Source organism: Arthrobacter sp. AL05 (genome assembly GCF_029960715.1).
GTDB lineage: Bacteria > Actinomycetota > Actinomycetes > Actinomycetales > Micrococcaceae > Arthrobacter.
Map to the genome: position 1 here is coordinate 226,074 of NZ_JASBRC010000001.1, position 55,183 is coordinate 281,256.

The 55,183-nt window shown below is 65.7% G+C and carries 57 protein-coding genes (2 of these 57 only partly in view); 26 read left to right on the forward strand and 31 right to left on the reverse strand.

Annotated elements, in window-relative coordinates; all coding sequences use genetic code 11:
- On the reverse strand, positions 1-414 hold the 5' portion of the coding sequence (locus tag QK287_RS01075) for a phosphatase PAP2 family protein (RefSeq protein ID WP_282358726.1). 369 nt of this gene lie to the left of the window's left edge; 414 of the gene's 783 nt are visible here — the first part of the coding sequence; its start codon is at positions 412-414; its stop codon lies off the left edge, out of view.
- A 130-nt stretch (positions 415-544) separates the two neighbouring features.
- Between QK287_RS01075 and QK287_RS01080 the strand changes: the two genes are divergently transcribed.
- The 4 genes from QK287_RS01080 to QK287_RS01095 all read left to right on the forward strand — a co-directional run bounded on the left by QK287_RS01080 (position 545) and on the right by QK287_RS01095 (position 4,933).
- Entirely contained in the window at positions 545-1,633 is a 1,089-nt protein-coding gene (locus QK287_RS01080) for a DNA alkylation repair protein (RefSeq protein WP_282358728.1), read from the forward strand.
- Positions 1,634-1,796: 163 nt separating this feature from the next.
- A complete protein-coding gene (locus tag QK287_RS01085; RefSeq protein ID WP_282358729.1) occupies positions 1,797-3,470 on the forward strand; it encodes a cytosine permease in 1,674 nt (557 codons plus the stop codon).
- A 17-nt stretch (positions 3,471-3,487) separates the two neighbouring features.
- Entirely contained in the window at positions 3,488-4,615 is a 1,128-nt protein-coding gene (locus QK287_RS01090) for a cyclase family protein (protein WP_282358730.1), read from the forward strand.
- 108 nt (positions 4,616-4,723) lie between these two features.
- Complete coding sequence (locus tag QK287_RS01095; RefSeq protein WP_226775443.1) at positions 4,724-4,933, forward strand: hypothetical protein; 210 nt, start codon at positions 4,724-4,726, stop codon at positions 4,931-4,933.
- 50 nt (positions 4,934-4,983) lie between these two features.
- Here the strand turns inward: QK287_RS01095 and QK287_RS01100 are convergent, their stop codons facing one another.
- On the reverse strand, positions 4,984-5,754 hold the full coding sequence (locus QK287_RS01100) for a GntR family transcriptional regulator (protein ID WP_226775442.1): 771 nt from the start codon (positions 5,752-5,754) through the stop codon (positions 4,984-4,986).
- A gap of 89 nt (positions 5,755-5,843) precedes the next feature.
- Here QK287_RS01100 and QK287_RS01105 point away from each other — a divergent pair, with 89 nt between their 5' ends.
- Genes QK287_RS01105 through QK287_RS01115 form a run of 3 tightly spaced genes read left to right on the forward strand, consistent with a single transcriptional unit; the run spans position 5,844 to position 9,166 of the window.
- Entirely contained in the window at positions 5,844-6,755 is a 912-nt protein-coding gene (locus QK287_RS01105) for a proline iminopeptidase-family hydrolase (RefSeq protein ID WP_282358733.1), read from the forward strand.
- A 36-nt stretch (positions 6,756-6,791) separates the two neighbouring features.
- Positions 6,792-8,225 (forward strand): APC family permease, encoded by a 1,434-nt coding sequence (locus tag QK287_RS01110; protein ID WP_282358735.1) that lies wholly within the window; start codon positions 6,792-6,794, stop codon positions 8,223-8,225.
- Positions 8,222-9,166, forward strand: coding sequence for an acetamidase/formamidase family protein (locus tag QK287_RS01115; RefSeq protein WP_282358736.1), 945 nt, complete (start codon positions 8,222-8,224; stop codon positions 9,164-9,166). Before QK287_RS01110 ends, QK287_RS01115 begins: the two co-directional genes overlap by 4 nt.
- A 48-nt stretch (positions 9,167-9,214) precedes the next feature.
- Here the strand turns inward: QK287_RS01115 and QK287_RS01120 are convergent, their stop codons facing one another.
- The 8 genes from QK287_RS01120 to QK287_RS01155 form a co-directional block, all read right to left on the reverse strand.
- Complete coding sequence (locus tag QK287_RS01120) at positions 9,215-10,051, reverse strand: hypothetical protein (RefSeq protein ID WP_282358738.1); 837 nt, start codon at positions 10,049-10,051, stop codon at positions 9,215-9,217.
- A gap of 68 nt (positions 10,052-10,119) precedes the next feature.
- The gene (gene manD, locus QK287_RS01125; protein ID WP_226775437.1) at positions 10,120-11,349 is read right to left on the reverse strand and encodes a D-mannonate dehydratase ManD; all 1,230 of its coding nucleotides are present in this window, start codon (positions 11,347-11,349) and stop codon (positions 10,120-10,122) included.
- A gap of 59 nt (positions 11,350-11,408) precedes the next feature.
- A complete protein-coding gene (locus QK287_RS01130) occupies positions 11,409-12,398 on the reverse strand; it encodes a sugar kinase (protein WP_282358740.1) in 990 nt (329 codons plus the stop codon).
- Positions 12,395-13,081, reverse strand: a complete 687-nt coding sequence (locus QK287_RS01135; protein ID WP_282358742.1) for a bifunctional 4-hydroxy-2-oxoglutarate aldolase/2-dehydro-3-deoxy-phosphogluconate aldolase — start codon at positions 13,079-13,081, stop codon at positions 12,395-12,397. Before QK287_RS01135 ends, QK287_RS01130 begins: the two co-directional genes overlap by 4 nt.
- A 5-nt stretch (positions 13,082-13,086) precedes the next feature.
- The gene (gene dgoD / locus QK287_RS01140) at positions 13,087-14,235 is read right to left on the reverse strand and encodes a galactonate dehydratase (protein WP_282358744.1); all 1,149 of its coding nucleotides are present in this window, start codon (positions 14,233-14,235) and stop codon (positions 13,087-13,089) included.
- Positions 14,236-14,242: 7 nt separating this feature from the next.
- The gene (locus tag QK287_RS01145; RefSeq protein WP_282358745.1) at positions 14,243-15,124 is read right to left on the reverse strand and encodes a carbohydrate ABC transporter permease; all 882 of its coding nucleotides are present in this window, start codon (positions 15,122-15,124) and stop codon (positions 14,243-14,245) included.
- Positions 15,121-16,074, reverse strand: a complete 954-nt coding sequence (locus tag QK287_RS01150) for a sugar ABC transporter permease (protein WP_226775432.1) — start codon at positions 16,072-16,074, stop codon at positions 15,121-15,123. Before QK287_RS01150 ends, QK287_RS01145 begins: the two co-directional genes overlap by 4 nt.
- Before the next feature lie 114 nt (positions 16,075-16,188).
- Positions 16,189-17,484, reverse strand: coding sequence for a sugar ABC transporter substrate-binding protein (locus tag QK287_RS01155; protein ID WP_282358749.1), 1,296 nt, complete (start codon positions 17,482-17,484; stop codon positions 16,189-16,191).
- 141 nt (positions 17,485-17,625) lie between these two features.
- On the opposite strand from QK287_RS01155, the gene QK287_RS01160 reads away from it, so the two are divergent.
- Positions 17,626-18,420: a FadR/GntR family transcriptional regulator gene (locus QK287_RS01160; RefSeq protein WP_282358750.1), complete on the forward strand. Its 795-nt coding sequence runs from the start codon at positions 17,626-17,628 to the stop codon at positions 18,418-18,420.
- A gap of 27 nt (positions 18,421-18,447) precedes the next feature.
- Here QK287_RS01160 and QK287_RS01165 read toward each other — a convergent pair whose 3' ends face one another.
- Both QK287_RS01165 and QK287_RS01170 read right to left on the reverse strand, forming a co-directional pair.
- Complete coding sequence (locus QK287_RS01165) at positions 18,448-19,479, reverse strand: aldo/keto reductase (RefSeq protein ID WP_282358751.1); 1,032 nt, start codon at positions 19,477-19,479, stop codon at positions 18,448-18,450.
- Between the two features lie 37 nt (positions 19,480-19,516).
- Complete coding sequence (locus tag QK287_RS01170) at positions 19,517-20,389, reverse strand: NAD(P)-dependent oxidoreductase (RefSeq protein WP_282358753.1); 873 nt, start codon at positions 20,387-20,389, stop codon at positions 19,517-19,519.
- Positions 20,390-20,579: 190 nt separating this feature from the next.
- Here QK287_RS01170 and QK287_RS01175 point away from each other — a divergent pair, with 190 nt between their 5' ends.
- The 4 genes from QK287_RS01175 to QK287_RS01190 all read left to right on the forward strand — a co-directional run bounded on the left by QK287_RS01175 (position 20,580) and on the right by QK287_RS01190 (position 23,556).
- On the forward strand, positions 20,580-21,044 hold the full coding sequence (locus QK287_RS01175; RefSeq protein ID WP_226775427.1) for a universal stress protein: 465 nt from the start codon (positions 20,580-20,582) through the stop codon (positions 21,042-21,044).
- Positions 21,041-21,913, forward strand: coding sequence for a hypothetical protein (locus tag QK287_RS01180; RefSeq protein WP_282358755.1), 873 nt, complete (start codon positions 21,041-21,043; stop codon positions 21,911-21,913). The genes QK287_RS01175 and QK287_RS01180 overlap by 4 nt, the downstream gene beginning before the upstream one ends.
- Before the next feature lie 115 nt (positions 21,914-22,028).
- A complete protein-coding gene (locus QK287_RS01185; RefSeq protein WP_282358757.1) occupies positions 22,029-22,739 on the forward strand; it encodes an SRPBCC family protein in 711 nt (236 codons plus the stop codon).
- Positions 22,740-22,830: 91 nt separating this feature from the next.
- Positions 22,831-23,556 (forward strand): hypothetical protein, encoded by a 726-nt coding sequence (locus tag QK287_RS01190; protein ID WP_282358758.1) that lies wholly within the window; start codon positions 22,831-22,833, stop codon positions 23,554-23,556.
- 5 nt (positions 23,557-23,561) lie between these two features.
- Here the strand turns inward: QK287_RS01190 and QK287_RS01195 are convergent, their stop codons facing one another.
- From QK287_RS01195 to mgtA, 3 genes are all read right to left on the reverse strand, one after another.
- Positions 23,562-23,975, reverse strand: coding sequence for a DUF302 domain-containing protein (locus QK287_RS01195; RefSeq protein WP_282358759.1), 414 nt, complete (start codon positions 23,973-23,975; stop codon positions 23,562-23,564).
- Positions 23,972-25,333 carry a phosphoribosyltransferase family protein gene (locus QK287_RS01200; protein ID WP_282358760.1) on the reverse strand — a complete coding sequence of 454 codons (1,362 nt, stop codon included), beginning with the start codon at positions 25,331-25,333 and terminating at the stop codon, positions 23,972-23,974. Before QK287_RS01200 ends, QK287_RS01195 begins: the two co-directional genes overlap by 4 nt.
- A gap of 99 nt (positions 25,334-25,432) precedes the next feature.
- On the reverse strand, positions 25,433-28,156 hold the full coding sequence (gene mgtA, locus QK287_RS01205) for a magnesium-translocating P-type ATPase (protein WP_282358762.1): 2,724 nt from the start codon (positions 28,154-28,156) through the stop codon (positions 25,433-25,435).
- Between the two features lie 245 nt (positions 28,157-28,401).
- On the opposite strand from mgtA, the gene QK287_RS01210 reads away from it, so the two are divergent.
- Complete coding sequence (locus QK287_RS01210) at positions 28,402-29,151, forward strand: GAF and ANTAR domain-containing protein (RefSeq protein ID WP_282358764.1); 750 nt, start codon at positions 28,402-28,404, stop codon at positions 29,149-29,151.
- On the opposite strand, the gene QK287_RS01215 is transcribed toward QK287_RS01210, so the two are convergent.
- From QK287_RS01215 to QK287_RS01245, 7 genes are all read right to left on the reverse strand, one after another.
- Positions 29,148-31,187 (reverse strand): EAL domain-containing protein, encoded by a 2,040-nt coding sequence (locus QK287_RS01215; protein ID WP_282358765.1) that lies wholly within the window; start codon positions 31,185-31,187, stop codon positions 29,148-29,150. The two genes, QK287_RS01210 and QK287_RS01215, sit on opposite strands and share 4 nt — an antisense overlap.
- A 58-nt stretch (positions 31,188-31,245) precedes the next feature.
- Complete coding sequence (locus tag QK287_RS01220; RefSeq protein ID WP_282358766.1) at positions 31,246-31,959, reverse strand: alpha/beta hydrolase; 714 nt, start codon at positions 31,957-31,959, stop codon at positions 31,246-31,248.
- Positions 31,956-32,765 (reverse strand): alpha/beta hydrolase, encoded by an 810-nt coding sequence (locus QK287_RS01225; protein WP_282358767.1) that lies wholly within the window; start codon positions 32,763-32,765, stop codon positions 31,956-31,958. Before QK287_RS01225 ends, QK287_RS01220 begins: the two co-directional genes overlap by 4 nt.
- Before the next feature lie 69 nt (positions 32,766-32,834).
- Positions 32,835-33,044 (reverse strand): hypothetical protein, encoded by a 210-nt coding sequence (locus QK287_RS01230; protein ID WP_226775416.1) that lies wholly within the window; start codon positions 33,042-33,044, stop codon positions 32,835-32,837.
- 126 nt (positions 33,045-33,170) lie between these two features.
- Positions 33,171-33,527, reverse strand: coding sequence for a cytoplasmic protein (locus tag QK287_RS01235; protein ID WP_226775415.1), 357 nt, complete (start codon positions 33,525-33,527; stop codon positions 33,171-33,173).
- A gap of 57 nt (positions 33,528-33,584) precedes the next feature.
- Positions 33,585-34,016 carry a VOC family protein gene (locus tag QK287_RS01240; protein WP_282358771.1) on the reverse strand — a complete coding sequence of 144 codons (432 nt, stop codon included), beginning with the start codon at positions 34,014-34,016 and terminating at the stop codon, positions 33,585-33,587.
- A gap of 173 nt (positions 34,017-34,189) precedes the next feature.
- On the reverse strand, positions 34,190-34,756 hold the full coding sequence (locus QK287_RS01245; RefSeq protein WP_226775413.1) for a type 1 glutamine amidotransferase domain-containing protein: 567 nt from the start codon (positions 34,754-34,756) through the stop codon (positions 34,190-34,192).
- A 251-nt stretch (positions 34,757-35,007) separates the two neighbouring features.
- Here QK287_RS01245 and QK287_RS01250 point away from each other — a divergent pair, with 251 nt between their 5' ends.
- On the forward strand, positions 35,008-35,259 hold the full coding sequence (locus QK287_RS01250; protein WP_226775412.1) for a DUF2630 family protein: 252 nt from the start codon (positions 35,008-35,010) through the stop codon (positions 35,257-35,259).
- A 62-nt stretch (positions 35,260-35,321) separates the two neighbouring features.
- Here QK287_RS01250 and QK287_RS01255 read toward each other — a convergent pair whose 3' ends face one another.
- Positions 35,322-36,038 carry a GAF and ANTAR domain-containing protein gene (locus tag QK287_RS01255; RefSeq protein WP_226775411.1) on the reverse strand — a complete coding sequence of 239 codons (717 nt, stop codon included), beginning with the start codon at positions 36,036-36,038 and terminating at the stop codon, positions 35,322-35,324.
- Positions 36,039-36,561: 523 nt separating this feature from the next.
- On the opposite strand from QK287_RS01255, the gene QK287_RS01260 reads away from it, so the two are divergent.
- The 3 genes from QK287_RS01260 to QK287_RS01270 are packed head-to-tail and all read left to right on the forward strand — an operon-like array spanning position 36,562 to position 39,464.
- On the forward strand, positions 36,562-36,879 hold the full coding sequence (locus QK287_RS01260) for a DUF6221 family protein (RefSeq protein ID WP_226775410.1): 318 nt from the start codon (positions 36,562-36,564) through the stop codon (positions 36,877-36,879).
- Between the two features lie 34 nt (positions 36,880-36,913).
- Positions 36,914-38,785: a Na+/H+ antiporter gene (locus QK287_RS01265; protein WP_226775409.1), complete on the forward strand. Its 1,872-nt coding sequence runs from the start codon at positions 36,914-36,916 to the stop codon at positions 38,783-38,785.
- Positions 38,763-39,464, forward strand: coding sequence for an NAD(P)-binding domain-containing protein (locus QK287_RS01270; protein ID WP_226775408.1), 702 nt, complete (start codon positions 38,763-38,765; stop codon positions 39,462-39,464). Before QK287_RS01265 ends, QK287_RS01270 begins: the two co-directional genes overlap by 23 nt.
- A 30-nt stretch (positions 39,465-39,494) precedes the next feature.
- Here QK287_RS01270 and QK287_RS01275 read toward each other — a convergent pair whose 3' ends face one another.
- A complete protein-coding gene (locus QK287_RS01275; protein WP_282358777.1) occupies positions 39,495-41,183 on the reverse strand; it encodes a long-chain-fatty-acid--CoA ligase in 1,689 nt (562 codons plus the stop codon).
- A gap of 128 nt (positions 41,184-41,311) precedes the next feature.
- Between QK287_RS01275 and QK287_RS01280 the strand changes: the two genes are divergently transcribed.
- From QK287_RS01280 to QK287_RS01300, 5 genes are all read left to right on the forward strand, one after another.
- Positions 41,312-41,794 (forward strand): DUF202 domain-containing protein, encoded by a 483-nt coding sequence (locus QK287_RS01280; protein WP_282358779.1) that lies wholly within the window; start codon positions 41,312-41,314, stop codon positions 41,792-41,794.
- 2 nt (positions 41,795-41,796) lie between these two features.
- Positions 41,797-42,141 carry a DUF202 domain-containing protein gene (locus QK287_RS01285; protein WP_226775406.1) on the forward strand — a complete coding sequence of 115 codons (345 nt, stop codon included), beginning with the start codon at positions 41,797-41,799 and terminating at the stop codon, positions 42,139-42,141.
- 98 nt (positions 42,142-42,239) lie between these two features.
- Positions 42,240-42,812, forward strand: a complete 573-nt coding sequence (locus QK287_RS01290) for a molybdenum cofactor biosysynthesis protein (RefSeq protein WP_282358782.1) — start codon at positions 42,240-42,242, stop codon at positions 42,810-42,812.
- 88 nt (positions 42,813-42,900) lie between these two features.
- Positions 42,901-43,815 carry an alpha/beta hydrolase gene (locus tag QK287_RS01295; RefSeq protein WP_226775404.1) on the forward strand — a complete coding sequence of 305 codons (915 nt, stop codon included), beginning with the start codon at positions 42,901-42,903 and terminating at the stop codon, positions 43,813-43,815.
- Between the two features lie 436 nt (positions 43,816-44,251).
- Positions 44,252-44,455 (forward strand): hypothetical protein, encoded by a 204-nt coding sequence (locus QK287_RS01300; RefSeq protein WP_282358784.1) that lies wholly within the window; start codon positions 44,252-44,254, stop codon positions 44,453-44,455.
- Positions 44,456-44,783: 328 nt separating this feature from the next.
- Here QK287_RS01300 and QK287_RS01305 read toward each other — a convergent pair whose 3' ends face one another.
- The 6 genes from QK287_RS01305 to QK287_RS01330 all read right to left on the reverse strand — a co-directional run bounded on the left by QK287_RS01305 (position 44,784) and on the right by QK287_RS01330 (position 50,048).
- On the reverse strand, positions 44,784-45,164 hold the full coding sequence (locus QK287_RS01305; protein WP_282358786.1) for a hypothetical protein: 381 nt from the start codon (positions 45,162-45,164) through the stop codon (positions 44,784-44,786).
- 14 nt (positions 45,165-45,178) lie between these two features.
- The gene (locus tag QK287_RS01310) at positions 45,179-45,901 is read right to left on the reverse strand and encodes an SDR family NAD(P)-dependent oxidoreductase (protein WP_282358788.1); all 723 of its coding nucleotides are present in this window, start codon (positions 45,899-45,901) and stop codon (positions 45,179-45,181) included.
- Positions 45,902-45,920: 19 nt separating this feature from the next.
- Positions 45,921-46,685 carry an SDR family NAD(P)-dependent oxidoreductase gene (locus tag QK287_RS01315; protein WP_282358790.1) on the reverse strand — a complete coding sequence of 255 codons (765 nt, stop codon included), beginning with the start codon at positions 46,683-46,685 and terminating at the stop codon, positions 45,921-45,923.
- On the reverse strand, positions 46,682-48,076 hold the full coding sequence (locus QK287_RS01320) for an MFS transporter (RefSeq protein ID WP_226775400.1): 1,395 nt from the start codon (positions 48,074-48,076) through the stop codon (positions 46,682-46,684). Before QK287_RS01320 ends, QK287_RS01315 begins: the two co-directional genes overlap by 4 nt.
- On the reverse strand, positions 48,076-48,963 hold the full coding sequence (locus QK287_RS01325; protein WP_226775399.1) for a polysaccharide deacetylase: 888 nt from the start codon (positions 48,961-48,963) through the stop codon (positions 48,076-48,078). Before QK287_RS01325 ends, QK287_RS01320 begins: the two co-directional genes overlap by 1 nt.
- Before the next feature lie 68 nt (positions 48,964-49,031).
- Positions 49,032-50,048 carry an asparaginase gene (locus tag QK287_RS01330; RefSeq protein ID WP_226775398.1) on the reverse strand — a complete coding sequence of 339 codons (1,017 nt, stop codon included), beginning with the start codon at positions 50,046-50,048 and terminating at the stop codon, positions 49,032-49,034.
- Positions 50,049-50,337: 289 nt separating this feature from the next.
- Here QK287_RS01330 and QK287_RS01335 point away from each other — a divergent pair, with 289 nt between their 5' ends.
- Positions 50,338-51,363, forward strand: coding sequence for a LacI family DNA-binding transcriptional regulator (locus tag QK287_RS01335; RefSeq protein ID WP_282358792.1), 1,026 nt, complete (start codon positions 50,338-50,340; stop codon positions 51,361-51,363).
- 60 nt (positions 51,364-51,423) lie between these two features.
- On the opposite strand, the gene QK287_RS01340 is transcribed toward QK287_RS01335, so the two are convergent.
- Positions 51,424-52,887, reverse strand: coding sequence for a PucR family transcriptional regulator (locus tag QK287_RS01340; protein WP_226775396.1), 1,464 nt, complete (start codon positions 52,885-52,887; stop codon positions 51,424-51,426).
- A 120-nt stretch (positions 52,888-53,007) separates the two neighbouring features.
- On the opposite strand from QK287_RS01340, the gene pxpA reads away from it, so the two are divergent.
- The 3 genes in view from pxpA to QK287_RS01355 are tightly spaced (at most 35 nt apart) and all read left to right on the forward strand, a layout consistent with a single transcriptional unit that may run on beyond the window.
- Positions 53,008-53,763, forward strand: a complete 756-nt coding sequence (gene pxpA, locus QK287_RS01345; RefSeq protein ID WP_226775395.1) for a 5-oxoprolinase subunit PxpA — start codon at positions 53,008-53,010, stop codon at positions 53,761-53,763.
- A 35-nt stretch (positions 53,764-53,798) separates the two neighbouring features.
- Positions 53,799-54,038 (forward strand): acetyl-CoA carboxylase, encoded by a 240-nt coding sequence (locus tag QK287_RS01350; protein ID WP_226775394.1) that lies wholly within the window; start codon positions 53,799-53,801, stop codon positions 54,036-54,038.
- Between the two features lie 2 nt (positions 54,039-54,040).
- Positions 54,041-55,183 carry the 5' portion of an acetyl-CoA carboxylase biotin carboxylase subunit gene (locus QK287_RS01355; protein WP_226775393.1) on the forward strand. It continues 210 nt past the right edge of the window, so only the first 1,143 of its 1,353 coding nucleotides appear in the window; the start codon lies at positions 54,041-54,043; its stop codon lies beyond the right edge, outside the window.

Genomic DNA, 55,183 nt, shown 5'->3' on the forward strand with positions numbered 1-55,183 from the left:
GCGCCCGATGATCTGGGCAAGGATCACGCCGGTGAGCATGGCGCCGGCAAGGAGCATCGGGCGCCAGGCGTGCTTGGCGAACAGCCCCCAGGCCACCGTCACCACCAGGACGATGACCGGCAGGGCAACGGGGCCGAAGATGACAGCGAGGATGATCATGATCGTTGTAAGTGGTTCGGAGCGGAGGGCCACGAGCCCGGACCGGACAGGTTCGTCGCCCGCCGTGAGGCCGCCATGAAGGAGGACACCGGCAAGGATTGCGGCGAACAGCACGGCGCCACACACTACGAGGCCGACGGCGGTCCGATAGAGGCTTCGTCGGTCCTGCACGCTCAGGTAGCGTTCTTCGACCACAAATTTGTCGTGGAAGACCCGCCACCGTCCGGGCGACTTTCCCGTGATTTCCTTTGACATTCCTGCATCCGCCCTGCACTGTTCGTGGACATTCCGTCCGTGCAGAATATCCCGACTCCGGGTTCTCCTCCGTTTAACTGCGCTGCGGACCCGCCGGCCCGGTCGCCGGTAGCCTAAAACGATGGGCGCCATGAATGAACTAATCAACAACAGCGTGGTCGGCTCGCTGGAGCGCATCCTCGCCGCGGCCGGCCCGGCCATCCGCCTCCCCCGCCTGGCCGAAGCAGCCGGGCACCTCGACGAACTGAGCCTGCGCGAACGCACCGATCACCTCAGCCGCGCGCTGCTCACCGACCTGCCCGGCGGCTACCAGGCAACGGCGGCCATCTTCCGCCGGGCACTCGCTGAGCCGGACTTCACCGGCTGGATGATCTGGCCCGTGGGCGAGACAGCGGCCACCCTCGCCCTGGCCAGGACGGGCCCGGGCGATTTCGCGGACTGCCTGGCCCTGCTTGCCGAGCTGACTCCGCGGCTCAGCAGCGAATTCGCGATCCGGCGGCTTCTTGCCGCCGACCTGGAGCGGGCACTGCCCGTCATTCAGACCTGGACCTCGCACCCGGATTGGCACGTCCGACGCCTCGCCACCGAAGGCACCCGGGCCTACCTGCCCTGGGCAGTGCGCGTTCCGGCGATCATCGAGCACCCCGCCGCCACCTTGCCAATCCTCGAATCCCTCTACCGGGACCCGGTCGAGGACGTCCGTCGCTCGGTAGCCAACCACCTGAACGATCTGGCCCGGCACGCCCCCGAGGAGGTAGTTGCCACCGCCCGCCGATGGATGGCCGCACCCGACGCGGACACCTCCAGGGTGGTCCGCCATGGACTGCGAACCCTCGTGAAGAAGGCCCATCCCGGGGCGCTCGAGCTGTTGGGGTTTGCGCCTGCCTCGCTCGCGGTGACACCGCTGCGCCTGGACCGCACCGTCGTCGAACTTCCCGGCGAACTCGGCTTTTCCTTCGAGCTCGCCAACACCGGGACCGCGGAAGCCCGGCTCGCCGTCGATTACGTGGTGCACTACGCCAAGGCCAATGGATCCCTCGCCGGGAAAGTCTTTAAGCTCGGAACTGCCGTCCTCGGGCCAGGCGAGTCCCGGACCTTCTCAAAGCGTCACGCCTTCCGCCAGATGACCACCAGGGTCCACCATTCCGGGGACCACTTACTGCAGCTGCAGGTGAACGGGGTCCGCTTTCCGTCGGCCGGATTCACTCTGCTGGCGTAGCAGCACGGCCGCCTGCGCCAGCCGCAGGTTTTCGACAGATGCCGGCCGGTCCTTGCTGTGAGCCGCTTCACACTGTAGTTTAATCATCACTTGTAGCTTAATCAGCAACTTGTGATGCTTATTGAGCAACTCACGCAGGAATTTACGCTGGATGGAGAACACCATGTCCGAGGCACAGCACACCGCCGCCCGCAGGAGACAAACCCGGGGCAAAGTCACCGAAGTGGAAACCTACGGCATTGAGCGGATTCCGGAGAAGGACCGCAACGCAAGCCCCCTTGACCTGTTCAGGGTGTCGTTCGGCGGTGCCAACACCTTCGCGACAGCGTTCCTGGGTGCGTTCCCCATTCTGTTTGGACTCTCCTTCTGGCAGGGCCTCGCCGCAACAGTCACGGGGCTGGTGGTCGGTGCCCTCCTGCTGGCGCCGATGGCTGTCTTCGGGCCTACCAACGGAACCAACAACGCTGTGTCCTCCTCCGCCCATCTGGGGGTTCACGGCCGGGTGGTTGGATCATTCCTCTCACTCCTGACAGCCATGGCATTCTTTTCGATCTCCGTCTGGAGTTCCGGCGATGCCCTGGTGGGCGGCTTGAACCGACTGGTTGGCCTCCCGCAGGAGATGGGTTCCTTCGCCGTCGCGTACGGGGTCTTCGGTGTGCTGGTGCTCGCCGTCTGCGTCTATGGGTTTAAGTTCATGTTGCTCGTCAACAAGATTGCCGTCACCGCGGCCACGCTGCTCTTCGTCGTTGGTTTCATCGCCTTCGCCGGCGACCTCAACCTGAACTTCGAGGGCGCCTTCGGAACCGGGTTCGACGGCGTCGGCATCGCGGGCTTCATCCCCGCCTTCATCGGCGCAGCACTGATCGTGATGTCCAACCCGATCTCCTTCGGTGCCTTCCTGGGAGACTGGGCACGTTACATCCCCACCGACACACCCAAACGCCGGGTGATGGGGGCCGCGCTCCTCGCGCAGCTGGCCACCCTGGTGCCGTTTGTCTTCGGGCTCGCGACAGCCTCCATCATTGCCGCCAAGGCACCGGAGTTCATGGACCCGGCGGCTCCGAATTACGTCGGCGGACTGCTGGCAGTCTCCCCGGCCTGGTACTTTGTGCCGCTCTGCGCCATCGCCCTCATCGGCGGCATGTCCACCGGCGCGACCTCCCTCTACGGAACCGGCCTGGACTTCAGCAGCGTCTTCCCGCGCTTCAACCGGGTGCAGGCCACCCTGTTCATCGGCGTCCTGGCCATCGTCTTCATCTTCGTCGGCCGCTTCGCCTTCAACCTGGTCCAGAGCATCTCGACCTTCGCCACCCTGATCGTCACGTGCACCGCTCCCTGGATGGTCGTTATGATCATCGGCTTCATCACCCGCCGCGGCTGGTACGACGCAGACGCCCTCCAGGTCTTCAACCGCCGCCAGACCGGCGGCCGGTATTGGTTCAACCACGGGTGGAACCCACGCGGCATGGGTGCCTGGCTTGTCAGCGCCGCGGTCGGCCTGAGCATGGTCAACATGCCCGGCCAGTTCCAGGGGCCGCTGGGCAACCTGGCGGGCGGCGTTGACATCAGCCTGCCGGCATCGCTGGCGCTCGCCGCCGTCCTCTACCTCGGCATGCTGTGGATCTTCCCGGAACCGCGCGAGGTGTTCCCGGCCGCCGGGCCCCGCTGGATCCCCTCGAAGGACACCGCGGTCCGGCCGGTGCTGGACGCAGACGGGAACATCGTTCCGGCCGCTTTCGACGACGGTGCCAACGGTACCGGCGGCGCTGGCGACATCGATGCAACCGTGCCGCACCAGCGCAGTGGCCGTGAGCCGGAACTGGTGGCCGGGTCATGACCTGGATGGATCTTAGCGTGCCCCTGCGCACCGGGATGCCCGTCTACCCGGGCGACCCTGACGTCCGGATTGAAAGTGCGCTGACCGTTGACGCAGACGGCGCAAATGTCCTCTCGCTCGCCATCGGAACCCACTCCGGAACCCACGCAGATGCACCCCGGCACGTCAGTGACGAGTGGGAAGCCCTGGACGAGCTGCCGCTGGGCCTCTTCAGCGGCGCCGCTGAACTGGTGGATCTCCGCGGTGTGGATCGCGGCGCACCCATTACCGCGGCGCACCTCGCGGGGATCGCCCCGGCGAACAACGACGAACCGGGCGACGGCGAACCCGACGACGGCGGTCCGCAACGGATCCTGCTGCTGCGGACCGGGTTCGCCGGGGCCTGGGGAACTGCAGAGTACCTGGAGCACCCCTGGCTGGACGCCGCCGCGGCGCAGCTGATCATCGACCGCGGCTATCGGGCAGTGGGCCTCGATGCCCTGAGCGTGGATCGCACCCCGAACGCCGGCCACGATACTGGGGCAGCCGACCACGGGTTTCCGGCCCACAACATCCTGGCCGGGAACGGCTGCATCATTGTGGAAAACCTCACCGGGCTCGAACAGGTCCAGAGCACCCTCGAGGCCGGCGCCGCCGTCGAGGTCTTCCTCTTTCCGCTCAGCATTCCCGGCGCGGACGGCGCCCCGATCCGCGCCGTGGCACGGCCGCTGGCTGCCGCGCCACCGGCGCCGCAGCTGCCCGGCGGCCGGGACCTCAGCCGCACGGAGGTCCAGGACGCAGCGGATCGCCTTGTCGCAGCGTTTGCAGCCTGCGACACCGACGCCTACTTCGCCGCCTTCAGCGCCGACGCGACCTTCATCTTCCACCCGGAAGCGGAAAGTCCTTCCTCCCGGTCCGCCTACCGGGACCTCTGGCACAGTTGGCTCGAATCCGGCTGGCGGGTATTGGAGTGCCGCAGCACCGAGCAGAACATTCAGCTGCTGGGAGCCACAGCAGTGTTTTCGCATCGCGTGGCCACTACCGTCCAGACCGATCACACGGGAGGACGCTTTGCCAGCGACGAACGGGAAACCATCGTTTTCCACCGCTCAGAGGACGGCAGCATCCACTGTGTCCACGAGCACCTTTCACTGTTCCCCGCGTGATCACGGGTACCAACACCGGCGCGCGGGGATTTGACGCGCCCACAAGTATGACGTTACTGTCCTTTCAATCATTGGGGCCAACGAGAAGTACACACGAAAGACAGTGCAATGATCACCACCACCGACTCCATTGAGATCCAGGTCGAGAACCGCCACATCCTGGACGAGCGCCTTAACGCCGCCGTCCTCGGACTCCAGCAGATCGCGATGGCCACCGGGACCCAGGGCATCCTGATCACCCGGCACAAGCCCGGCCACTACACGGCGGAGCTGTCCGACCTGGTCCCTTTCGGCATGACCCGGGAAATCATTCACTAGTCCTGGCGCAGGGTTGCCGTCCGCTCCAGTTGCGGACGGCAACCCGACGCTCAGCTTCCCGCCTCAGCTCCGGCCCTCGTCAGCGCCGCCTCCAGCAGTTCAATATCGATCCGCGCGTGCATCACGCCGATGGTCGCTGCCTCTGCCGGGCGCTGCCCGCAGATGGCCTCCACCAGCCGCTCATGATCGGCTAGCGCCCGGAGCTCCATTTCCTGCATTCCCTCGGGGAAACCCCAAAGGTGGGCTGGTGCGCCGAGCCCGATCTGGGCCTCAAGTTCCAGGAGGATGCGGGTCAGCGTCAGGTTGTGGGAGGCCTCCGCTATAGCCAGATGGAGCCGAGCGTCCGCCTTTTGCGAGGCGCGGCCCGACTCGGCGGCACGGTAAGCGTCAAGTCGTTCGCGCAGGACCGCCGCATCAGCCGCATTTCTGTTTTCAGCCGCGGCCCGGGCGATCGCTCCGTGGAGCTGGACCATGGCTTCGCACGTGTCACGCAGCGATTCCCAGCGAGAGGTGAGTGTCCTTTGTACTGACGCGTTCGACGCATCAGTCCACTGTTCCCGAACAAAGGATCCCCCTGCGCGGCCGCGTTGGGTGGCGAGCAGGCCCTGGTCAACGAGTCGTCCGATTGCGGTCCGGACCGTCATTCTTCCAACGTGGAGCGACTCCGCGAGGTCGCGTTCTGACGGCAGGCGCGCGCCCGGCAGATACTCCCCGACGGCGATCGCCGTGATGAGCCGGTCGGTAATTTCATCCGCCCGGGACGACGCGGCCAGAGGTGTGTCCAGCGTCCTTTCGGGACCGTCATCTTTGCTCTTGGCCATGGGACAAACCTATACATATTTCTAAAAGGTCTTGGAATTAGACCATTTATGCGCAAGGATAATGCTCACGCCCGACCAAAGGATCGCACGTGACAAGCCTCACAACCCACCGGGTTCCCTTCGGCCAATGGGAGACCTGGACAGCAGTCTTCGCCCCTGATCTTCCCGTACCCGGCGCGCTTCCGCTCATCGTGCTTCACGGCGGACCGGGCATGGCGCACAACTACCTCAAGAACCTTGAGGCGTTAACGGCCACCGGGCGCACAGTCATCCTCTACGACCAGCTCGGCTGCGGAAACAGTTCGCACCTACCAGATGCGCACGACGGTTTTTGGGTACCGGAACTCTTTGTTGACGAGTTCCACAACCTGCTGGAGTACTTCCGCATCGGCAGCTTCCACCTGTTGGGGCAGTCCTGGGGCGGCATGCTGGGTGCCGAAATCGCGGTGCGGCAGCCCTCGGGCCTGGCAAGTCTTTCCATCTGCAATTCGCCGGCTTCGATGGAGCTATGGGCGAAGGCCGCCGCGGAGCTCAGGAAGGACCTGCCCCGCGAGGTCCGGGATGCGCTGGCTCTCCACGAGAAGGCGGGCACGTTGACTTCCCCGGAATATTCGGCGGCGACCATGGCCTTCTACGAGCGCCACGTCTGCCGCATCTCGCCGCTTCCCGCCGATTTTGAGCACAGCGTGGCTCAAATGGAAGCCGAACCGACGGTCTACCACACCATGAACGGCCCCAATGAGTTCCACGTCATCGGAACGCTCCGCGACTGGAGCGTCATCGACCGGTTGCACCTTGTGAGGGCCCCAACGCTGATTGTCGCCGGTGAATTCGACGAAGCAACCCCTGCCACATGGGCCCCATTCATCACCAATATTCCGAAGGTGGACAGCCACGTCTTCCCCGGGGCAAGCCACTGCACCCATCTGGAACAACCCGAGGAATTCCAGCGAGTAATCGCCGCCCACCTGGCCCGCCATGATCAGCCACGCCACTCCTAGCACCGCCTCCGCCACTCCCCTCCCAGAAAGTACCCGATGGCAAATTCATCCAGCTCCCCTGAACTCAGCGCCCAACAGCAGCTCGAAGCGTTCGGCTACAAGCAGGAACTGAAACGGTCAGTGTCCACCGCTGACTTGCTCGTCTATGGACTCGTTTTTATGGTCCCGATCGCCCCGTGGGCTATTTTCGGCGTTGTCTATAACGCGGCCGGCGGTATGGTCCCGCTGGTTTACGCTATTGGACTTATCGCCATGATCTTCACTGCCCTTGCCTATCAGCAGATGGCCAAGTCCATCCCCCTCGCCGGTTCGGTGTTCTCCTACGTGGGGCGCGGGCTACATCCCACCGCCGGGTTTTTTGCCGGGTGGGCAATCCTGCTGGACTATCTCCTCGTCCCGACGCTCCTGTACGTTTTTGCTGCCGAGTCGATGGTGGGCATCTTTCCTGACTCCCCGCGCTGGCTATGGGCGCTGATCTTTGTGGCTGTCAACACCGTCGTTAATCTGCTCGGCATCAGCTCGATCAAACGGATGAACCGCATCTTCCTGGCAATTGAACTCATCTTTGTCGTCATTTTCGTCGTGATCGCCGTTAATGCCCTGGCCACAAACGCTGTTCCGGGCGCCGAACTGACCATGAACCCGATCTGGGACGCAACCAAGGTGACGGGTCCGCTGATCGCCTCGGCCCTGTCCATAGCGGTCTTGAGTTTCCTCGGGTTTGACGGCATTTCCACCATGTCTGAGGAAGCCACCGGCGGCCGCAACGCTGCCGGACGGGCCATGATCATGGCGCTGTTCCTGGTGGCGTTCCTGTTCATCCTGCAGACCTGGCTGGCCAGCGCCCTGGCAGGCGGCCGGGAATCATTCAACGATGACGAGGTCGGCAATGCCTTCTTTACGATCGTCGCGGCCGCCTCGAACAGCGGCTGGATGACGGCGTTTTTTGTGGTGAACGTCCTCGCTATCGGAGTGGCGAACGCCATGGCCGCACAGGCCGCCACCTCCCGGCTGCTGTACTCGATGAGCCGCGACCGTCAACTGCCCCGGTTCCTGTCCCGGATTGACAGCCGGCAGGTTCCCCGCAACGCCATCATCCTGGTGTCCGCCATCTCGGCGGTCCTTGTCTTGTTCTTTGTGGGACAGATTGACGTCATCTCCGCGCTGGTGAACTTCGGCGCACTTTTCGGCTTTATGCTCCTGCACCTGTCGGTCATTTTTCACTACATCGTGCATCAGAAGTCGAAAAACTATGTGCTCCATCTTCTGGTGCCGGTCCTGGGCTTCCTGATCATTGGCTATGTGCTGCTCAACGCGGCTCCGGAGGCAAAAATCGGCGGCGCCATCTGGCTCGCAGTAGGAGCCGGAGTCTTCGCATACTACAAATACACCGGCCGGACACCTGACCTCAGCGAAGAGAACAACGGCGGGCCGGAGTTGTCCATGAGCGCAACGGAGTCCCAGCGATGACCGCCAGCGCTGAACATTTCCTCGACAAATCCCACGGGAAGTTCTCGTTCTCCGGAAGGGAAGAACCTGCGCTGCGAATCGCACCCGGAACCGGTGAGCGGATCGCGTTCGAGACCAGCGACGCCGTCTACGCGGAACTGCACGTTCATCACGACCTTGACCGGCTCACCGTTGGCATCAATCCCGTCACCGGACCGGTCTTCGTGGACGGGGCGGAGCCGGGCGACGCCCTGATCGTCACGATTCACGAGATCCTGCTCAACGACTGCGGCTGGTCCGTCAGCCTGCCGGGAACGGGGGCACTGCGCCACGTGATGGGCCGGGAGATGTTCACCAGGCGGATCCCGATCGACGCTGACGGAGTGCACGTAACCGACCGGCACGTCTTCGATCCCCGGCCGATGATCGGCTGCATCGGCACAGCACCGGCAGAGGGGGAAAACTCCACCGTTATGCCAAGCTTCGCCGGCGGCGGGAACATGGACCTCACGGGGTGCCGGCCAGGCTCGAAGGTGTATCTGCCGGTCATGGTGGAAGGCGCGTACCTCTCGATCGGAGACATCCATGCCCTGATGGCCGAAGGCGAGTCGTCATTCGTGGCCATCGAGGCCGAGGGAACAGCCGTAATCAGCATTGAGCTGGCAAAAGACATGAACCTCCGCGCCCCCCGGATCGAGACCGGTGAGGAATGGATCTTCGTCGGCCTGGGCAACCCAGTCCAGGAAAGCATCACCCGCGGCTACGAAGACATGTTCCACTTCCTCGTCAAGGACCACGGCTGGGAGCGGGAAGACGCCTACGCCGTGCTCAGTGCAGTCGGCGACTCCCGTCTCGGCGGACCGACAGGATCATCGGCGCCGGACCCGCTCCACCCGTTCACCCCCGTGGGGGCAGTCACTGTGCACCGCCTGCCCAAGAGTGTGCTGACGCCACAGTCCTGAACTGGAGCCGCTCAAAATGGCTGAGCCTGCCGCCTCGCCCCGGCAGGCTCAGCTTTCCAGCGGCTCAGGCGGGGTAAGCCCCCGAAAGGGCTCAAGCCGGGATTCAAATTCGGCGCGGTCCTCCGCTGCCAAAAGGCCGTTGGCCCCGTACCCCAGCGCCAGCGTATTGAGCTGCCACGGCGATCCTTCGGGCTGCTGGAGCCGTTCCTTGAAGGTGCCGCTGGTGTCCTTTGAAAGGTCCTGAAACCTGAAGGACAGCCACTGACCTGCCCGCCCAAGCGCCACCCCGGAAACAATAACCTGCTCCTCCGGGGTCAGACCGCCAAGGTCCCGGGTCCGGTCCTCTGCAGACCAGCCCTCCAGGGCGTTGATTGTCGGCGTCCCATAGCCGTACCGGCCACTGACCTCCCCGATGATGCCAATTGCCCGCTGCTTTTCTTCCCACGCCTGCGGCACTGTGGTGCTCTGGGATTCGGGACCGTTCACGTTAGTAAGGAGTGATTGGCCTCCGTAGTTATTCTCGGTCGGCCGCTGAAACGGACTGCCGCCGGCTTCGTCGCCCGCAGGGGACCATTCGAGCTGGAATTCCTCCGACAGGGCGGCCCTAATCTCGGCAACCATGGCCTGCCCCGCGTCGAAGCCCTCCTGCGGTGTAGGGCCGGCCAGGATCTGCCGGGAATCGACGCCGGCGACGCCGGGGTACTCGCGCCAGTAGACGGTGCGCTCAGCACCGTCGGCCCCTGCGTCCACTGTCGTCCGCCCGATGGCGCTCTCGAACATGTGCTGCAGGATGGCGGCAGCGGGAACCGCGACTATCCCGGCAACAGCGAGGAGTGCCGCCAGGATCCACAATCGACCGGACCAGCGGAACGTCAACTGTGACATCTAACCGCACCCCCATACAGTAGTTGCCACGACACTACAGGAGACCGGCGTATCCGTCGGACCCATGATTACCAGTCGTGGACCGTTCCGTCGACGAGGCGGTTGTAGGGCAGGTAGGCCTGCTGGTAGGGGTAGGCCGCGGCGGCTTCCTCATTGAACTCCACGCCGATGCCGGGCGTGTCGCCGGGGTGCAGGTACCCGTCCACGAAGGTCATGGATTGTTCGAAGACCTCGTTCGTTTTGTCCGAGTGCTGCATGTATTCCTGGATGCCGTAGTTGTGGATCGCCAGGCCCACATGCAGCTGCGCGGCGAAGCCCACCGGGGAAATATCCGTCGGCCCGTGGAAACCGGACTTGATCTGGTACTGCGCGGCGAAATCCATCACCTTCTTCAGCGGCGAGATCCCGCCGAAGTGCGTCGAGGCGGCCCGGACATAGTCGATCAGCTGTTCCTTGATCAGCGTCTGGAAGTCGAAGACGGTATTGAAGATTTCCCCGATCGCCAGCGGCGTTGTGGTGTGGGAACGGACAAGGCGCAAGGCCTCCTGGTTCTCGGCCGGGGTGCAGTCCTCCAGCCAGAACAAGTCATAGGGCTCCAGCGCCTTGCCCAGTTTCGCGGCCTGGATCGGGGTCATCCGGTGGTGCCCGTCGTGCAGCAGCGGCAGCTCCGGCCCGAATTCATTCCGCACCGCTTCGAACACCGTCGGCAGGTGCCGCAGGTACGCTCGGGTGTCCCAGTCCTCCTCCGCCGGGAACGCCCCGCGACCGGCAGGCTCATAGTCATACCGCTCCCCCGAAGCCTGTGCCTGCGCCGCTACGCCGTACACGGCCTTGATCCCGGGCACCGCGGTCTGGATCCGCACCGACTTGTAACCCAGCTCCAGATGTTCCCGGACCGAATCAAACAACGCGGGCAGGTCCGCCCCGGAGGCATGCCCGTAGGCGCGCAGCCCGTGACGGGACGCCCCGCCGAGCAGCTGGTAGACCGGCATCCCGGCGAGCTTGCCCTTAATATCCCACAACGCCATGTCCACCGCTGCGATCGCCGCCATCGTCACCGGACCGCGCCGCCAGTACGAGGACCGGTACAGGAACTGCCAGGTGTCCTCGATCCGGTGCGGGTCCTTGCCGATCAGCAGCTGCGCAACGTGTTCCTTCAGGTATGCGGCCACCGCGAGCTCGCGGCCGTTCAGGGTCGCATCCCCAATCCCGGTCACACCGTCCTCCGTGGTGATCCGCAACGTGACGAAGTTACGGGACGGGCTGGTCACAAAGACTTCAGCGGCAATGATTTTCACAGTGGGTCCAGGCTTTCTGAGTCGGTTTGACGTTGGGGGTTGAGGCGGCGGTGCCGGCCCTAGCGTTGAGTCGTTCCGCTGGGTGCGGTCCCCAACAGTTCCAGTTCGCCCCGGAAGGGCAGGCCTTCCCAGTCGCCGGCAGTGCTGACCGCGAAGGCGCCCGTCAGGGCGCCGCGCCGCAGGCGGCCGGCGACGTCCTCGCCGTCGAGCAGGGCGGAGAGGTAACCCGCAGTGAAAGCGTCACCGGCTCCCACCGTGTCGATGCTGGTGACCTGCACGGCGGGCGTTTCCCAGCGGCCCGCCGCGGTGTGGACCCCGGCACCGGCCGCGCCCCGCTTGACCACAACCTCCCGCACGCCCCGGGCCAGCAGTTCGGCGGCCATCGCCGCTTCGGCGTCGTCGGCCGCGCCGGAATACCCATGGCCGGAGGCGACCAGGCCGAGTTCATCGTCGGATGCGATCAGGATGGTGGCGTGCCGGGCCAGCGGGGTGAGGACTGCGCGCGCCTCTTCCCGGGACCAGAGCTTGCCCCGGTAGTTAACGTCGAGGGACACCTCCAGGCCTTCGCCGGCGGCCCGGGCGGCCGCATACTCGACGGCCTGCCGTGCCTCCTGGCTGAGGGCTGCGGTGATCCCGGTGAGGTGCAGGACCCGGGTACCGGTCCGGAAGGCCGCGTCGACGTCGGCCCGGCAGAGCGTGGATCCGGCGGAACCGGCGCGGTAGTAAAAGGCCCGGCTCACGTCGGCGGTGCGTTGTTCGAGGAACATCACCCCGGTGCCGCGGCTGCCGTGCTCCCGGTAGTGCACCCCGATGCCCTCGCTGCGCAACTGCCGGAGGATGAACTCACCATGCGGGTCGGCGCCAAGCACGCCGGCCCAGGCCACCCGGTGGCCAAGTCGTGCGGCGCCGACGGCCACATTCGACTCCGCCCCGGCAACGTGCATGCCGAGGGTTCCGCCAGCGGACAGCGGCCCGGCGGCGCGCAGCGACACCATCGATTCACCAAAAGTCAGCAAATCAACGGCCGGCAGCCCGGCTTCAGCGCTCACTGCGGACCCTTCGCGGCGCTGCGCAGCCCATAGTCGGCGGCCAGCGCCACAAAGTCCCGGGCCCGCGCCCGCATCGGCGCCAGCTCGCCGCCTGAACCGGTGTCACCGAAGAGCGGTCCGCCCAGGCCAACGGCGACGGCACCTGCCTGCCAGTAGCCGGACGCCTGCTCCAGCCCGACCCCGCCGACGGCGATAAACGGGATGCGGGGAAACGGGTCCCGCAGGGCTTTGAGGTAGCCCGGTCCGCCGATGGAGGCGGGAAAGAGCTTCACGGCTGTGGCTCCCCGGGTCATGGCCTCGTAGGCCTCGGTCGGGGTCAGCGCCCCGGCCAGGACTGGGATGCCCCGGGCCGCGGAGACAGCGATGGACTCGGCCAGGGCCGGGGTCACGGTGAACTGGCCACCGGCCGCCGCCACGTGATCCACGTCCTGCGCGGTCAACACGGTGCCGGCCCCAACGAAGCAGCCTGCCGGCGCGGCGGCGCGGACTGCGCTGATCGCCTGGAGTGCGTCCGGTGTGGTCAGGGCAATTTCGACGTAACGGAAGCCCTCTTCCATGGCCGCCAACGCCGCCGCTGCCGCGGCGAGGCCGTCAGTGCCGCGCACAATGGCGACGAGCCTGGTCTCCTGGATTCCGGCCAGCAGGCTCTCGGAGGTCAGGACATTGCTGGGGTTCACGGTCATGTTGTTCACCATTCTGCGAAGGCTCCGTCGGGGTGGCGCCAGACGGGTCCGCGCCAGGCGTGGCCGCGTTTGTCCGCGGCGCGGACCACTGCCTCGTCGATTTCGATCCCAAGGCCCGGGCCGGTCAAGCGTTCGATGTGCCCGTCCACGAATCTAAGCGGGGATTTGTCCAGGACATAGTCCAGGACTTCGGCGCCCTGGTTGTAGTGGATTCCGATGCTTTGTTCCTGGATCAGGAAGTTGGGCGTGGCGAAGCCCACCTGCAGGCAGGCGGCAAGGGCCAGCGGACCGAGCGGGCAGTGCGGGGCCAGCTGGACCTCGAAGATTTCGGCGAGCGAGGCAATCTTGCGGACCTCGGTGATGCCGCCTGCGTGCGAGAGGTCCGGCTGGGCCACGGCGATGCCCGCCTGCAGCGCGGGCAGGAATTCCTGCCGGCTGTAGAGCCGTTCTCCGGTGGAGACCGGCGTCGTCGTCGACGAGGTGAATTCGCGCAGCAGGTGTGTATTCTCCGGAACCACCGGTTCCTCAAGGAAAAACGGCCGGTAGGGTTCCAGCAGCGGCGCCACCCGCCGGGCGTTGGCCAGGCTAAAGCGGCCGTGGAAGTCGACGGCGACATCGCGGTGGTCCCCGAGGACCTCGCGGGCGGCGGCGACCCGGCGGACAACGCCGTCGAGCTCCGCCACCGAGGCAATGGGGCTCATCCGGCCGCTGGCATTCATCTTGACGGCGGTGAGACCGACCTCAAGCTGCGCGCTGATCTGGTCGGCCACCTCGTTGGGCTCGTCACCGCCCACCCAGCCGTACATCCGGATCCGGTCGCGGACGTGGCCGCCCAGGAGCTGGTGCACCGGTGTGTTGAAGTGCTTTCCGGCGATATCCCACAGGGCCTGGTCCAGCCCGGACACAGCACTGGCGAGGATGGGTCCGCCACGGTAGAAGGAACCCTTCGTCATGACCTGCCAGTGGTCTTCGATCCGGAGCGCATCGTTGCCGATCAGCAGCTCGGAGAGCTGGTCGACGGCGGTGCGGACCGTTTCGCTGCGGCCCTCGCAGCTGGCCTCGCCCCAGCCGACGATCCCGGACTCAGTCTCGATCCGGACGAACAGCCAGCGCGGCGCGACCAGGAAGGTTTCAATCCTGTTGATGAGTGTCATCTGCCTGCTACCCTTTGGTCGCGCCGGCGGTCATGCCGGAGACGATGTATTTCTGCGTGAACAAGGCAATGACCATGATCGGGATCGTGACCACCATGGCGGCCGCCATCAGCCCGCCCCAATCGATGGAGGCGTAAGAGACGAAGTCGAAGATCGCGACCGGGAGCGTCTTGGTTTTGGACCCGGACAGTACGAGGGCAAACATAAAGTTGTTCCACGAAAAGATGAAGGACAGGATCCCTGCAGTAGCCATGCCGGCCACGGAGAGCGGCAAGGTGATGCGGCGGAAAGCTCCGATCGGGGTGAGCCCGTCCACCTGGGCCGATTCCTCGAGTTCCAGCGGAAGGGAATCGAAGTAGCTCATCATGATGTAGACGATCAGCGGGAGCGCTACGAACATGTGGCTCAGAATCAGCACTTCAAATCCGCCCACCATCTTCAGGTTGGAGAAGACGTAGTACCAGGGCACCAGCAGGGAGACGCCCGGAATCACGCGGGCCATCAGTACCACCAGGGCCGAACGGTGCATCGTGAAACGGCTCATGGCATAGGCGGCAGGGACGCCGAGCACCAGCGAGAAGGCGGTGGAAACGAAGGCCACCCAGAAGCTGTTGATGATAAAGACGAAGTAGTTGTTCCGCTCCAGCACGTTCGTGTAGTTCTCGGTGGTCGGGGTGAAAAAGAAGGATTTCCCCGTGTCGTAGATGTCCACGTTGGTCTTGAATGAGGCCAGCAGCATCCAGAACAGCGGCGCGACCAGGAACAACACCACCGCCACGAGGGCGACCACGCGGAAGACCTTGTAGGCGCGGGGGCCCCTGGCCTTCCGGCGGCGCGGAGCCGGGGCGGGCCGCGTGGCGGGGATTTTGGATTCGGTCTGTACGGTCATTTGTTTGCCGCCTTCTTGCGCATGGTGAGCAGCCACATGGTGCCGATGATGATCATAAAGAACAGGATCAACACCGCGGAGGAGAGCCCGTACTGGTTGTAATCGAAGCTCAGCCCGTAGGCGTAGACGTTCAGGGTCTCTACCTCGTGGAATGAACCGCCGCCTTTGCCTTTGGTGGCATAGAGGATGTCGAAGGTTTTGAGGGCGTCGATGCCGCGCAGCAGGATGGCGACGATCACCGTTGGCAGCATCAGCGGAAGGGTGATGTAAAAGAAGCGCTGGAAGGCGTTGGCGCCGTCCATCCTGGCGGCCTCATCGGGTTCCTCGGACAGCGAGGTCAGGCCGGCGAGAAGGATCAGCACCACCATCGGGGTCCACTGCCACACGTCCATAAAGATCGTGGTGCCAAGGGCCGTGTCCTGGCCGGAGAGCCAAGGCTGGGCCGGAATGCCGATCAGTCCGAGAAGCTGGTTGGCGAAGCCGATGTTGGGATCGAAGATCAACCGCCACATCATGCCGACCGCCACCGGGGTTGCGACGAGCGGCAGGAGAATGGCCACCCGGACCCACTTTTCGCCGCGGAACGGCCGCCACAGCAGCAGCGCGATGCACATGCCCAGAACCACTTCGCAGGCCAGGGCCACGCCGGTGAAGGACATGGTGCGGCCGACGGCGGGCCAGAACCGGTCGACGTCGGAGAGGACAGTGATGTAGTTCTGCAGGCCAATGAACTCAGAGGCCGCGCGGACGGATCCCTGGGAGTCGGTCAGGCTCAGGAACAGCGTCCAGGCCAGGGGGAAAACGATCAGGACGCCGACGAAGATCATGGCGGGGGCCGCGAAGAGCCACTTGCGGTGCCGGTTGGCCCAGGCGGAAAAGTTCGCGCGCGGACCCGGCGGGCGGCCGGCGCTGCGGGCTGGTGCGCTGCGGGGAGGGTTCAGTACAGACATGGTTCACCTAAGGAGTTGGGGGTGAAGTGAGAAGCTGGCACCGGCGGAACGGCAGCGGGCCGCCGTTCCGCCGGTGCTGTGCAGGGCGACCAGTACGAGGTGCGCCGCGGTGTGCTACTTCTTTTCGGTATCCAGGAATTTCTGGAAGTCGCCGTTGGCGGCATCGGCCGCAGCGGGGACGTCGGCTCCGGTGATGGAGGAGACAATCGGCCCGCCGACAATTTCGCGGGCCTTGCCTACCGTGATGACCTCGGGCCGGTCGTGGCCGACGCCGTTCTTGGCGCTCGCGGAGATAGCCTCGGCCAGATCCTTCGGGTACGTGGACGTTCCGGCCGGGTCGGCCCAGACCGAACTGCGGGGTCCGGGAACGCCGGCCTTCTGCGCGGCCAGGGTGCGTTCCTTGCTCGTGGCCCACTGGATGAACTTCCAGGCGTTGTCCTGATTGCTTGAAGCCTGGTTCACGGCTAGGCCCCACGACGGGATGTTGTACGGCTTGGAACCGGCAGGGCCTGCCGGCAGCGCGGCAAAACCGACAGTGTCGGAAACCTTGGATTTGGCCGGGTCGGTGGCGTTCTTGTACAGGGAGTCGGCCTCGGTATAGAACGCGGCCTTGCCCTGGGTGAAGATGGCCATCGCTTCGGGCCAGCTCATGTCGGTGCTGACGTTGGCCGGGCCGTAGTTCTTGATCAGGCCGCCGTAGTACTCATAGGCCTTTTTGGCAGCGTCGGAGTTGATGGCGGATTTGCCGCTGGCATCAGTGAAGTCGCCGCCGAAGCTGTACAGGAAGCTGGAGAACTGGGTGACGGCCGCGGACTTGCCGGTCCGGGCCACAAAACCTGCCGTGTCCGGTGTGGCGGCCTTGATGGCCTTGGCGGCCGCTTCGAGCTCTTCCATGGTCTTGGGCACCTCAAGGCCGGCGGCCTGCAGCAGGTCCTTGCGGTAGTAGAGCACTTCGCGTTCGGTGATAATCGGGACGCCGACGACCTTGCCGTCGGCTGTAGTGGCCTTGACCGGGCCCTCCTGGTAGTCCTTCCAGTCCCAGCTGGCGTCCGCGGAGACCTTGGACGTCAGGTCGGCGAGGTAACCGTTCTTCGCGAACGCCTTGCCCTCCTGCAGGGGGCGGTACATCATAACGTCGATCTCGTCGCTGCCGGCGTTGAGCTTGACGTTGTACTGGTCTGAAAGCTGGTCCTCGCCGAGCTGGGTCAACTCAACTTTGAGGCCGCTGGACTTCTCGAATTCCGGAATCGCCGCTTTGATGCCTTCGGTCCAGACGTGGTTCGCGAGGGTCACCCGGACGGTGCCGGCGGCTTTGGCATCGCTGCTGCCGCTGGCTCCGCCACAGGCAGTGAGGCCCAGAGACAGCGCAGCTGCGACAGCCGCGTACTGCATGATTGAACGTCGCTTCATTACGACTCCCTTGGTTCATTTAGGGCTGGGCGTCACTGTCCAGCCGGCCGCAAATGCATCTTTACATCTGCTCTGGAAGCGATCTTAGGGAAATAAAGCAGACTTAAACAACCCCTTGCGCCTTATCGGTATGATTTATTTATGAAAACCCCAAAGGCGGAGTTCCCGGCCGACCTGCATTCCGTGCTGGTCCAGAATCTGGGACTTGCCATTGCCGAGGGGACCCTGGTGCCGCACTCGATCCTGCGCCTGGACGAACTTGAGGCCCAGTACGGGGTGTCCCGCTCGGTGGTCCGGGAAGCCACGCGGGTGCTTTCCTCCAAGGGGATGCTGGAATCGCGGCGGCGGCTGGGGACTGTAGTCCAGCCGGAAGAGTCCTGGAACGCTTACGATCCGCAGGTGATCCGGTGGCGGCTGGCCTCCTCCAAGCGGCTGGAGCAGTTGCAGGCGCTGAACGAACTGCGCGGCGCCATCGAACCACATGCTGCCCGGCTGGCCGCCGAACGCGCCTCCTGGGATACCGGCAGCGACCTGGTCTCCGAAGCGGCCCGGCTCTGGGCCGCGGGCCAGCAGGGAGACCAGGATGAATTCCTGCGCCTGGACATCGAATTTCACGCGGCAGTACTTCGCGCCTCCGGGAATCCGATGTTTTCCCAGCTGCACAACCTTGTCACGGAGGTTTTGACCGGCCGCACCCAGCATGGGCTGATGCCACATCTGCCGCAGCACGAGGCCCTGCAGCTGCATGTGGACGTAGCCAGCGCCATTCAGCGCGGCGAGGCGGACGCCGCTCACGCGGCTATGAGCCGGATCGTGGAGCAGTCCTCCGAGGAAATGAGTTACATCTGGTCCAGCAACCAGCAGCCCGCCGGCCCGGCACCGGCCCCCGCAGCACAACGCGGGGCCACCGAGGGCTCATCCCCGGTGGTGGGATAGGCCCGCGCTGACCCCGCGTCGTTGACGCTAGCGGCCGCCCTCGATCTTCCGGCTCCGCTGTTCCTGGGCCATCGGCCCGTACGGGTAGATTCCGACGCGCGGGCGGCTCACCTCGCTGAGGCGCATCAGTTCGCCCTCAGTCAGCCGCAGGTCGGCCGCCGCGAGGTTGTCGGCAAGCTGTTTGGTGCTGCGGGCGCCCAGGATCACCGACGTCACGGCCGGCTGGTCCGCCAGCCAGGCCAACGCCACCTGGGCGGCACTGGCCTCGTGCCGGCCGGCGATCTCCTGCACTGCCTCCACGATTTCCCAGGTGCGAGGGTCCGCGTTCCTGGCCTTCCAGGCCTCCATGCCCCGTTCCGGATTTTCGCCCAGCCGGGTGGCACCCGCGGGCGGCTGGTCCTTCTTGTATTTGCCCGAGAGCCAGCCGCCGCCCAGCGGGGACCACGGCAGCAGGCCGATCCCGGCGTCGAGCGAAGCAGGAACGATCTCGGACTCGATCTCACGGACCAGCAGGCTGTACTGCGGCTGCAGCGTCACCGGGGCGCTGAAGCCAAGGGCCTTCGCCAGATGCACTGCCTTCGTCAGCTGCCAGCCAAGGAAGTTCGAGAACCCGTAGTAGGCTATCTTGCCGCTGCTGACGGCGTCGTGCAGGAACCTTAGGGTCTCCTCCAACGGAGTGATCGGATCCCAGGCATGCAGCTGGTATAGGTCGATCTGCTCCACGCCGAGCCGGCGCAGCGAAGCATCGAGTGCCTGGGTGAGGTGGCGCCGGGAGGTCCCGACGTCGTTTGGGGCGGCCCCCATCGGAAACCGGCCCTTGGTGGCCACGACGGCCCGGTCCCGGACCTCGGTCCGGTCCGCGAGCCACCGTCCCACAATCTCCTCAGAGACCCCGGAGCTGTAGACGTCCGCGGTGTCAATGAAGTTTCCGCCGGCCGCGAAGTAGTCGTCAAGGATCGTGCGTGACTGCTCCTCTGTGGCCTCGGCGCCAAAGGTCATGGTGCCCAGCGCGTAGGTGGAGACGACGGCGCCGCTGCCGCCCAGGGTGCGGTATTTCATGGAACTCCTTAGTGGAAAGTGAATGAATGCAGCTGATTCAGTCTTCGGTGGGGGTGGTCCGCTCCGGGTGGTAATCGCGCCAGCTGTGCTCAGGGGCGTAACCCAGGAGCCGCTTGGCCTTCTCGATCGAGAGCATGGTTTCGTGTTCGCCCAGTTCCTTGACCACGGTGACGTCCGGGAACACTTCTGCGGCGAGGCTGGCACTGGAGCGGCCCATCACGGTGTCCTCGTTGGCGATGATAAACGCCTCGAACCCGGGCTTGTCGTGCTCCAGGGCGCGTGCGACGGCCTGCGCACCGTCCCGGCCGTCAATGTAGCCCCAGAGATTCCACTTGCGCAGGGACGCATCGTGGTCGAACGAAGGAAACTCCTCGTAGTCCTCCGGGTCCATCACGTTGGAGAACCGCAGGCCCGTGATGCTCAGCTCCGGGTCCCAGCGGGTCAGCTGGATGGCCATCTGCTCTTCGAGGTGCTTGACCAAGGAGTAAGTACTCTCGGGCCGCGCCGGGTATTCCTCGTCAACCGGAATATAGGGAGGGTCGACGTCGAACGGCAAACCCAATACCGTCTCGCTGGAGGCGTAGACAATTTTCTTGATCCCGGCCCGGCGGGCTGCCTGGAACACGTTGTAGCTGGACTGCATGTTGTTCTCGAACGTCGCCGCGTCGGGGGCGAGGCCGGGAGCCGGGATGGCGGCCAGGTGCACCACCGCGTCGAAGCCGGCGTGACGGTCCTCCAGGCCCAGGAAAACATCCACGACCTGACCATAGTTGCGCAGGTCCACCTCGGTGAAGTCCCGGCCGCGGGCACCGACCCGGTCCAGGCTGGTCACCTCATGACCGTCCTCGCTCAGTCTCCGGACTACGCTCCGTCCCAGTTTTCCGCTTCCTCCGGTAACAGCAACTCGCATCAAGATCTCCTCTGGTGGTCTTCGTCACTCCACCCTAAAGGCGGTAAAGAGTGCTGCCCAGCCCCCGTGGCAGGCCCTGTGCGTCCTAGGAAGATCCAGTCCCCCTCACCTGCCCGGCCACGGACCGCCAGCAGGGCCGCCGTGACTTTCGGCCCTAGGCACTCCGCCAGACCGGGAGCAGGCTGGGGCCATGAACGGTGATCAGCGCGTAGTCGTGGGCGTGGACGGTTCGGATTTCTCGACGGCGGCGCTCCGGCTCGCCGGCCGTATGGCCAGGGGCCTGGATGCGCCCCTGGCGGTCGTGACCTGCCTGGGCACCTCGGATCTCTTTCTGGCATCCCACCTGCCCGAAGAGAGCTCCCCTACGACCACCCAACTCGAAGAGACGGCCAAGCGGCTCGTCGACGAAGCCCTGGAGCGTGCCTTTGGCACCGACCTGCCGGAAGGCCTGAGCCGGACCGTGAAGTTCGGCGCCCCGGCCAAGGTCCTCGTGGCGGAGAGCCGGAACGCCCAGCTCCTGGTGGTCGGCCGCCGCGGCCGCGGTGGCTTCCTTGCACAGGTGATGGGATCAGTCAGCGGCGCCTGCGCGGCCCATGCCCATTGCCCGGTGCTGGTGGTCGGTCAGGACCCGGACAAAGACCAGGCGGGAAGATGAACCACAGCCAGTGGCCGGTCCGGGCACTCTGGATGGTCATTGGCTTGCTGACCGTCACTGCCGCGGTGGCCGGGCTGGTCTTCCCGGACATCTACCGGGGCGTCGTGGCAGCGGACCTGCTTCCCGGCGCCGTATCGCAGGACCTGATGTCAGGTGTTGCGGGCATCGCCCTGATCGTCCTGGCGCTGACGGTGCGTCGGGAGCAGACCAAGGCGCGGCTCGTGGCGCTGGGAATCTTGGGCTACCTGTTCTACGCCTACGGCATCTACTCCATCGAGCGGACCTACAACGGCTTTTACCTCGTGTATCTCGCCATCTTTGCGTTGTCTTTCTGGGGGGTGCTCTACACCGCAATGGAGGTCAGGGCGGAGGGGCCAAGGAGGGTGCGTGTTCCTGCGGGCATCCGCAGGCTTTCCGCCACGGGCGCGCTCCTGCAGCCGCTGATCTTTTACCCGCTGTGGATTGCCATGCTGCTGCCGCTGATGCGCACCCGCGAGCAGATCGATTCACTCTATTCCGTGTTCGTCCTTGACCTGTGCTTCATCATGCCCGCGTTCCTGATCCTCGCCGTCCTGACGTTCCGCGGCCGCTGGCCGGGTCTGGTCTTTATGCCCGCGCTGTTCCTGCTCGGCTTTACGCTCATTTTCTCCCTGGCCCTGGGGGAGCTGTTCAAACCGCTGTTTAAGCTCCCAGTGTCGGCGGCGTCCCTCTGGTCCTCGGTGCTGTTGTCTGCCCTGTTCCTGGTACTGGGAGTGCTGCACCTGTGGAAACTCGAGCTGAATCCCGGCGGCGTCGGCAGGCGCAACCGGGGCAGCCGCCCCGTCGGGCAGCATACCGGCGCCGGTACCGTTTCCGGCCCTGCTGGGTAGCACCGGTGGCCCGGCTGGAGATCCCGGCGGTGAAGCGTCCCTGTGCTGGGGCTCTTCGTTACGTCCGCAATCGCGCAGTGGCGCCGCCGGCAAAGCGTTTGGAAGGCCGCGTCCCATGAGCCGGCTCGCCTGTTCCTTCCGGTTCCGCGGTCCAGTGGCCGCCCTGGCCGCAGCCGCCGCCGCTGCCGGCTTTGTCCTCGCCGTCCGGCCCCGGCTGCTGCATTGGGGGGCGACGGCTCAGGAATCAGCTGCCGCGCTTCCCGGCGACGAGATCGTCCCGGTGCCGCGGATGCAGAGTACGCGTGCCGTCACCGTCCACGCTCCTGCTGCGGACCTCTGGCCCTGGCTCGTCCAGCTGGGTGCGGGACGCGGTGGCATGTATAGCTACGACCTGCTCGAAAACGCGGCAGGCCTTGGTATGCACAGTGCGGACCGGATCCTTCCCGAATACCAGCAGCTCGCCGTCGGCGACGTTATCCCGCTGGGCCCGGGCACGGGGATTCCGGTCCGGAGGGTGGAGCCCGGATCCGTGCTGGGCCTCGGCGGCACCATGGACCCGCGCACCGGAAAAATCATCTCCTCCGCCGGGGCAGCTGCGGGCCTGCGGCTGGAGCTCGGCTGGACATTTGTGCTGCATCCCGTCGATGCGCGCACCACACGGCTGCTGTCCCGGACGCGGTACGACTATTCCCCGCTTCCTGTTGGGCTGATTCTCCGGCCACTGCTGGAACCCCTGCAGTTCCTCATGGAGCGGCGTATGCTCCTGGGCATCAAGTCCCGGGCCGAGGGCCGCGGCCGCCAGCCCAGCCGCGTGCGGCGCCCGTGACCTTGTGCCCTACCCTGTCGGGCAGTGCCGGCATAACCTCGAACTTGCCGGGCAGCCTTCAGCCGCCCGCCGTGTTCCGGGGAGGCAAACGGTGAAATCAGCACGAACAAGCATCATCGTGGGAATCGCGCTGATGGTGTCCGGATTCCTGCTTTTGTTGGACCTGCTCGGCTACCTCGACAGCGCTGCTCTGGTGTGGCCGCTCTTCTTTGCGGCGGCCGGCGTCGTTTTCGTCGTTGTGTTCTTCCGCAGCCGGGGTAACTGGTGGGCTGCCATTCCCGGTTCGGTCTTCCTGGGCCTTGCGTCGGTTATCCTGGTCACCCAGCTTTGGCCGGGGCGGGCCGGAACTTGGGCCGGGGCTTTCCTTTTCCTGTTCATGGGCGCAGGATTCGGCGCTGTTTACCTGCGCGAGCGCGCCAACTGGTGGGCCCTCATCCCCGCCGGCGTGATGCTGACGCTTGCCCTCGTGGTGACACTCCCGCAATCCTGGCAAGGCATGCCGGTGGCCGCGGTGCTCTTGCTGGGCCTCGCCGCTACATTCGCGGGACTTTCCCTGGTTCCCGTCCAAGCCGGGCCCGGCCTGGCCCGGCCGGCAGCCAGCCGGGTCGGGTCGGCAGAATCAGCGAGGATGAAGTGGCCGCTGATACCGGCCGCGGTCCTGGCCGTGCTGGGTGTCGTCTTCGCCGTGCAGGCTACGGCGCTGCTTACCGCGAGCGAGTTCTTTGTCCCGGCGTTCTTAGTGCTCGCCGGTGTGGCGCTGCTGGTCTACGCCTTCCGGCACCGCTCCGGCGGCCGCCATGGGGTGCGTGGGGCCTGACCGTATCAGCGTTCTCCTGCCAGTTCGGCTATGGCCGCACGCAGGCGGGTGCCGGCGTCGTCCGCAACGTCGCGGACTGCCGGGGTAGCGCTGAGCTGGACCATGGTTTGCGGGTCGATGGCATCGACAGTCGTCGCGGTGGCCCCGGTCCCGCGGCGCACCACCACGTTGCAGGGCAGCAATGCCCCCATTTCCGGCTCCGCGGCCAGCGCCTTGCTCGCGAGCACCGGATTGCAGGCTCCGAGGATGACGTAGTCCCCCAGGGCTTCCGCTGCGTCCGCGCCGAGTTTAGCGGCGAAGGTGGCACGCACATCGATTTCCGAGAGTATCCCAAAGCCCTGGGTGGCGAGCACGGCACGTGTCTTTGCCACAGTGTCTTCCCAGTTCAGCGGCACGACGGCAGTGTAGGTGTAGCTCATTCGGTGGCTCCCGGGGTTTTGGTTTCGGTTGGCAGCAGGTACTCGACGAACCAGTCCCTGGCGAGGATGGCAGCCGCGGCCAGCGTACCGGGTTCTTCAAAAAGGTGGGTGGCGCCCTGCACGACGGCCAACTGGTTCGGACAGCGCATCATGGACTTCGCTTTGCGGTTGAGCGCCAGCACTCCGGAGTCGTAGCTTCCGACAATCAGGAGGGTGGGCGCCCGGACCGCGGAGAGCCGGGGCCCGGCCAGATCGGGCCGGCCCCCGCGGGATACGACGGCGCCGATCCTGGCGGTTGGTTCGGAGGCGGCCCAAAGCGCAGCCCCTGCACCCGTGCTGGCCCCGAAATAGCCAAGCGGGCAGGACGCCGTGTCCTGCCGGCCGGCGAGCCAGTCCGTGGCCGAGGACAGCCGGCGGGCCAGCAGCTCGATGTCAAAGACGTTGGCGCGGTTTCGTTCCTCCACCGGGGTCAGCAGGTCAAGCAGCAAGGTGCCGAGTCCCGCCTGCTGGAGCACCCCGGCCACGAACCGGTTCCGCGGGCTGTGCCGGCTGCTGCCGCTGCCGTGCGCGAACAGCACCACGGCACGGGACGGGACCGGCAGGTGCAGGTGGCCCTGGAGTCGAACCCCGCGCGACGGGATTTCGACTTCCGCATCGAACTCCGTGGCGGCTGCCATGCTGGTCCCCTCCGGCGTGCGGGACGCCGGCGGGGAATTGTGCAGTCGCTTGGCTGCGGCGTCGAGCAGTTGCACCACCTCATCGTCTTCGGTGGGGGAGAAATCGCGGTAGTGGTATCCCACCGCGGAGAACTGCTGCGGTGTGGCGAGGCAGATCAGCTCGTCGGGCTCGGTCAGGGTCCGGAGGGTGTCGGCGGGGGCGACCGGGACGGCCAGGACCACCCTCGCGGCCCCAAGCTTCCGGGCGATCATGCAGGCGACCCTGGCGGTGGACCCGGTAGCGATGCCGTCGTCGACGATCACCGCGATACGCCCGGTAAGGTCCTGCCGGGTCCTGCCCTTCCGGAACCGGGCCACCCTGCTCTCGAGCACCGCCCGCTCGTGGTCTTCAACGGCCCGCAGTTCCGCGTCACTGACCCGGGCGTGGGCCAGCACGTGGTCTTCGAGCACCCGGGCGCCGCCCTCCCCGACCGCTCCCATGGCAAGCTCCGGCTGGTAGGGAAGGCCCAGCTTCCGAACCACAATCACGTCAAGGGGTGCATCGAGGGCGGCGGCGACTTCCGCGGCCACCGGGACTCCGCCGCGGGGCAGGCCCAGGACCACGATGTCCTGGCCCCGCAGATCCGCGAGCCGCCTTCCCAGCTGCCGGCCGGCGTCGACCCTGTCTTCGAAGATGCTCATCAGTGCGGCTTTCCAATCGGGACGTCCACCGGCGCCTCATCACGGTGTGCACTCCGCGGGCTGGGAAACTAGCCGGTTGGCCGTTCCTCCCACTATCTGTCAGGAGCGCCCTGGGTGTGAGGGCCTTTGGGCCCGGATTCGGCCGCGCCGGCGCCCCGGTCCCCGGTTGTGGAGCAAGGGGCCCGCAGTTGCGATGCTGAAGCGTGCAGCCCGGCGGGCGATGCGGTGGGTCCGGCCGCGGCGCCGCACCCCAACAGGCGTGGGCGGTCGCTGCAGGGCGGCGCGGGCATAAAACCAGAGTTTGGCCATTTCAACCAGTACCAGGTACACGGCCCCCATGCCCAGCAAGGCGAGAAAAAAGGGGACGGGCAGCGGGTCGAACCCAAGCACGCCGGCCAGCGGCGAGAGCGGCAGGTAAACGCCGACTGCCACCACGCCCAGGGAGGCGCCGACCAGGCCCAGCGACGGCCGGCTGCGGAAGAAAGGCACCCGCCGGGTGCGGATGACAAAGATGATCAGTGTCTGCGTGACGATGGATTCGATAAACCAGCCGGCGCGGAATTCGCCGGGAACGGCATCAAAGACGAACAGCATCAGGGCGAATGTGGCAAAGTCGAACAGCGAACTGATCGGGCCGAAGACGAACATAAAGCGCCGGATAAAGCCGATATCCCAGCGCGACGGCGCCACGAGTTGGTCCTTGTCCACCCGGTCCCCCGGGATGGCGAGCTGGCCGGCGTCGTAGAGCAGGTTGTTCAGCAGGATCTGCCCCGGCAGCATCGGCAGGAAGCTCAGCACCACCGAGGCCGTTGCGGCGCTGAACATGTTGCCGAAGTTGCTGGAGGTGCCCATCAGGACGTATTTGATGGTGTTGGCGAAGATCCGCCGGCCTTCCATCACTCCTTCGGCCAGAACGCCCAGGTCCTTGTCCAGCAGCACAACGTCGGCGGCATCCTTCGCTACGTCGGTGGCGCTGTCGACAGAGATGCCGATGTCCGCCGCGTGCAGCGCCAGCGCGTCGTTGACGCCGTCGCCCATAAATCCGACCGACCCGCCGCTGCGCCGCAGCAGCCTGATGATCCGGGCCTTCTGTTCGGGCGAGACGCGGGCGAAGATGCTGGCCTCACGCGCGGCAGAGGCCAGTTCCGGATCGGACATGGCCTCGACTTCGGCGCCGGTGAGTGTTCCGCCGGAGGGGACCCCGAGTTCGTCGCAGACTTTCTCCGCCACCTTGGCGTTGTCGCCCGTGGCGATTTTGACAGTAATGCCGAGTTCCGCGAGCCTGTCCAGGGAGGCGCGCGCGGCGGCCTTGGGCCGGTCCAGGAAGATGAGGAAACCGGCGAGAACCAAGTCCTTTTCGTCGGCGGGACCGATAGCCGTCAGTCCGACAGCCGCTCGGGTGGCGACAGCAACCACCCGTGAGCCGGCGTTGAACTGTTCGTCCAGCATCGCCTGGACACTGGCCGGGATATCCCCGCAGAGCGCCAGGACGTCTTCGGGGGATCCCTTGGTGACGATGCGGGGCGCGGCGCCGGCTTCGCTGACCAGTATGCTGGTCCGGCGCCGCAGATGGTCGAAGTCGATAACGTCGAGGCGCTTGTACCGGGCGGGCGCGAAGTCAGCGCCCCCTGCGGATGCCCACAGCGCGGCGTCCAACGGATTCAGGCCCACCGGTGAGGCCTGGGCTTCGGTGTAGTCGGCTTCGGTGGCAAGCAGCCCCAGGGTCAGCAGCTCACCGGCGGTGATGCCGGTGCCGGCGGGCAGGGCGGCGGTGAAGCTGATCCGGCCCTCCGTCAGGGTTCCGGTCTTGTCCGTGACCAAAACGTCCATGTCGCCAAGGTCCTCGATGCAGACCAGGCGTTTGACAAGCACCTTGCGTTTGGCCAGCTGCTGGGTTCCGGTGGCAAGGCTCGTGCTCACAATGGCTGGCAGCAGCTGCGGCGTGATCCCGACGGCGATCGCTAGTGAGAACAGCAGCGACTCGATTAACGGCCGTTGCAGGAGCAGGTTTGCGATGAAGATCAGGGATGTGAGGCCGATCGCGACCTGGAGCAACAGGTAGGAAAAGCGCTGGAGGCCCAGCTGGAATTCGGTCTGGGGCTGCCTTTCGCCGAGGCCCAGGGCGATCCGGCCAAATTCGGCCCGCCCGCCGGTGGCGACCACCGCACCGGTACAGTTACCGGCCTGGATCACGGTCCCCATAAACAGGCATGAGGTCAGGTCCCCCAGCGCCGCCGCGCCGGGGACCGGGGCAGGGTCTTTGGCGACAGGCATCGATTCCCCGGTCAGGATGCTTTCATCGCACAGCAGGTCCTTGGCGCTCAGCAGCCGGATATCGGCGGGGATGATCGCGCCCAAAGCCAGGTGCACAATGTCGCCCGGCACCAGGGCGGTGACGTTCACTTCCTGCACGGTTGCGTCGCGGACTACAACGGCACGGTGGGTGACACGGGAGTGCAGGGCCTCCGCGGCGCGTTCGGCCCGGAATTCATTGCTGAACCCGAGACCGACGCTGACCAGCAGGATGACACCGATCACGATCGAGTTCGTGGCGTCGCCAAGGAACAGGGAGAGCCCGGCGGTGACAAGCAGCAGGATCAGGATGGGGCTGCGCAGTTGACGGGCCAGAACTGACCATCCGCTGGCCTGGTGGGTGCGTAACGCGTTCGGTCCCAGCGACTCGAGCCGCCGGGCGGCCTCGGTGCTGCTCAGGCCGTTCACGCCTGCTCCCAGCTGCGCCAGGACCTCTTCCACCGGCCGGTGGGCGGCGTCTGCAATGGTGAGTGGCAGGGAACGCGGTTCCCGGATATCGAGATCTGGCATGGAGCTTCCGTTCCAACGTCGGGTTATGTCCAAGGGTACGTCCGGGAGCTTGCCGTTGCGGGCCCCGACGGTGGCGGGCGCGGTCAGGGATGCGGGCACCTGCTGTATATAATTTCCCGGTACGGTTTTGCAGCAAGCCGTTGGATTGTTCTGCGATCCCGCCGCCTGCATCCGCCACAGCCGCTCCGCTGCACGTGGGGCGCAGACCGTCCGGATCGTGTTGACCTGAGTGAAACGGCACGGCAGTGGCCAGCGAATCGACCGCAGCTTCAATTGACGAAACTTCAACCCACCAGCACCTGCATGAATTGGTGCTTCACAGCTCCGACGTGGAGGAGTTCCTGCGCGAATTGGCGCGGATCTCCGCGCGCAGCCTTTCGGAGCCCGGAGACGAGATTCTCTGCGGAATTACCCTTTTCCGGCAGCGGAAGGCAGCGACGGTCGCCAGCAGCAGTCCGGCCGCCCAGTCCATGGACGAAATCCAGTACGCCTTCGGTGACGGCCCGTGCGTGACCGCCTCGCGGGAACAGGAAACCGTGCATATCAGGGATCTCGAGGAGTGCGGGCGCTGGCCCCGGTACGCCATGACCATGCGCGGCCACGGGGTCCGGTCCATCCTGGCGTTGCCCTTCCTGCTCGACGGCGACACGCGGGCCGCGCTCAACCTGTATTCACACAGGTCCGGAAGGTTCGATGGCAGGGCGATGGACCTGGCCCAGGACTTCGTCAGCCAGACTTCCCTGGCGTTGCGGCTGGCGGTACGTTTTGCGCACTTCAGCGACACTGCCGCGAACCTCAAGGCGACCCTGGAAACACGGACCGGGATCGACGTCGCGGTCGGTATCATCATGGCCCAGAACCGCTGCAGCCAAGCTGAGGCCTTCGAACTGCTCAAGGCTGCTTCCAGTGCGCGCAACGTTAAGCTGCATGCTGTGGCGGCTAGAGTCGTGGAGTCGCTCGGCAAGGGTCCGGCCAGGACGCATTTCGAGGTTTAGGCTCCGCGCCGGATCTCCCGGACCAGCCAATCCACGATCATCCGGCTGGCACCGGAGCTGCTGCCGGCCCTGTGCTGCTGGGCATGCCAGCGGTCGACGTCGTCCGGGCGCCCGCTGCGGGCGGCAAGGTATCCCGTGAAGGGACAGTCCTCAATCTTGTGCGGGTGCGGGGAACCGAGGCGCAGGAATTTCCAGTGGTATGCCAGCGCCCCCAGAGCCGTCCGGACCTGGTGGGGGTATTCCCGCGATTCGAACTCCGCGGTCCATTCGGGTACCTCGGAAGCAGGCATCGGGCGGGCAAGGTGGTAGCCCTGGCCGTACCCCGCGCCCATCACGGCCGCCGCCTCGGTCATCCCAAGATCCTCAAGGCCTTCGGCTACGACCGTCATGCCAAAATCCCGTCCGATTTGCACCAGCGTGGCGATTAGGCTGAGTGATTCCAGCGGACTGGTACGCAGTCCGCTGAGCATGTCCCGGTCAATCTTGACCGCCGTGAACGGCAGCATGGACAGCCGCTTCAGGCTGCTGTAGCCAGCTCCCAAATCGTCCATTGCAAGGCCTACACCCAGCTGGACCAGCCTGCTCAGCGGAGCGTGCACCGCGTCCCAGTCCGTCGTTCCGGTTTCGAGCAGTTCCAGGACAAGCCGCTGCGGCGCGATCCCGTGCCGCTGAAGCGACTCTTCAACAAACGTCGGGCAGTCCGGATCCAACAGGGTCGATGGCGCAATATTAACGGAGACCTTCGCGGAAAGTCCCTCCCCGTCCCAGGCCGGGAGGCAGGCCAACGCCTGGTCCAGTCCAAGCAGGAACAGCCTGTCGGTCTCCGCCTCGCTCAGGTACTGGAGGAACGCTGCCGGCGGCAATACGCTGCCATCCGCCAGCCTCAGCCGGGCGAGGGCCTCGAAGAGGTAGACGCTGCCGGCGCCGAGGTCCACGGCCGGCTGCATAAACATTTCCAACCCGCCGCCGAACAGCCGTTCCTTCAAGAGGTTCACGGGGCTGCTGCCGGCGCCCGGTTGCACCGGCATGCCGCCGGGGGCTCGCGTGCCCGGCAGGGTTCCGGGAGCCCCGCGGCCGTCGGCTGCGTCCGCGACCAGTTCCCACCAGCTCTCCGGTCCGCCGGCACGGGTTTTGGCAACGTTAAGGGCGGCGTAGGCGCCGCGCAGCAAGGTGCGCGTTTCCGTGCCGTTGCGGGGCGATGACGCCAGTCCCGCGCTCATGGTCAGGGAAATCCTTTCGCCGGCCGCCGCAAAACTTTCTTCAACGCTGCGGCCGAGGCGTTTGAGCACCCCGTCGAGCGCCACGGCGGTGTCATCGCCGGCCGCGTACTCCACTACGAGGACAAATTCGTCGCCTCCCATCCGCGCCAGGAACTCCGAGGGCTGGAGGAGAGCCTGCATCCGGGCGCCCCAAGCTGCCAGGATCGCGTCACCGGCACTGTGACCGACGGCGTTGTTTACGTCCTTGAACCGGTCCAGGTCGATCAGCCCGAGGGCGACGGCCGGCCTGACGCCATCGTCGGGGTCCAGCACTTTGGCAAGGTGGGCGTCCAAGGCGGTGCGGTTAGGCAGGCCGGTCAGCTGGTCGTGGGTGGCCTGGAACCGGAGCTGTTCGTGCATTGCCATCCGGGCGTTGATATCGCGCTGCACGCTGACGAAGTGGGTAACCTGGCCGTCCTCATCCAAGAGCGGGGTGACGGTCAGGGCGTTCCAGAACGGCGAGCCGTCCTTGCGGTAGTTGAGGATGTCGCCCCGGAACTGCTCACCGCGGAACAAGGCGTCGCGGATGGCCTTGGCGGTCTCGGGTGCGGTGCCCGGACCTTGGAGGATCCGGCAGTTGTTTCCCAGCACCTCGGCCTCCGCGTAGCCGGTAATAGCACTGAAGGAGCGGCTGGCATGCATGATTCTCTGAGCCGAGTCCGTGATCAGGGAGATCTCGGAGGTGGCTGAGAGCGCCCGCACCAAGAGCTCCGGGGGAACGCCGTCGGCAACGTGCGGCGATCCCGCCGGCTCGGGAGATGCCCTGGGAAGTGGCATGCTGAAAGCCCCTGAAAGGTCAGTCCGGGGTCCGGAATTTGATAAGTCCATTGACAGACTAACCCCCTGCCTCCCGGGGGCGGACCGCTAGTGCCGGCCCCGGCGCGGCTGTTATGTCCAGGACAGTGCGGATTGTGTCCTCGTGAGCCAGGATCCTGAAGTGGCCGGCGGTGTCCAGCCGGATGTTCCGGGCGCCGGGAAGCACACTGCCTTCTGGGATATGCGGATCAAACAGCCCGTAGACCGAGGTGATGCGCTCGTTCACGCGTTCCTCCCTGGACAGCTGCAGGGTCACGGCATTCCGGGGCGAAAAGGCGCGCAGGCTCGGCAGCAGCATAAACGAGGCGTAGCGCGAGCCGGAGAACGGCGAGCAGACCGCCACCATACCCGTGATCCTGCGGTCGGGGTCCAGCTGCATCATCACGAATTTACCGATCAGTCCGCCTTTGCTGTGGGCGACGATCATAGCGTCGGAGAGGTCACGATCCCGGATGTAGCCGGCAATCGCATCCGCGGCCCTGGGCACGGGAAGCCGGTTCCGGTGCAGCAGGGCCAGCACATGCACCGGATGTCCTGCCTTGTGAAGCCGCCGGACCAGCGGCAGCATAAAGCGCCAGTCCTCGTAGATTCCGGGAATCACAACGACGGGCCGGGCCGTCCCGCTGAGGAAATCCTCCGGCCCGGTCCGGGAAGCTGCGCTCCGGACTTGCCGGCCGGCGGCGTAAAGGTAGTCCTGGATCCACCATTGGACCCGCTGCAGGACCCCGCTCATCCGGGGCGCCCCGGGTGAACTTCCTCTGCCGGACGGCGGATCCCGGCGAAGTCCAGGATGGCTGCCGCCACGTCCTCGGATCGGTTGTGCTGCACCACATGCCCGGCGCCTTCGATTTCCAGCAGCTGCCCGTTCGCTGCGCGTCCGGCCAACCGGCGGCACCAGTCTACGGAGGCCACGGGGTCGTCGGCACCGCGGATCACAAGGACCGGCGCAGTGACCCCGGGGATGCGCTTTTCCGTCGGATAGTCCATCATGACGCGCAGCGTTTTCAGGTACCAGCTGGCGCCGCACCGGAAATAGTCCGTGAGGACAAGGGCGTTCGAGGACGGGCTTTCGTAAAACAGGCTGTCCCGGCTGAGCGCCAGGGCCTGCTGCAGCACGGTCCGCCGTTTCGAATCAACTACCGGCCCCATCAGGACCAGCTGGGCGATCCGGTGGGGCTGCTGCAGGGCCGCAGCCGTGGCGAACTGCGCGCCCATCGAGTGCCCGACGAGCACAAACTCCAGGACGCCGAGCTGTTCGAGGGCACCCAGGATGTAGGTGGCCTGGTCCTCAACGGAGAGGGTGCGCTCCGGACGCGGTGTCGCTCCGAAACCGGGAAGGTCTATCGCGTAGGTGTCAACGGATTCCGCCAGCAAACCCTGGAGCCGGGTGAAATAGCGGTGCGAGACGCCGATACCGTGGATCAGCACAACGGCGGTGCGCGGCGCCCCCGCCCGGGCCGGGGTACTGGACGCGAACACGTGGCCCAGATGGCCTGCGGCCTCAACCTGAACGGGTGCGGGCCAGCCTCCGCTTTGCATTTTTCGTTTCCACGCCGTCTTAGTTTTTTGCCCCGTGCCAGCGTCGGGTAAGCGTCCAGGCAGCACGCCTCAGCCTTGCCGCTTGTCCCGTTCGCTGAACTCCTCATCGAGGTCGTAATGCCTGAATTCGGTCTCCGGATTCGGTTCGCCCTCAGCCACGTATTCGTAGTCCAGCTGCCGCTGAACTTGGCTGTCAAGGACCTGCAAGTCCTTGTCCGCCACTGCGCTGAGGTCCTCGGGGAATTCATCCTCCGGGGTGAGGTGTAACTTCTCAGTCATGGCATGCCTCTCTTGGCCGGAAAGGTGTCTCGAACGGGGAGTAACGGCCGTATACAGGATACCCTCGGCCGCGCGGAGACGGTAGCCGGGGCATCAGCCTGGGGCGGTCAGCGGCCCGGGTGCCGGCTAGCTCCCTGATGGGCCGAGCGGCGGCGGTACCCCGTCATCCGGATTCTTCCCGGGCGGTGGTTCTTTGAGTTCAATGAAGACGGTGTGGGTTTCCGTGTCCCCGGTGTTCTCGCCGGAATGGTCCTGCGCGGCGAGCCAGCGGGCCGCCCCGGCGGGGATTTCGACGTCGACGTCGCCACCTTGGCCGGAGAGCCTCCGGCGGAAGGAACTCAGTGTGACCATCACGCTGTCCGGGTGCCCGTGGGGCACTGTCTTATCGCCGGGCACGTCGCGGTACTCGAGGACTCGGACCCGGTCGTTTTCGAAAATGACCCGGTACAGCGAGGGGTTTGCTACCACCGGATCCTGTCCCATGGCGCGAGCATACGCCCGTCCCGACGCCCCCGCCAGAGGGGCGGGGCGGCAGGTGGCCTAAGATTCGGCCGGCGCCTGTCCCGGCTCGGAGCCGACGTTGACGAGCCAGTCGGTCCCGTACTTATCCGTGCACATTCCAAAGACGTCTCCCCACGGAGACTTCTCCATCGGCACCGTCACCGCTCCGCCGTCGGCAAGACGGTCGAAGTAGCCGCGCAATTCGGTCTCGTCGGAACCGCTGAGTGAGACCGAAATGCTGCTGCCCGGCTTGTAGCCCATCGCTTCCGGCGTGTCAGCCCCCATTAGCACCATGCCGTTTCCCGCGGTCAGCATGGCGTGCATGATTTTGTCCTGCTCGCCGGCGTTCTCACTCATCTGGTAGTCGCCGAAAGTGCTTATGGTCAGTTCACCGCCAAACACGGACTGGTAAAACGTCATGGCTTCCTTCGCGTTGTCGCGAAAGCTCAGGTAGGGGTTCAACGTGGTCATGTCCAGGACTCCTAGCAGCTTGGATCCGGCCAGTACAGGGAGGGTTGGGGCGGCGGAGGCCGGTGCGCGGTGCAGCCATATCATCCCGCAAATCGGTCCCTGAGGGTAGGGGTGAACACTGCCGTTTGCAGAGCGAGCGAACCCCCTACGCTGTCCTGGTGGAGCGGCGCCGGCTACGCGGTCTGTCCGGCGTGCTCGCCCTCTGCGATCTCTTCGAGCAGCTTGTCGTTAAAAGCCGGGAGGTCGTCCGGGTTCCGGCTGGTCACGAGGCCCTGGTCCACCACCACTTCCTGGTCGCTCCAATTGGCGCCGGCGTTTTTCAGGTCGCTCTGGAGTGTGTGGAAGGACGTGACATTGCGGCCGCGCACGACGCCGGCGTCGATCAACAACCACGGCCCGTGGCAAATCGAGGCCACCGGCTTATGCTGCTCAAAGAATGCCCGAGTGAAGGCCTGGGCGTCCTTGTCGACCCGAAGGTTGTCCGCGTTAACGACGCCGCCGGGGATCACCAAGGCGTGGAAATCGGAAGCGTTTGCGTCGGCAACAGTGAGGTCGACGTCGAACACCTGACCCTTCTCGGTGCCGTCATAGCCCTGAAGCTTGCCCCGGCCGGGCGCCACGAGAGTGGGCTCGCCGCCGGCCTCCTTGACGGCGTTCCAGGGACTGGTCAGTTCCACCTGCTCCACGCCGTCGGTCAGCAGGAAGGCAACCTTTTTACCGGAAATGTTGTGTTCTGACATGGGTCCTCCTTTGGTATCCGGGGAGGTCCACGCAGCCATCGGACGGGCCGGGTCCTCCACTCGGAGAGATTAATGCCTTACGGCATCCACTCTAAGAAGGCCCAAACTCATAAGCAAGCTGATTATGCTGGCGGCGGATGCCGGGCGGCGGCGGGCATCCGGATGAACCACCACCACACGACGGTCCTCTGGCCAGCCCACCAACACCTCGCTACTCTGGCACAAGGACAGCTACCCGAAAGAAGGCCGTTATGGACGAACAACACATCCTGAAGCGAATCTCAGCCCTGGTGGAAGAAGAGCAGACTCTCCGCGAGAAGGCGCCCTCATCTTCGGCGGATTACGAACACGGCCCGGAGCATGCCCGCCTCAAGGGCATCGAAGAGGACCTTGACCAGTGTTGGGACCTGCTGCGCCAGCGCCGGGCCAAGCGGCAGTATGGCGAAGATCCGGATGAGGCGCAGCCCCGCCCCACCAATCAAGTGGAAAACTACGACTCCTAGCTCCACGGCACACAGCCCCGGCGCGGTGAGCGTCCTGCGGGGTGATTGCGGCCCGGCCGGTCTCAGCCCTTGCTTGCCATTTCCCCGCTGACGGTTAAATTCTCGGCGACGTCGCGCAGCTTGATGTTCAACTCCGAACTGGCCCGCGAAAGGAGCAGGAAGGCCTGCTGGGCAGTGATCTTATAGCGCTCCATCAGGATTCCCTTGGCCTGTCCAATCAGGTCCCGGGTGTCAAGGGCCTGGGTGAGCTGGCTGACCTGCTGGCTACCGGCCAGCGCCACTGCCGCATGGGCTGCCACCATTGCCCCGATCCGCTCCGATTCGGCGTCGAAGGCGCCAGCCTCCCGACCAAAGAGGTTTAGGGCTCCGAGGTGGTTTCCGTTCACAAATAGCTGGAAGGAGAGCATACTTCTCGCCCCGAGCTTGAAGGCCGCCGCGGAGAAATCCGGCCAGCGCTGGTCCGTGCTGAGGTCTGGAACGCTGACAACCCGTTTGTCATAGGAGGCGTCCAGGCACGGCCCCTGCCCGGTCTCGCTCTGGAGCGCATCCACCCGGCGCGGAAGATCGCTGGAAGCGGCACGCGAGTCAATCTTCCGGCCGGGCGAGACGAGACTGACCGAAGCCTCGGCCGCGTGCGGCACCAGTTCCAGGGCCGCGTGCACCACGCCGGCCAGCATGGACTCGGGGTCGTCCTCGTGCTGGAGCGCGCGGGCGATGTCACCGAGCCGGACGGCAAGTGCCGCCGCGCTGATCGGAGAAATTCCGCGTGTACCGTCCATCCGATCACCGTTTTGCGCTACACCTAGCACCATCGTGGCGTACCTCATCTTGGCCGGGTAAATCCAATGTCTCTTCACTGTGAAATATACGCCTTTGCCGGACCTGGTCCCGTCGCCCGCCAGGAGACCCGCACCTTCCCGAATGGTAACCCGGAGTTAATCCGGGGGTGCGAGGCTGGTCTTGCCGCCCCTTTCGAGAGACGGACCCATCCGGCACGGCATACTCTCCAAGGAGCTGCAGATATGAACAGTCCAGAAGGCAATCCACCCAGTGGCCCCCCGAATGGGAACCCCAGCCAGGACCGGCCAGATGCCAGCAGCTCGCACATTCGCGAGGACGTAGCCATGACCGGCCGTTGCGGCAACGTGCACCTGCCCTCGGGCCGGACGTGCGTCCTGCCCGAACGGCATCAGGGTTCGTGCCGCTTCGTCGGCCCCGGGGACACCGGCCACCCGGCAGGTAACTAGCTGCCTCGGCGGGCGGGGCTGGTTGCCGGCCAAGGACGGCGCGTACGCTCACGATGTGGACATTGTCGAATTTTTGTCTGAGCGGATCAGCGAGGACGAGGCCGTGGCGCGGACCCTCCTCGGCGACCGGACCGTCTCGCAATCCGGCGCCTGGTACGAACAGCGCCTCTTGCTCGAATGCGAGGCGAAAAAACGCCTGATCCGAATCGTGGAATCAGCCCGCCAGGCGGCACTTGCAGCCCTGGTCAGCGCCCCGGCTCAGGACGCCGGCTGGATCCCGCAGTCCCTCGAATGGATGGAGCGCTCACTGAACGCCCTCGCCCTGCCGTACATCGACCACCCTGACTTCGAGCAGGACTGGCACCAAACCTAGGCTCTCCCCCGGCGGCGCCTGACAGAATGGCTCCATGGACGTTGCTCTTGGACTGATTGCGCTTGTGTCGGTGGTTTGCGCGGGCAGCGCACTGGGCCGGAAAATCAATGTGTCCGTTCCGCTGTTACTGGTGCTGGCGGGAGTGATCGGATCTTTCCTGCCGTTCGTACCGGACATCGAACTGAACCCCGAACTTGTCCTGGTGGGGTTGCTGCCGCCCCTGCTGTACGCCGCGGCCCTGCAGACCTCGCTGTTCGATTTTGGCTCCAACCGGCGGGCCATCGGCCTGCTTTCGGTCGGCTATGTCATCTTTGGCACGCTCGCCGTGGGCTTCGTTGTCTGGTGGCTGTTCCCCGAGATTCCGCTCGCTGCAGCGATTGCCCTGGGCGCCGTCGTCGCGCCACCGGACGCCGTCGCCGCCACTGCGATCGCGCGCAAGGTGGGCATGCCCCGCCGGATCGTTACGATCCTGGAAGGCGAGTCGCTGGTCAATGACGCGACCGCCTTGGTCTGTCTCCGGGCGGCTATCGCCGCCATTGCGGGAACCGTCTCCGCCGCGCAGGTGGCCGGCGGGTTTCTGCTCGCGGCCGGCGGCGGACTGGTGGCCGGGCTGGCAGCGGCTTACGTCCTGACGCAAGTGCGCAAACGGACCCGAAACGTCGCAATCAACACCTCCATTTCGCTGATGGCACCGTTTGTCGCGTACCTCCCGGCGGAGGCGATCCACGCCTCCGGCGTCCTCTCCGTCGTCGTCGCCGGCCTGGTGATGGGCACAAAGTCGCCGTCCATGCCCAACGGCGCCGCGCGGCTGAGCCAGCGCAGCAACTGGCACACGGCCCAGTTCCTGCTCGAGAATTCCGTGTTCTTGCTGATCGGCCTCCAGGTTCGGACCATCATTGACGGAGTCCAGGGCGATTCACTGGGGGCATCCCGGATCTGGGCAGGCTGTGCCGTGATTCTGCTGGCAGTGCTGCTGCTCCGTCCGGTCTGGGTGTTCCCGGTAACCTACCTGCCCCGGCTGATTCCTGCCATCCGCCGGAAGGATCCGTCCCCGCCGTGGCAACATGCAGCCATCGTCTCCTGGGCAGGTATGCGCGGTGTTGTTACGCTCGCCGCCGTGCTGGTGCTGCCGGCGGACCTGGAACACCGGTCAGTCCTGGTGCTTGCGGCCATGGTGGTGGTCGGCGGAACCCTGGCGTTGCAGGGCTTTACCCTTCCCGCGCTGGTCCGGCTGCTGGGGGTCCAAGGTCCGGACCAGCGCGAAGATGCCCTGAATCAGGCGTCCCTGATGCAGCTGGCCACGGCAGCCGGGGTGGAACGGCTGGCGGAAATCGGCACCGAGAACGATCCTCCGGAAGTCATGGCAATGCTTAAGCGCCGCACCCAGGAGCGCGGGCTGGCCGCCTGGGAACGGCTCGGCCGGCCGTCGGCGGAGACGGCGACACCGAGCCAGCGCTATGCGCATCTGCGCCTGGCCATGCTGGACGCTGAACGGACGAAAGTACTGGAACTGCGGCGCGGCGGCGCGTATCCGCATGAGGTCCTCAGTTCGGTCCTGGACCGGTTGGATGTTGAGGAATCGATGCTGGACGCTGCGGCGGAGGACTTGGACCTCTCCAGCGGCGGTGGCGAGGGAGTTGCCCAGCCCGGCGGGGTGTGCGATCACCTGGCATCCGCGCCGGACGCCGGCGCGCCGCGCAACCCGTTTTGCGCGGAGTGCGTCCGGGAAGGCACAACGCCGGTCCACCTCAGAATGTGCCTGAGCTGCGGCGCCGTGGGGTGCTGCGATTCGTCGCCCGGAACCCACGCCTCCCGGCATTACACCGCGACCGGCCATCCCGTCATGCGGAGCATCGAACCGGGTGAGGACTGGCGCTGGTGCTATGAGGACGACCTTCTGGGCTGAGCGAAATATCCTGCCCCCGTGCGGTGTTGGCTCTGACATGACAACAATCGGAATCATCGGTGCAGGACACATTGGCAGCCAGATTGCGCGCAAAGCGGTGCAGCTCGGCTACGACATCGTCATCAGCAACTCCCGCGGACCGGAAACCCTCACGGACCTCGTCGCGGAACTCGGCCCGCACGCCCGGGCCGCGACCCCGGCCGAGGCAGCAGCGGCGGGCGACTTCGCCGTCGTAACCGTACCGCTCAAAAACCTTGGGTCCGTTCCCGTGGAGCCGCTGGCGGGCAAGGTCGTGGTCGACACAAACAACTACTACTGGGAACGGGACGGCCATTTCCCGGCACTGGACAACGGGGAAGCCACCACGTCCGGGCTCCTGCAGGAACACCTGCCCGCCTCCAAGGTGGCCAAGGCCTTCAACCACATTATGTTCTCGCAGATCACCACCGACGGGGAGCCCGCCGGCACGCCCAACCGCCGCGCATTGGCCACGGCCAGCGATTTTCCCGAGGCTGCGGATCTGGTCACCCGGCTTTATGACGAATTCGGCTTCGACACGGTCAATATCGGCCCGTTGTCCGAGAGTTGGCGGGTGGAGCGGGACCGGCCTGCCTACGGCCAGCGGCAGAATGCCGCCGAGCTGGAAGAGAACCTGGCCCGGGCTCCGCGCACCGTCTAAGACCGCGGAAGCCTTCGGTGCGGGGGCAGGTCAGAGCATCGGTAAGACCTGCTCCCGCACCTGCTTGCGCAGGATCTTTCCGAGCATCGACCGCGGCATGTCCGGGATGGCAACGATCCGTTTGGGCACCTTGTAGCTCGCCAGGTGCTCACGGCAGTGCCCGCGGAGGGCGTCCTCGTCGAGCGTGGCCCCCGGCTCCAGTTCGACGGCGGCAACCACCATCTCGCCTCCCCGCTCGAGCGGCTTCCCAACGACGGCGGCGTCCTTGACGTCCGGATGAAGGCGCAGCACTGCCTCGGCTTCGGTGGGCGAGACGTTGAATCCGCCAGTGATGATGAGCTCCTTGGCCCGGTCAACGACTGTGGTGAAACCGTCCTCGTCCACGGTCACGACGTCGCCGGTTCGCAGCCACCCATCGGCGGTGAGTGTTTTCGCTGTTTCTTCCGGGTTGTTCCAGTAGCCCTGGAACACCTGCGGGCCTTTCAGCATCAGCTCCCCCGGCTGGCCCGGCGTTACTTCCACGGCAGGATCATCCAGGCTGACGACCTTCATCAGGGTCGATGGGAACGGCACGCCAATCGTGCCGTTGCGGCGTGTGGGGTGGAAGGGGTTGCCCAGCGCGACCGGTGAGGACTCGGTCATGCCGTAGCCTTCAACCAGCAGCCCGCCGGAGACCGACTCCCACAGTTCCACCACATGGTCGGGCAGGTTCATGGCACCGGAGATGCAGTATTTGCAGGACCGGAGCGAGATGCCCTTCTCCTTAGCGGCCATCGCTGTGCGCTCGTAGATCGGCGGCACCGCACAGTAGACCGTCGCAGGCGACTTCTTCATCGCAGCCAGGACCAGCTCCGGCTCGAATTTGGGGAACAGCACCAGCAGGCCTTGCTTGCGGATCCCGTAGGTCAGGTAGAGCGTCATGCCAAAGGCGTGAAACATGGGCAGGATCGCGTAGAACACTTCCTTGCGGTACTGCGCCCCATGCATCCACGCTTCGCCCTGCAAGGCGTTGGAGTAGAGGTTGAAGTGCGTCAGCATCGCGCCTTTTGGGCGGCCGGTGGTTCCCGAGGTGTACTGGATCGCGGCGAGGTCATCCACAGCGGGGCGGGGATGTCCCGGATCCAGCCTGCCGTGGCTCAGCAGATCCTTCCACGGCGTCGTTCCCGGGGCCGGTGCGGTCAGCGCGTCGCGGGACTCGCGCAGCTTTTTCACGGGCAGGTGCAGGGCAAAGCGCTTGACGGCGGGGAACGCCGCGAGGATGTTGACGGAGACGACGTGGTCGATCTCGATGTCGGACGGGAAGTCACGGATGGCCGCAGCGGCTTTGTCCCAGGTGATCACAACGCGCGCCTGGTGGTCTTCAAACTGGTGCCGGAGTTCCCGCGAGGTGTAGAGCGGGTTGTGCTCGACGACGACAGCCCCGAGGCGCAGCACCGCGTAGAACGCGACCACGTGCTGCGGGCAGTTCGGCAGGATCAGGGCTACCCGGTCGCCGGCGCGGACACCAAGCCGCCGCAGCCCCTCGGCGGCCCGGTCGACCTGTTCACCGAGTTCGGTGTAGCTGGTGCGGCGGCCGAAAAACTCCATCGCGGGTGCTGTCCCTGCCTCAGCCACGGACCGCTCCAGCATCGCGGAGAGGGACTCGGTGGGCAATTCAATCTCCGCAGGGACACCCGGCTGGTAGTTCTTCACCCAGGGCTGCTGGTCAGTGTGCTCCATGCTCACATCTTGCCGTTAACCGCCGTCCCCGGGAAATCTCGGCCCGGCACCTCCCGCCAACCATCCTTCGGGTCCGCAGGAGCGGCCGAGTGGGACTTTTTCCGTCCGGGTGACATCCTGAGGGCACTATGACCGCACACGAAGAGGCACCCAGCCCGTCTCCCCTCACCGGCAAGGCTCCCGGCGCCGCCCCAGCCGCGACCGGTTCTGAGGCCGCCGGGGCTGGTTCGGGCACGGACCGCAGCCGGCGCGGGCTGCTGGCCCGGGCCCTGGGCGGAGGGACCGACCCGGACCCCCGTTTCACGCTGGCTAACGAGCGCACGTTCCTGGCTTGGATCCGCACGTCGCTGGCGCTGGTAGCCGGCGGCATCGCCGTCGAAGCGTTCACGTCGGCGCTGTTCGGTCCGGAACTTCGAAAGTCCGTGGCCGTGCTCCTGCTTCTGCTGGGACTGTTGACCGGCGGCGGCTCCTTCTTCCGCTGGCTCAACGTCGAACGTGCCATGCGCCTGCAGGAACCGCTCCCGGCGCCGCTGCTCACCCCGCTCCTGGCGGTCGGCGGCGCCATCGTCGCTGCCGTGCTGATCGTCTTTGTGATCGTTCGGCCGGCCTAACCATGGCGACATCCAGGCCCGCCGCGGTGCATAACGATCCGGGGCTCCAGCCCGAGCGTACGGACCTTGCCTGGCGGCGGACCTCGTTCACGCTGATTACGGCGGCGTGCATCTTCCTGCGCTGGGTGCCGCACCATGGCTGGTTTGCCGGCACACTTGTGGCAGCGTCCCTGATCGTCGCCCTGGGCATCGCCATAACGCAGCGTCGCCGCTACCACCACCACGCCAGCGGCATCGCAGGAGCCGTGATGGTACCGAATTTCAGGGGCGCGGCGGCCATCGCCGGCAGCGTTGTGGTCCTCTCCGTCCTGGGAATCTACACAGTGCTGTTCCTGCCGCTGCCGTGAACGCGGCACCGCCTCCCACAATGGGCCGCGCAAAGCGGCAGCCGACCCGGCCGCCGGCACTGGGGCCCTGCCGCTGCCCGGGAGGATAGTTTGAGGCCATGATGGAAAGTTACAGGTACAACATCGAGGTCCTCCACCTCCTCGTGTCCCCCGCGCACGCCTACTTCGGCCGGGCCCGCGAGGGCGCAGCGGACGTCCCGACGACCGACGCGGACCGTGCCGAGCTGGTGACCGGCAAGGGAATTGTCGGCGACCGGTTCTTTGGCAAGGCCGCGCATATGGATGCCGCGGTCACCCTTATGGCGGTCGAGGCTCTCGAAGCGATGGCCACGGAGCTGGGCACCGGCGCCTTCGACCCGCTCCTGACCCGGCGCAATGTGGTCCTCCGCGGCGCCCAGCTGGCTCCGCTGCTGGGCGGGGAATTCGGCATCGAATCGCGGGGACACCTGGTGCGGCTCCGGGCCGGGCGGCCTGCCCACCCCTGCGCCTGGATGGACCAGATGCTCGCGCCGGGAGCCCACGCGGCGATGCGCGGGCGCGGCGGGGTGAGATGCCAGCCTCTTTCGGACGGCCTGCTGCACCGCGGACCCGCCGTGCTGATCAGCCCCGTGCCCCTGGATCCCGGGCAGGCGGGCACCCCGAGTGCGCTCCGACCGTCGCGGCTGCCCTAGCCGGGGTGGCGGCCGGCGCAGCCGTGACGCCGGTCCGGGACCGCTGCGGCTACGAATCACTTTCTGAAACCACAAACAGAAGGTGACGATGAGTGTTCAGCAGGAAACCGCTCCCTCGGGGGCCGCGACGCTGCGGCGGAGCATCCTTGGGACCGAGCTGGGCCCCTGCACGGTAAGGGTCCAGCACGGCACCGATGGTCTCCGCCCGGCAACCGGCACCCCGGATGTCTACCTCCACGGGGCCGCGGGATCATGGACGACGTTCCTGCCGCTGCTTTCCCGGGCGCCGGCCCATGACCGGGTGCTCATTGATTTGCCGGGCTGGGGAGATTCCACGAGCGGCTGCCGGCCGGAGCGATTCAGCATCGAGGCGATGGCACGCGCCGTCACCGAGGTTCTGGACTCGCTCGGCTACCAGCGGTGGAACCTGGTGGGACACTCGATGGGAGGCTTCCTGGCCTTGCACGTTGCCGCGACGTCGCCGGAGCGGACAGCCAGCGTTGCCACCATCTCGGCCACCACCTTCGGTGTGGCCGGCGCGGCCCGGCGGCCACTGCGGTCCCTGTTCCGGTTCCCGGCATTTGTTGGCATGCTCACGGTGATGCGGGCCATGGCGGCCCTCGGCCCGGCCGGATCCGCACTGATCCGCGCCGTCGGCACCACACCGGTCATGCGGCCGCTGTTGGCACCCTTCTTCGCAGACCCCGCAGCCATCTCCCCGCAGGTCATTCGCGGATTGGGCCTGGACGCCCGACCGGCCAGCTTCCTGGCGGCTGCCCGGGCCGCGGCCCGCTACGATTTTTCCCAGTGGCGCGGCATCAGTTGCCCGGTGCTGGCCCTCCGGGGCGACCGGGATGTCTTTACGCCGGCATCGGACCTGATCCGGCTGGCCGCCGTTATCCCGCATATCCAGCCTGCCACGGTCCCGGACTGCGGCCACTTCGCCAACATCGAGCGTCCGGAGTACGTGCAAGCCCTGCTCGATGACCTGCGCCGCCCCTAAGCCGGCCGCCACCGACGACGACGCGGCTGCCGCCGAACCGACTCGCCGGGAAGGGGCATGATCAGGGCACCGCTGAATCCTGGTAGCTTCACGTTTTTTCCCGATGATTGGCCGGCCCCTGCCGGATCGCACTGTGATCAGTCTCACCCTGCAATATTGGCCATCCGGCTTGAGACTCCAGCCCGGCACTGTGCATCATAAAAGGGCACGGCAGGGGCCTCCAACGTCCCGCCGGGCCAGCCCGCTGACCGCGCCGACTCCGGCGCCGAAGTGAATCAGGGGCGACGGTTTTACCCATCCTGGTGGACGCAATGAAGCCAAACCGGTGAGCTCGCAGAGCCGCCCGACGGTCTACGGCGTTCCTGGTGTGGCCGCACGGCGGCTCCGCAACGTTGCGGCAGCCGGACATCCGGAACATGAATGGAAGCACTGAACAATGACGTTTGAAACTGCCAACTCTGTCACCCACAAGCTCTGGGACCGCTCCAACATGCACAGCGAACTGGACGCCCTGGTGCACGATCTCTCGGTCCGCCACAAGACGCCCAAAAGCAGCATCGCGGTGCACGCCAGCGGGCCCAACACCTTTACGCTCAGCCTGAACCACGGCGCAGCCAACACCGAAACGGTCAATCTGTAGCAGCAACAACTGACGACGGCGGGAGGCCTCAACCTCCCGCCGTCGTCAGTTAAGCTCTCATCCCCTACGCCGCTTCCTGGAGCTCGAAAGAGGACGAGGTACTCACCGGCGGGCCCGCCTCGGTGGCCCGACAGCTGGCCCAAGACGTCCCAGCGGGCGCTGCAATTACGGAACCATTCAGTCAAGGTCGACTGCGTCGCGGCCGGGCAGCCGGTCTCCCGGACAGCCGTGAACTTCATCCTCCAAGGGCCGGGATACCCAGGATTTCCGCTCCCCCCGCTTGAGTCCAGGCAGACCGGCAACTCCCGGCCCAGAACACCTAGGGCACTTAACCCGGGCCGGCTCCGTTGACCGACGCAGTGGCACGTTCCTGCGATAGTCGGTGCCCAAGGGCCAGGACGCGTACGGAAATGTCCGCCGCATCCCGTCCCGGGAGACCGGTTGAGAGGTCAGGCAGTTCCAGGGACCGCGCGCCGGTGGCGCCCCGCAGGACAGCTCTCCAGAGCATTTCCACCGTCGAGACGGTTTCGATGGCACCTGTCGGCCCCGACACCAGCCACCCCCCGCTGGTGGCAGCCACCTTGGAGGCCCCGGCCCAGGACCGGCAGGCATCGTTGACCGTTTGGGCGACGATCAGGTGTTGCCGGATCGTTCTCTCCGGGCCCAGTACGGGATCTGCTACGACAGTTTGTCCGCATGCACCACACATAGAATCTTCCCTTTCTAGGGCATAACGTCACCGGAATTTGGTCCCAACGTCTGGCCGACATACAGGTTGCCGCCCGGATCGCTCGCGAGAAGCAACGCAGTGGGCGCTACCTCGGCCGGGAGCCCGAAGCGCAGCAACGGGAGTTCGGCACGCTTGGCGGCTTTCCACTCCGCTGAAATTCCTTCCACCAACGGCGTTTCGATGGGCCCCGGGGCGATGCTGTTGACCAGCACATTGTCGCCGGCGGTTTCCAGGGCCAGGGCCTTGGTCAGCCCCACCACCCCAGCCTTGGCTGCACTGTAGTGGCTGAGCCCGGTTCCGCCCTTGATGGCCAGCTGGGAGGCGATGTTGATGATGCGGCCCCACTTCTGCTGCCGCATCTCCGCCACGACTTCGCGGCAGCAGAGGAAGACCCCGGTCAGGTCAACGGAAACCGTTTCGTTCCACATGGCCAGGGTCATGTCTTCCAGCCGCGATTCGGTCAGCAGGCCCGCGCTGTTGACGAGAATGTCGATGCTGCCGAGCTGCGAACGCGCCGCCGCAAAAGCGGCTTTTACGCTTGCTTCATCTGAGACGTCGACGGCGACTGTTCCCGCCGCGCCGGACCGGTCCAGGACAGCCACTCTGTCTCCATTGGCGGCAAAGGCTTCGGCGATGGCCTTGCCGATGCCGCTGGCTCCGCCCGTAACCACCACAGCCCGGCCTGACGCTCTGGGTGAGGTGTCAGTGTTGTTCATGCTTTCCCTCCAATACCAATCAGGCACGCATCTTGATGGTGAGACCGCCGTCGACGATCAGCGACTGGCCGGTAACGTAAACAGCGTCATCGGAGGTCAGGAAGCCGATCACGCTGGCAACCTCTTCCGGCCGGCCGACCCGGCCCCAGGGGATCTCCCGTCCGGCACGCTGCAGGCCGTCGGGTCCCAGCGAATTCACCGGGTCCAGGGACTGGGGCGTCTCAATCAGCCCGGGGATGACGGCGTTGGCGCGGATGCCGCGCGGCCCCAGCTCCGCGGCCACGCTGCGGATCAACCCGAGCACACCGGCCTTGGCGGCCGCGTAGTGGGCATGTTCTTCCCACCCGTAGACGCCGCCGGCAATCGACGACACCGCAACCATTGCTCCGCCGTCGGTCATTCTTGCGGACCCGGCCCGCAGGGTTCGCAGCACGCCGGTGAGGTCGACGTCGAGCATGTCGTGCCAGCGCTCGTCGGTCATTTGGCCCAGGGGCGAGTTGCGCAGGACTCCCGCGTTGGCCACCGCGTAGTCCAGCCGGCCATACTCCTGGACCGCGCGTTCGGCGAACGCATCGACGGAAGGGGTGCTGCGGACATCCACTTCGTGGATGACGCCCGCACCCCCTGCCGCATGCACCAAGCGGAGGGTTTCCTGCGGGTCGTGCGGGTCGCCGGGAAAGGTTCCGATAACCGACCGCACCCCGTGTCCGGCGTAGTAGACGGCAAGCGCGCGTCCGATTCCGCTGGCCGCCCCGGTGATTATCGCGACCTTTCCCGCGCTCATGCTCCGACCTCGTGCGGGTGGTCCTCCATCAAGGCCTCCGTTGGCGGCTTAGCGGCGATCATCAGGAGGCCGGAAACCAGCGTTCCCAGCGCACCCACCCAGACGGCTGCGGTGCCGGTCCCGCTTCCGGCGGCAATTGCGGTGAAGATGGCCCCGCCGATGATGGTGCCCGGCTGGCTCATGGCGCCGATGAAAGCGGTGCCGGTGGCTCGGCAACTGACGGGGTAGCACTCAGCCATAAAGTACTGGATCGCAGCGTACGGGCCGACAAGGAAGAACAGGCCGGCGCCGTAGGTGAGGATGATCATGAACGGGCTCGTGGCGATGGGGCTGAGCATGATCGTGAAGGAAATGCCGGAGAGGATCCAGCCGCCGATGATGGTCCGCTTGCGCCCAATCTTGTCCCCGAGCCAGCCGTGGAAGACGTAGCCGAAGTACGCCAGCAGGTTGATCACGATGAGCATCCAGAAAGCGTCGGAGAGTTCCACGCCCTTCGCGTTTTTCAGGACGGAAGTGCCGAGGACACTGAAGATGGTGATGCCGAAAAAGTTTACGATCCAGGCCAGGGAGAACACGATGGTGTTCCGGCGCAGCTGCGGCTCCCAGATCCGCTTGAGCGGTGCCGCGGAAGAGTGTTCGACGCCGTAGGCGTGGGCCAAGGAGTGGGCGTCGGCGGACTTGCCGCTCTTCTCCAGTTCGGTCAGTTTGTGGTGCAGTTCAAACTGGGGGGTCTCCTTGAGCTTCCGGGCGATGACCCACACAATGATGGCTGCCGGAACGGTGGCCATCAGGTAGAGGGCACGCCAGCCGAGGGTCGGCAGGAAGGCCAGGGCGAGGGCACTGGCGAGCAGGAAGCCCAGCGGCCAGCCGCCCTGGATGAAGGAGTAGTGGAAGCCGGGGCGCTTGCGCTTATCGGCGACCTCGGTCACCTGGTAGACCTCGTTCATGTACGTCGCGTTGACGGCCTGTTCCGAGAATCCGAGCCCACCGAAGGAACGGACCAGGACCAGCAGCCCGTTGCTCAGAAACGGGATGCCAGTCGGAATCAGAGCCGTCAGGCCGGAGACGACGGCGGTGCCGCCGACGGTGACCATCATGCCTTTGCGACGGCCGAGCCGGTCAATAACAGGTCCGATCCCGAAAGCAACGACTGCGGTGCCGACAGCGATCCAGGTGTTGATCGCGTAGGCTTCGGGTGCCGTCCAGCCGAACTCCTCCTGCATGGCCGGCAAGAGGGTGCCGAAGAGCCCGTAGTCGAAGACGGCCACGGTCCAGGCGAGCAGGGCAAGAACGGTGGCTGTGGTGGTGTGGCGCTTGGAGAAGACCGGGAAACGGCGCTTCTCATCGGGTGCGGGTTGCGTCAGATCGACGGCAGGCTGCTGGATGGTCATTACTGGTTTTCCTTTCGGGGGCTGCGGGTGAGGAAGGAGTCCGCGATCTGGTCGAATGTGTGCCAGCTGACGCCCTCGTGGGAGTTGATGTGTTCGATGAGGCGTTCGAGCATCAGCAGGACCTGGGGCCGGCCGGAGACGTCCGGATGGATGGTCATGGTGAAGACCGCCTGGTCCATTTCGCGGTAGACCCAATCAAACTGGTCCTTCCACATCTGTTCGATGTCCCGGGGGCTGACGAAGCCGTGCGAGTTTGGCGATGCCTTGATGAACATCATGGGAGGCAGGTCATCGAGGTACCAGTTGGCCGGGATCTCCACGAGGTCGGTTTCGCGCCCCCGGACCAGCGGTTCCATCCAGGTTTCGGCGTCTTTGGTGTAGTCGATCTTCTTCCAGCTGTCGCCGACCCTGACGTAATAGGGCTCAAAGTCGCGGTGCATCAGGGAGTGGTCGTATTTGATCCCGCGTTCCAGGAGGATCTCATTGGTAACCCCGGAGAATTCCCACCAGGGTGCGACATAGCCTGTGGGACGGCGGCCGGAGACCTTTTCGATGAGTTCGATGGACCGGTCCAGGATGGCCGTCTCCTGCTCGCGGGTCATGGCGATGGGGTTCTCGTGCGAGTACCCGTGCACGCCGATTTCGTGGCCTGCGTCCACGATCATCCGGGTCAGCTCCGGGAATGTCTCGATCGAGTGACCGGGCACGAACCAGGTGGCGGGAAGTCCGTACTTCTCAAAAAGACGGATGAGGCGCGGGCCGCCGACTTCCCCGCTGAACAGGCCCCGGGAGATATCACACGGGGAGTCTTCGCCGCCGTAGGAACCGAGCATTCCGGCAACGGCGTCCACGTCGACGCCGAACGCGACTTGGATGTCCTTAGTCATGAGATCAACCTTTCACTGCGCTTTTTCTTGGGTTTTGGTTATTGGGGTTTGGTTCGGTGCGGTAACTGTCAAGGGACCTTGCCCCGGAGGGCGAAGGTGTCCGCAATGCGGTGCTGGGGAGTACCGAGCCTGAGCAGCAGGCTGAGCAGGACCAGGGACTGGGATGGCCTGAGCAGGCCGGAGGAAATGGCGCCTGCGGCACGCAGATCTTCACCGCCGCCGTCGCCGTACCTGGGCACAACGGCGCCGGCCTCCACCCTCGTGCTCGTCACCACCACGACGCCGGCCGCGCTGGCGTCCGCTACTGCCCGGCACATCGTGCGGTTGGCATTGCCAGTACCCGTCCCCTGGAGCACTATGCCCGCCGCCCCGGCCTGGAGGCTGGCCCGCAACAGGGTCGAGTCGGACCCGGGGTAAGCGGCGATGAGGTCCACGCGGGGTGAACCGGCCGCCGCTCCCGGCAAGGGAAACGGGTCGTATGCGGGCCGGGCACGGTCGAGGCTGACGTCACCTGAACCGGATACCGATCCTGCCGTGCCGAAGTCCGGGTTGGCGAAGGCATCGAGCCTCGTTGTGTGGCTCTTCCGGACTCCCGCCGCGGGGTAGATGGTCCCCGCGAAGGCGAGCAGTACGCCTTTTCCACGCGCCTGCGGGGAGCCGGCGACTGCAATCGCGCGGGCGAGATTGTCGGGACCGTCCGGTGCCTGGGAGTCGGCGGGGTGCTGCGCTCCGGTAAAGACGACGGGCCGGGGATCATCGTGGGTGAGGTCCATCAGGTAGGCGGTCTCCTCCATGGTGTCCGTCCCGTGGGTGACCACAATTCCCAGAACCTGCGGGTGAGCAAGGGCCTGCCGGACCTTGGCGCAGATGGCGATCATGTCCTCAACCGTCAGCAGGTACGAACCTTTCCGGAAAACATCCACCACACGGACCGGATGCCGGGCCGGAATCCCCATGCCGGCGAACACCTGCTCGCCCGTGTCCGACGCCACAGCGGCACCCCCGGCCTCGGCCGCGCGGGAAGAAATTGTTCCTCCTGTGGCCAACAGCACCACGTGGGGGCCCTGCAGATCTGTGACAGTCATTTCCACTCCGTTAGTTAAGCGCCTGATGCCTGAAGCGCACCCAATCGATTGGGTAGTTGGCTAAAAAGTTATCGCCGCGATGTTTCGGCTAAATGCTTCCGGGTGTTTCGAGGGTGTAAACACTGCGCAGCCTGATTCCGGCCTGCTCGGTACCCAATCGATTGGGTTAGCCGGTGAGATGACTATAGAATGTGATGTGCGGCACGTCAAGAGCTCACGAAGCAGGGATCCGCACGTTTTCGGGCAGTCTTGGTGATGACGTCTTTATGAGCCGAGCCAGGGGGAAAGAATGAACGAAGCCGCAGGCGATGGCCGGGCCGTCACGCTGAAGGATCTTGCCAACGAGCTCGGGATCCACCCGTCGACGGTGTCCCGGATCCTGCACTCGGGCACTGACGTTGCGCGGGGGGCCGCCTCCGTGGCGACGGCCGAGCGGGTGCGTGATCTGGCGCGGAAGCGCGGCTACTCCCCCGACCCCCAGGCGGCTGGCCTCCGGACACGGCGGACCCGGCTCATGGGCGTAATCGTTCCCCGGCTTTCGGACCTTGTCCTGGCAATCATGTACGAGGGCATCGACGAGGCCGCGGCGGAACTGGGCTATTCGACATTTGTGATGAACTCGCGCGATGACCCTGAGGAACAGCGACGCAAGACGGACACCATGCTCGCCCGGCGGGTGGACGGGCTGATCATCGGTGACGCTCATTTGGACACTGGGCTGCTGGTGGAAATGACCGACCGGAAGGTGCCGTTTGTGCTGATGAACCGCCGCGTCCCGGGCTACCCGGCGGCTACCTGCGACGACGTCCTGGGCGGGGAGCTTGTGGCCGAGCACCTGTGGAAGACCGGGCACCGGAATGTCGCGGTGATCGCCGGCGAGCCGTACGCCAGCACGGCTGTCGACCGGACGGCCGGTTTCGTCGACCGCTGGCGTTCGCTGGGGGGAAAGCTGCCCGGGAACGCCGTGGTGTGGTCCCGGTTCGATACTGCCGGGGGCCGTGAAGCGGCCGAGACCATCCTGACGCACTGCCGTCCCCGCCCGACGGCGCTTTTCGCCGTGAATGACTTCGCCGCGATCGGGGCCATGGGAGCGCTGCGGTCCCATGGCCTCACCGTCGGTACCGATGTGGCAGTGGTCGGCTTTAATGACACGTCACTGGCCGCGGAGCTGCCCATTCCACTGTCCTCCGTCCGCTCGCCCATGCTGGATATCGGACGTACGGCGGTGCAGCTGCTAAAGGGGGTGCTCGACGGCGCACACGTCGAGTCCGTGAAGCTGGTGCCGACCTTGTGCGTCCGGGAAAGCAGCGCCTAAACCAGCGCAGAAACGACTCGCCAACGGTGCGGGGTCGTCCGCGCGGCCGTCGTCGCCGGACTAGACGAGCTTTGCGTCGAGCTGCAAAGAGGCAACGATGCTGAGGGCGAGCATGCAGGTGGCCCGGACCTCTCCGTCGGACAAATCCAGCTGCAGGAGCGCCTCGATCTTCCGCAGCCTGTAGCTGAGGGTGTTTCGGTGGATAAAAAGCTCATCGCAGATCCTGGCGGAATTTCCGCTGTGGCGGAGGTAGGCGTCGAAGGTCTCGTGCAGGGCGCCACCACCATCGGCGGCCAAGGGTGCCAGAAGCCGCTGGCACATTGCCACCAGACCAGGGCTGGGCAGCCCCTGCACTATGCCGGCGAGATCGGCCGGCGGCGCGTGATGGACCCCGGGCCGCCCCATCTGACGCCGGGCCAGCTGCAGAGTCAGCGGCAGTTCGCCAAGGCTCGCGGACTCCGCGACGATGACGGACAATTCCGGGGCATCCACAAAGAACTCACTGACGGCAGCGAGCAGATCAGCAGGTCCGTGCCGATGCTGCAGCAGCAATGTGGTGAGCCCGGACTCCTCCATAAACCTGACCGTGCCATAGGCGCCCTGCAAGCCCACCCGGGCCCGCCAGGCGATGGCACGAAGCCTGGCGGGCGCCACCTCGCCGGAACTTCCGACCAGCACAGTGTCCCAGCCGCCGTCGGGATCGCAGCCGGATTCGAGGGCATAGCGTCGCAGCGGGGTAGAAGGATCACCGCGATCCTCGTAGAGGGCCTCCATAAACCGCGCGGCTTCGACGGAATGCAGTGGCGAATGCGACCCGAGTGTATAACTCAGCTGCATTCCAATGACGGCAGCCACCGGACCCAGGATCGGCTGCAGGACGATATTGCTCCCGATACCCTCAATGGCCAGCCGGAATTGAGCGGATTCACCGCTGGGCAGCCGAAGCGCGGTCCGGGTGGTCCCGCCATGAGCCGTGCCCGCGGCAACGAGCTCGAAGGCATTTTGATCGATCACCGCTACCCTGGCGTCGACGGCGTCCGCCACCCGCTCCAAAACCTCGGCCAGGGAATGCCCGTCGGCGGCCAACCGGGTGCATTCATCCGCCAGCTCCCAGCCCTTGCGCAACTCCTCGTAGCGCTCGGCGGCGATCACCCGGTCCACGTGGCGCATGATCAGCACAAACGGCACTTCCGGCGGGAGTTCCAGCAGTGGCAAGCCATGGGTCTCGCAGGCCCGGACCAGGCCGACCGGCAGCTCGCGGTGCGCGGCGCCCAGCCCAAACGCCAGTCCGGAGACCGGGACGGCGACCAGCCGTTCCACGTAGGCGTCCCAGATCCTGAAGTCTGTAACGTTCAGGCCCATCCCGTTGGTCAGCACCAGGGCATTCACGCTGAGGAACGGCGTGGGGTCCATGTGCTCGGTAGGGGCGCACCAGGTGATGGGCCTGGCCAGCCGTCCGGCGCCGCCCGGAACACGCAGGCGGATGTTGAGGTCGGGATCTCCGACCAGGTCTGAAATTCGCAAGGATCCTCCAGGAACGGCAGGCTCAAGATCTTTGGCTAGTGCGGTAAGCATAAGTGAGGGAATCAAATTCAGCGAGCTGCACAATATCCGTGAGCCCCGATGCTGAGTAGCGTTGCACCCATGCAAAGCAATGTGACTCCCGACACCCCCGCTTACCCGCCAGGCCGGGTGCTGCTGAACTCCGACATGGGCGAAGGCGTGGGCCTCCACGAGTTCGGCAACGACGAAGAACTTATGCGGATCATCGACGTCGCCAATGTGGCCTGCGGCTACCACGCGGGCGATCCGGACGTGATGAACCGGACCGTTGCGCTGGCCGCAGAGCACGGCGTGGCCGTCGGTGCGCACCCTGGCCTCCCTGACCTGGTCGGATTCGGACGCCGCCGTATGACCATGAGCCCCGGTGAAGTCGAGTCGATCATCCTCTACCAGACCGGTGCCCTGGCTGCGTTCCTCGCAAAGCACGGGCTGGAACTAAACCACATCAAGCCCCATGGCGCCCTGTACGGAATGCTGGCCGGCGACGAGGAACTGATGCAGGCCGCCGCCGGAACCGCTTCGCAGTTCGGCGTCCCCTTTTTCGGACTTGCAGGGACGGCCCACGAAACCGTGTGCCGGGCCATGGGCGTCGAGTTCGTGCCCGAACTCTACGTTGACCTCAATTACGGTCCGTCCGGGGAGCTGCTGATCCAACGCCGCCCGGCTCCGACCGACCCCGACGCCGCCGCCGAGCGGGTGCGCGGGGCGCTGGCCGGACGGCCCGTCCTGGCCGTTGACGGAACCGAACTGGACATCACCTTCCGCAGCGTCTGCGTCCACTCCGACGCGCCCAACTCCGTTGCAGTGGCCGGCGCCGTTCGTGCGGTCCTGGCCTGAACCGCAGTATCCAACTTCCCGAAAGAGAGCACCCCGTGGCAACCATCATTTCCCCGCTTCCCGGCATCTTCTACCGCAAGCCCGGTCCGGGCAAGCCGCCCTTCGCCAATGAGGGCGACACCATCGAGGTAGGACAAACCCTGGGCATTATCGAGATCATGAAGCAGTTCACCGAAATCCAGTCCGATGTCGCCGGAACACTGGAATCCTTTGAAGTCAAGGAAGGCGACATGGTCAACCCGGGCGACGCCGTCGTTATCATCCGGGAGGGATAGCCATGAGGAAACTGCTGATCGCCAACCGCGGCGAGATCGCGGTGCGGATTGCCCGAACCGCCCGTGCAATGGAAATCGAGACGGTCCTGGCTGCCAGCGAAGCCGACGTCGAGTCCCTGGCTGCCCGGACCGCCGACCACGTGATTGTGGTGGGTCCGGCTCCTGCCCCCGCCAGCTACCTGAACCAGGATGCCATCATCGCTGCGGCGCTGGAGACCGGCTGCCATGCTGTCCACCCTGGCTACGGGTTCCTCTCCGAGAACGCGGTATTCGCCCGGAAGGTCGCAGCTGCTGGCCTGATCTGGGTGGGGCCGGATGCCGACGCGATCGAAATGATGGGCAACAAGTCCTTGGCGAGGGAATCCGCCCGCAAAGCCGGCGTCCCGGTCCTCCAGGGGTCGGACGGACCCCTGGAGCCGAATGCCGACGCCGTAGAGGTCGCCCGCAGGGTCGGCTATCCGCTCGTCGTCAAAGCCTCCGCCGGCGGCGGCGGCCGGGGCATCCGCTTTGTGCACAGCGAAGATGAGCTCCTGGACACCATCGAGATCGCGCGCGGCGAAGCGGCCTCCGTATTCGGGGACCCGACAGTCTATCTGGAACGTTTTGTGCAGCACGCCCGGCACGTAGAAGTACAGATCCTCGGCGACGGAATGCGTTTCATCCATCTCGGGGACCGGGACTGCTCCATGCAGCGGCGTTCGCAGAAGGTCATTGAAGAGGCTCCGGCGCCGGACCTCCCGGACACTGTCCGGGAAAGAATCCGGGAATCCTCCGTGGAGCTCGCCCGCGATTGCCGCTACAGCGGCGCCGGAACAGTCGAGTTCCTCTACGACCCGGTCAATCATGAAGCTGCGTTCATCGAAATGAACACCAGAATTCAGGTTGAGCACCCGATCACCGAGCAAATCACGGGCGTCGATCTGATCCGCGAACAACTGCTGATCGCATTCACCGGTGAGATGTCCTTGCGGCAGGAGGACATCACGTTTGCCGGCCACGCCATCGAGTGCCGCATTAACGCCGAGGACCCGGAGAACAACTTCTTCCCCAGCCCCGGCCTCATCACCGCCTTGGACTGGGCCGCAGGCGGCGGCATCAGGGTGGACACCGGCGTCGAGGCCGGATCCACGGTCAGCCCTTACTAC

Coding starts and splice junctions, on each gene's coding strand:
- QK287_RS01080 (WP_282358728.1), top strand. CDS start 545: ATGAATGAACTAATCAACAACAGCGTGGTCGGCTCGCTGGAGCGCATC.
- QK287_RS01085 (WP_282358729.1), top strand. CDS start 1,797: ATGTCCGAGGCACAGCACACCGCCGCCCGCAGGAGACAAACCCGGGGC.
- QK287_RS01095 (WP_226775443.1), top strand. CDS start 4,724: ATGATCACCACCACCGACTCCATTGAGATCCAGGTCGAGAACCGCCAC.
- QK287_RS01100 (WP_226775442.1), bottom strand. CDS start 5,754: ATGGCCAAGAGCAAAGATGACGGTCCCGAAAGGACGCTGGACACACCT.
- QK287_RS01110 (WP_282358735.1), top strand. CDS start 6,792: ATGGCAAATTCATCCAGCTCCCCTGAACTCAGCGCCCAACAGCAGCTC.
- QK287_RS01115 (WP_282358736.1), top strand. CDS start 8,222: ATGACCGCCAGCGCTGAACATTTCCTCGACAAATCCCACGGGAAGTTC.
- QK287_RS01120 (WP_282358738.1), bottom strand. CDS start 10,051: ATGTCACAGTTGACGTTCCGCTGGTCCGGTCGATTGTGGATCCTGGCG.
- QK287_RS01135 (WP_282358742.1), bottom strand. CDS start 13,081: ATGACCGTGAACCCCAGCAATGTCCTGACCTCCGAGAGCCTGCTGGCC.
- dgoD (WP_282358744.1), bottom strand. CDS start 14,235: ATGACACTCATCAACAGGATTGAAACCTTCCTGGTCGCGCCGCGCTGG.
- QK287_RS01145 (WP_282358745.1), bottom strand. CDS start 15,124: ATGACCGTACAGACCGAATCCAAAATCCCCGCCACGCGGCCCGCCCCG.
- QK287_RS01150 (WP_226775432.1), bottom strand. CDS start 16,074: ATGTCTGTACTGAACCCTCCCCGCAGCGCACCAGCCCGCAGCGCCGGC.
- QK287_RS01155 (WP_282358749.1), bottom strand. CDS start 17,484: ATGAAGCGACGTTCAATCATGCAGTACGCGGCTGTCGCAGCTGCGCTG.
- QK287_RS01160 (WP_282358750.1), top strand. CDS start 17,626: ATGAAAACCCCAAAGGCGGAGTTCCCGGCCGACCTGCATTCCGTGCTG.
- QK287_RS01165 (WP_282358751.1), bottom strand. CDS start 19,479: ATGAAATACCGCACCCTGGGCGGCAGCGGCGCCGTCGTCTCCACCTAC.
- QK287_RS01170 (WP_282358753.1), bottom strand. CDS start 20,389: ATGCGAGTTGCTGTTACCGGAGGAAGCGGAAAACTGGGACGGAGCGTA.
- QK287_RS01175 (WP_226775427.1), top strand. CDS start 20,580: ATGAACGGTGATCAGCGCGTAGTCGTGGGCGTGGACGGTTCGGATTTC.
- QK287_RS01180 (WP_282358755.1), top strand. CDS start 21,041: ATGAACCACAGCCAGTGGCCGGTCCGGGCACTCTGGATGGTCATTGGC.
- QK287_RS01185 (WP_282358757.1), top strand. CDS start 22,029: ATGAGCCGGCTCGCCTGTTCCTTCCGGTTCCGCGGTCCAGTGGCCGCC.
- QK287_RS01195 (WP_282358759.1), bottom strand. CDS start 23,975: ATGAGCTACACCTACACTGCCGTCGTGCCGCTGAACTGGGAAGACACT.
- QK287_RS01200 (WP_282358760.1), bottom strand. CDS start 25,333: ATGAGCATCTTCGAAGACAGGGTCGACGCCGGCCGGCAGCTGGGAAGG.
- mgtA (WP_282358762.1), bottom strand. CDS start 28,156: ATGCCAGATCTCGATATCCGGGAACCGCGTTCCCTGCCACTCACCATT.
- QK287_RS01215 (WP_282358765.1), bottom strand. CDS start 31,187: ATGCCACTTCCCAGGGCATCTCCCGAGCCGGCGGGATCGCCGCACGTT.
- QK287_RS01220 (WP_282358766.1), bottom strand. CDS start 31,959: ATGAGCGGGGTCCTGCAGCGGGTCCAATGGTGGATCCAGGACTACCTT.
- QK287_RS01225 (WP_282358767.1), bottom strand. CDS start 32,765: ATGCAAAGCGGAGGCTGGCCCGCACCCGTTCAGGTTGAGGCCGCAGGC.
- QK287_RS01230 (WP_226775416.1), bottom strand. CDS start 33,044: ATGACTGAGAAGTTACACCTCACCCCGGAGGATGAATTCCCCGAGGAC.
- QK287_RS01235 (WP_226775415.1), bottom strand. CDS start 33,527: ATGGGACAGGATCCGGTGGTAGCAAACCCCTCGCTGTACCGGGTCATT.
- QK287_RS01240 (WP_282358771.1), bottom strand. CDS start 34,016: ATGACCACGTTGAACCCCTACCTGAGCTTTCGCGACAACGCGAAGGAA.
- QK287_RS01245 (WP_226775413.1), bottom strand. CDS start 34,756: ATGTCAGAACACAACATTTCCGGTAAAAAGGTTGCCTTCCTGCTGACC.
- QK287_RS01250 (WP_226775412.1), top strand. CDS start 35,008: ATGGACGAACAACACATCCTGAAGCGAATCTCAGCCCTGGTGGAAGAA.
- QK287_RS01255 (WP_226775411.1), bottom strand. CDS start 36,038: ATGGACGGTACACGCGGAATTTCTCCGATCAGCGCGGCGGCACTTGCC.
- QK287_RS01265 (WP_226775409.1), top strand. CDS start 36,914: ATGGACGTTGCTCTTGGACTGATTGCGCTTGTGTCGGTGGTTTGCGCG.
- QK287_RS01270 (WP_226775408.1), top strand. CDS start 38,763: ATGAGGACGACCTTCTGGGCTGAGCGAAATATCCTGCCCCCGTGCGGT.
- QK287_RS01275 (WP_282358777.1), bottom strand. CDS start 41,183: ATGGAGCACACTGACCAGCAGCCCTGGGTGAAGAACTACCAGCCGGGT.
- QK287_RS01280 (WP_282358779.1), top strand. CDS start 41,312: ATGACCGCACACGAAGAGGCACCCAGCCCGTCTCCCCTCACCGGCAAG.
- QK287_RS01285 (WP_226775406.1), top strand. CDS start 41,797: ATGGCGACATCCAGGCCCGCCGCGGTGCATAACGATCCGGGGCTCCAG.
- QK287_RS01290 (WP_282358782.1), top strand. CDS start 42,240: ATGATGGAAAGTTACAGGTACAACATCGAGGTCCTCCACCTCCTCGTG.
- QK287_RS01295 (WP_226775404.1), top strand. CDS start 42,901: ATGAGTGTTCAGCAGGAAACCGCTCCCTCGGGGGCCGCGACGCTGCGG.
- QK287_RS01300 (WP_282358784.1), top strand. CDS start 44,252: ATGACGTTTGAAACTGCCAACTCTGTCACCCACAAGCTCTGGGACCGC.
- QK287_RS01305 (WP_282358786.1), bottom strand. CDS start 45,164: ATGTGTGGTGCATGCGGACAAACTGTCGTAGCAGATCCCGTACTGGGC.
- QK287_RS01310 (WP_282358788.1), bottom strand. CDS start 45,901: ATGAACAACACTGACACCTCACCCAGAGCGTCAGGCCGGGCTGTGGTG.
- QK287_RS01315 (WP_282358790.1), bottom strand. CDS start 46,685: ATGAGCGCGGGAAAGGTCGCGATAATCACCGGGGCGGCCAGCGGAATC.
- QK287_RS01320 (WP_226775400.1), bottom strand. CDS start 48,076: ATGACCATCCAGCAGCCTGCCGTCGATCTGACGCAACCCGCACCCGAT.
- QK287_RS01325 (WP_226775399.1), bottom strand. CDS start 48,963: ATGACTAAGGACATCCAAGTCGCGTTCGGCGTCGACGTGGACGCCGTT.
- QK287_RS01330 (WP_226775398.1), bottom strand. CDS start 50,048: ATGACTGTCACAGATCTGCAGGGCCCCCACGTGGTGCTGTTGGCCACA.
- QK287_RS01335 (WP_282358792.1), top strand. CDS start 50,338: ATGAACGAAGCCGCAGGCGATGGCCGGGCCGTCACGCTGAAGGATCTT.
- pxpA (WP_226775395.1), top strand. CDS start 53,008: ATGCAAAGCAATGTGACTCCCGACACCCCCGCTTACCCGCCAGGCCGG.